Origin of the sequence: Butyrivibrio sp. MC2021 (assembly GCF_000621605.1) — a bacterium.
GTDB lineage: Bacteria > Bacillota > Clostridia > Lachnospirales > Lachnospiraceae > Butyrivibrio.
Genome location: NZ_JHXX01000001.1, coordinates 403,700 through 461,370 on the forward strand (window position 1 = coordinate 403,700; position 57,671 = coordinate 461,370).

47 protein-coding genes and 1 tRNA gene (2 of these 48 running past the window's edge) are annotated in these 57,671 nt (G+C 42.6%); 5 read left to right on the forward strand and 43 right to left on the reverse strand.

Annotation, left to right across the window (positions count from 1 at the left end; all coding sequences use genetic code 11):
* The 10 genes from T359_RS0101630 to T359_RS0101675 all read right to left on the reverse strand — a co-directional run.
* Positions 1–270, reverse strand: partial view of a YitT family protein gene (locus T359_RS0101630; RefSeq protein ID WP_035783452.1) — the start only. 609 nt of this gene lie to the left of the window's left edge; only the first 270 of its 879 coding nucleotides appear in the window; its start codon is at positions 268–270; the stop codon falls past the left edge of the window.
* A gap of 4 nt (positions 271–274) precedes the next feature.
* Positions 275–1,498 (reverse strand): threonine ammonia-lyase, encoded by a 1,224-nt coding sequence (gene ilvA / locus T359_RS0101635; RefSeq protein ID WP_026515963.1) that lies wholly within the window; start codon positions 1,496–1,498, stop codon positions 275–277.
* Between the two features lie 44 nt (positions 1,499–1,542).
* On the reverse strand, positions 1,543–2,457 hold the full coding sequence (gene ftsY / locus T359_RS0101640) for a signal recognition particle-docking protein FtsY (protein ID WP_026515964.1): 915 nt from the start codon (positions 2,455–2,457) through the stop codon (positions 1,543–1,545).
* On the reverse strand, positions 2,457–6,014 hold the full coding sequence (smc, locus tag T359_RS0101645) for a chromosome segregation protein SMC (RefSeq protein ID WP_026515965.1): 3,558 nt from the start codon (positions 6,012–6,014) through the stop codon (positions 2,457–2,459). The genes ftsY and smc overlap by 1 nt, the downstream gene beginning before the upstream one ends.
* Positions 6,015–6,020: 6 nt before the next feature.
* Positions 6,021–6,710: a ribonuclease III gene (rnc, locus tag T359_RS0101650; RefSeq protein ID WP_026515966.1), complete on the reverse strand. Its 690-nt coding sequence runs from the start codon at positions 6,708–6,710 to the stop codon at positions 6,021–6,023.
* 117 nt (positions 6,711–6,827) lie between these two features.
* A complete protein-coding gene (gene acpP, locus T359_RS0101655) occupies positions 6,828–7,064 on the reverse strand; it encodes an acyl carrier protein (RefSeq protein ID WP_022777227.1) in 237 nt (78 codons plus the stop codon).
* Positions 7,065–7,123: 59 nt separating this feature from the next.
* On the reverse strand, positions 7,124–8,125 hold the full coding sequence (plsX, locus tag T359_RS0101660) for a phosphate acyltransferase PlsX (RefSeq protein WP_026515967.1): 1,002 nt from the start codon (positions 8,123–8,125) through the stop codon (positions 7,124–7,126).
* 131 nt (positions 8,126–8,256) lie between these two features.
* Positions 8,257–8,439 carry a 50S ribosomal protein L32 gene (gene rpmF, locus T359_RS0101665; protein WP_022777229.1) on the reverse strand — a complete coding sequence of 61 codons (183 nt, stop codon included), beginning with the start codon at positions 8,437–8,439 and terminating at the stop codon, positions 8,257–8,259.
* Between the two features lie 137 nt (positions 8,440–8,576).
* Complete coding sequence (locus T359_RS0101670) at positions 8,577–9,437, reverse strand: AraC family transcriptional regulator (RefSeq protein ID WP_026515968.1); 861 nt, start codon at positions 9,435–9,437, stop codon at positions 8,577–8,579.
* A gap of 225 nt (positions 9,438–9,662) precedes the next feature.
* On the reverse strand, positions 9,663–10,856 hold the full coding sequence (locus tag T359_RS0101675) for an acetate/propionate family kinase (RefSeq protein ID WP_026515969.1): 1,194 nt from the start codon (positions 10,854–10,856) through the stop codon (positions 9,663–9,665).
* Positions 10,857–11,010: 154 nt separating this feature from the next.
* Between T359_RS0101675 and T359_RS0101680 the strand changes: the two genes are divergently transcribed.
* Positions 11,011–12,219 carry a nucleotidyltransferase gene (locus T359_RS0101680; RefSeq protein ID WP_026515970.1) on the forward strand — a complete coding sequence of 403 codons (1,209 nt, stop codon included), beginning with the start codon at positions 11,011–11,013 and terminating at the stop codon, positions 12,217–12,219.
* Between the two features lie 79 nt (positions 12,220–12,298).
* Positions 12,299–14,410, forward strand: a complete 2,112-nt coding sequence (locus tag T359_RS0101685; protein ID WP_026515971.1) for a cyclic nucleotide-binding domain-containing protein — start codon at positions 12,299–12,301, stop codon at positions 14,408–14,410.
* A gap of 18 nt (positions 14,411–14,428) precedes the next feature.
* Here the strand turns inward: T359_RS0101685 and T359_RS0101690 are convergent, their stop codons facing one another.
* From T359_RS0101690 to T359_RS0101725, 8 genes are all read right to left on the reverse strand, one after another.
* Positions 14,429–15,274: a sugar phosphate isomerase/epimerase family protein gene (locus T359_RS0101690; RefSeq protein ID WP_026515972.1), complete on the reverse strand. Its 846-nt coding sequence runs from the start codon at positions 15,272–15,274 to the stop codon at positions 14,429–14,431.
* A 17-nt stretch (positions 15,275–15,291) separates the two neighbouring features.
* Positions 15,292–17,181 (reverse strand): family 43 glycosylhydrolase, encoded by a 1,890-nt coding sequence (locus T359_RS18965; protein ID WP_051544856.1) that lies wholly within the window; start codon positions 17,179–17,181, stop codon positions 15,292–15,294.
* Between the two features lie 3 nt (positions 17,182–17,184).
* A complete protein-coding gene (locus T359_RS0101700) occupies positions 17,185–18,813 on the reverse strand; it encodes a glycoside hydrolase family 43 protein (protein ID WP_035783455.1) in 1,629 nt (542 codons plus the stop codon).
* 13 nt (positions 18,814–18,826) lie between these two features.
* The gene (locus T359_RS0101705; protein ID WP_026515974.1) at positions 18,827–19,549 is read right to left on the reverse strand and encodes a rhamnogalacturonan acetylesterase; all 723 of its coding nucleotides are present in this window, start codon (positions 19,547–19,549) and stop codon (positions 18,827–18,829) included.
* A gap of 53 nt (positions 19,550–19,602) precedes the next feature.
* Positions 19,603–20,478: a carbohydrate ABC transporter permease gene (locus T359_RS0101710; protein WP_081795298.1), complete on the reverse strand. Its 876-nt coding sequence runs from the start codon at positions 20,476–20,478 to the stop codon at positions 19,603–19,605.
* A 12-nt stretch (positions 20,479–20,490) separates the two neighbouring features.
* On the reverse strand, positions 20,491–21,447 hold the full coding sequence (locus tag T359_RS0101715; RefSeq protein WP_026515976.1) for an ABC transporter permease: 957 nt from the start codon (positions 21,445–21,447) through the stop codon (positions 20,491–20,493).
* A gap of 153 nt (positions 21,448–21,600) precedes the next feature.
* A complete protein-coding gene (locus T359_RS0101720; protein ID WP_026515977.1) occupies positions 21,601–23,286 on the reverse strand; it encodes an ABC transporter substrate-binding protein in 1,686 nt (561 codons plus the stop codon).
* Positions 23,287–23,592: 306 nt separating this feature from the next.
* A complete protein-coding gene (locus tag T359_RS0101725; RefSeq protein ID WP_026515978.1) occupies positions 23,593–25,095 on the reverse strand; it encodes a UxaA family hydrolase in 1,503 nt (500 codons plus the stop codon).
* Positions 25,096–25,347: 252 nt separating this feature from the next.
* Here T359_RS0101725 and uxaC point away from each other — a divergent pair, with 252 nt between their 5' ends.
* Both uxaC and T359_RS0101735 read left to right on the forward strand, forming a co-directional pair.
* A complete protein-coding gene (gene uxaC / locus T359_RS0101730; protein ID WP_026515979.1) occupies positions 25,348–26,766 on the forward strand; it encodes a glucuronate isomerase in 1,419 nt (472 codons plus the stop codon).
* A gap of 4 nt (positions 26,767–26,770) precedes the next feature.
* On the forward strand, positions 26,771–27,793 hold the full coding sequence (locus T359_RS0101735) for a LacI family DNA-binding transcriptional regulator (RefSeq protein WP_242839021.1): 1,023 nt from the start codon (positions 26,771–26,773) through the stop codon (positions 27,791–27,793).
* A gap of 46 nt (positions 27,794–27,839) precedes the next feature.
* Here T359_RS0101735 and T359_RS0101740 read toward each other — a convergent pair whose 3' ends face one another.
* The 12 genes from T359_RS0101740 to mscL all read right to left on the reverse strand — a co-directional run bounded on the left by T359_RS0101740 (position 27,840) and on the right by mscL (position 41,851).
* Positions 27,840–28,682, reverse strand: a complete 843-nt coding sequence (locus T359_RS0101740) for a helix-turn-helix domain-containing protein (protein ID WP_026515981.1) — start codon at positions 28,680–28,682, stop codon at positions 27,840–27,842.
* Positions 28,683–29,023: 341 nt separating this feature from the next.
* Complete coding sequence (locus tag T359_RS0101750; RefSeq protein ID WP_197027043.1) at positions 29,024–29,941, reverse strand: radical SAM protein; 918 nt, start codon at positions 29,939–29,941, stop codon at positions 29,024–29,026.
* Positions 29,941–30,816: an ROK family protein gene (locus T359_RS0101755; protein WP_026515983.1), complete on the reverse strand. Its 876-nt coding sequence runs from the start codon at positions 30,814–30,816 to the stop codon at positions 29,941–29,943. The genes T359_RS0101750 and T359_RS0101755 overlap by 1 nt, the downstream gene beginning before the upstream one ends.
* Before the next feature lie 17 nt (positions 30,817–30,833).
* A complete protein-coding gene (locus tag T359_RS0101760) occupies positions 30,834–31,781 on the reverse strand; it encodes a type I phosphomannose isomerase catalytic subunit (protein ID WP_026515984.1) in 948 nt (315 codons plus the stop codon).
* A gap of 11 nt (positions 31,782–31,792) precedes the next feature.
* Positions 31,793–33,697: an alpha-L-arabinofuranosidase C-terminal domain-containing protein gene (locus T359_RS0101765; RefSeq protein ID WP_026515985.1), complete on the reverse strand. Its 1,905-nt coding sequence runs from the start codon at positions 33,695–33,697 to the stop codon at positions 31,793–31,795.
* A 17-nt stretch (positions 33,698–33,714) separates the two neighbouring features.
* The gene (gene mnmA / locus T359_RS0101770) at positions 33,715–34,806 is read right to left on the reverse strand and encodes a tRNA 2-thiouridine(34) synthase MnmA (RefSeq protein WP_242839022.1); all 1,092 of its coding nucleotides are present in this window, start codon (positions 34,804–34,806) and stop codon (positions 33,715–33,717) included.
* Between the two features lie 230 nt (positions 34,807–35,036).
* Positions 35,037–36,641, reverse strand: coding sequence for an Mbeg1-like protein (locus T359_RS0101775; protein WP_026515987.1), 1,605 nt, complete (start codon positions 36,639–36,641; stop codon positions 35,037–35,039).
* Between the two features lie 18 nt (positions 36,642–36,659).
* Entirely contained in the window at positions 36,660–37,052 is a 393-nt protein-coding gene (locus T359_RS0101780) for a pyridoxamine 5'-phosphate oxidase family protein (protein WP_026515988.1), read from the reverse strand.
* 18 nt (positions 37,053–37,070) lie between these two features.
* Positions 37,071–37,970, reverse strand: a complete 900-nt coding sequence (locus T359_RS0101785) for an HAD family hydrolase (RefSeq protein ID WP_026515989.1) — start codon at positions 37,968–37,970, stop codon at positions 37,071–37,073.
* 15 nt (positions 37,971–37,985) lie between these two features.
* The gene (locus T359_RS18970) at positions 37,986–40,499 is read right to left on the reverse strand and encodes an ATP-binding protein (RefSeq protein ID WP_081795299.1); all 2,514 of its coding nucleotides are present in this window, start codon (positions 40,497–40,499) and stop codon (positions 37,986–37,988) included.
* Between the two features lie 49 nt (positions 40,500–40,548).
* The gene (locus T359_RS0101795) at positions 40,549–41,154 is read right to left on the reverse strand and encodes a flavin reductase family protein (protein ID WP_026515990.1); all 606 of its coding nucleotides are present in this window, start codon (positions 41,152–41,154) and stop codon (positions 40,549–40,551) included.
* Between the two features lie 208 nt (positions 41,155–41,362).
* Complete coding sequence (mscL, locus tag T359_RS0101800; protein WP_051544858.1) at positions 41,363–41,851, reverse strand: large conductance mechanosensitive channel protein MscL; 489 nt, start codon at positions 41,849–41,851, stop codon at positions 41,363–41,365.
* A gap of 94 nt (positions 41,852–41,945) precedes the next feature.
* On the opposite strand from mscL, the gene T359_RS0101805 reads away from it, so the two are divergent.
* Positions 41,946–42,016, forward strand: a tRNA-Gly gene (locus tag T359_RS0101805).
* A 50-nt stretch (positions 42,017–42,066) separates the two neighbouring features.
* Here the strand turns inward: T359_RS0101805 and T359_RS0101810 are convergent.
* The 13 genes from T359_RS0101810 to T359_RS0101870 form a co-directional block, all read right to left on the reverse strand.
* Positions 42,067–44,514, reverse strand: a complete 2,448-nt coding sequence (locus tag T359_RS0101810) for an ABC transporter substrate-binding protein (protein ID WP_026515992.1) — start codon at positions 44,512–44,514, stop codon at positions 42,067–42,069.
* Positions 44,489–45,781: an ABC transporter permease gene (locus T359_RS0101815; RefSeq protein ID WP_026515993.1), complete on the reverse strand. Its 1,293-nt coding sequence runs from the start codon at positions 45,779–45,781 to the stop codon at positions 44,489–44,491. The genes T359_RS0101810 and T359_RS0101815 overlap by 26 nt, the downstream gene beginning before the upstream one ends.
* Positions 45,781–47,361 carry an HlyD family efflux transporter periplasmic adaptor subunit gene (locus tag T359_RS0101820; RefSeq protein WP_026515994.1) on the reverse strand — a complete coding sequence of 527 codons (1,581 nt, stop codon included), beginning with the start codon at positions 47,359–47,361 and terminating at the stop codon, positions 45,781–45,783. The genes T359_RS0101815 and T359_RS0101820 overlap by 1 nt, the downstream gene beginning before the upstream one ends.
* A 12-nt stretch (positions 47,362–47,373) precedes the next feature.
* Entirely contained in the window at positions 47,374–48,300 is a 927-nt protein-coding gene (locus T359_RS0101825; RefSeq protein ID WP_035783458.1) for a carbohydrate ABC transporter permease, read from the reverse strand.
* A 9-nt stretch (positions 48,301–48,309) separates the two neighbouring features.
* Positions 48,310–49,233, reverse strand: a complete 924-nt coding sequence (locus T359_RS0101830) for a carbohydrate ABC transporter permease (RefSeq protein WP_081795300.1) — start codon at positions 49,231–49,233, stop codon at positions 48,310–48,312.
* Positions 49,234–51,405 (reverse strand): hypothetical protein, encoded by a 2,172-nt coding sequence (locus T359_RS0101835; protein WP_026515997.1) that lies wholly within the window; start codon positions 51,403–51,405, stop codon positions 49,234–49,236. It abuts the gene before it with no gap.
* On the reverse strand, positions 51,377–52,282 hold the full coding sequence (locus T359_RS0101840) for an ABC transporter ATP-binding protein (protein WP_026515998.1): 906 nt from the start codon (positions 52,280–52,282) through the stop codon (positions 51,377–51,379). Before T359_RS0101840 ends, T359_RS0101835 begins: the two co-directional genes overlap by 29 nt.
* Positions 52,279–52,665 carry a GntR family transcriptional regulator gene (locus T359_RS0101845; protein ID WP_026515999.1) on the reverse strand — a complete coding sequence of 129 codons (387 nt, stop codon included), beginning with the start codon at positions 52,663–52,665 and terminating at the stop codon, positions 52,279–52,281. Before T359_RS0101845 ends, T359_RS0101840 begins: the two co-directional genes overlap by 4 nt.
* 155 nt (positions 52,666–52,820) lie before the next feature.
* Entirely contained in the window at positions 52,821–53,765 is a 945-nt protein-coding gene (locus T359_RS0101850; RefSeq protein ID WP_026516000.1) for an ABC transporter permease, read from the reverse strand.
* Between the two features lie 5 nt (positions 53,766–53,770).
* Positions 53,771–55,111: an ATP-binding cassette domain-containing protein gene (locus T359_RS0101855; protein WP_081795301.1), complete on the reverse strand. Its 1,341-nt coding sequence runs from the start codon at positions 55,109–55,111 to the stop codon at positions 53,771–53,773.
* The gene (locus T359_RS0101860) at positions 55,108–56,004 is read right to left on the reverse strand and encodes a mechanosensitive ion channel family protein (protein ID WP_026516002.1); all 897 of its coding nucleotides are present in this window, start codon (positions 56,002–56,004) and stop codon (positions 55,108–55,110) included. The genes T359_RS0101855 and T359_RS0101860 overlap by 4 nt, the downstream gene beginning before the upstream one ends.
* A 110-nt stretch (positions 56,005–56,114) precedes the next feature.
* The gene (locus tag T359_RS0101865; protein WP_026516003.1) at positions 56,115–57,479 is read right to left on the reverse strand and encodes a PFL family protein; all 1,365 of its coding nucleotides are present in this window, start codon (positions 57,477–57,479) and stop codon (positions 56,115–56,117) included.
* A 39-nt stretch (positions 57,480–57,518) separates the two neighbouring features.
* Positions 57,519–57,671 carry the 3' portion of an ACT domain-containing protein gene (locus T359_RS0101870; protein ID WP_026516004.1) on the reverse strand. It continues 120 nt past the right edge of the window, so the window shows 153 of its 273 coding nt (coding positions 121–273); its start codon lies off the right edge, out of view; it ends in the stop codon at positions 57,519–57,521.

Consider the following 57,671-nt stretch of genomic DNA (forward strand, 5'->3'; position numbering starts at 1 on the left):
TGCAGTAGCGTAAATAGTCGAAAGTGTAAACCGAATACCAAACTTCCAGATAGCTATTATCAGAATAGGAATGTTCATGATCAAAAACCACATACCTGTTCCGATATTCAGAAGACGATTCAGACAGATGGCCAGTCCGGTCATACCTCCCGGCGCAATATTGTTTGGATCGATCAAAAGGCTGGTGCCTATACCGTAAAGTAATGATGCGAAGGTTATGATAACGTACTCTCGTACTCTTTTACGTGCGCTTATTCTATTGTTACTCATTAGATTAAATATTTGTCCTTACAATTTTTGGTTTGAATCCGTTGACATTAAGAGTCTCAATTATCTGCTCCTTATGCTCGGTTCCAAATGCTTCAAGCGTGATTCTGAGCTCAACTGCTGCGCTTCTGTTAATAGAAACGAACTGATTATGCTCAAGCTTGATAACATTGCCGTTTTCTTTGGCAATGATACCTGAAACCCTTGAGAGTTCTCCCGGCTTGTCCGGAAGAAGAACAGATACTGTAAAGATCCTGTCTCTCATGATAAGTCCCTGCTGTACTACAGATGACATGGTAATGATATCCATGTTTCCTCCGGAAAGAACGCAGGCAACCTTTTTATCTTTTACATTAAGCTGTTTGAGAGCAGCTACAGACAGAAGACCTGAGTTTTCTACAACCATCTTATGGTTCTCTACCATATCAAGGAAAGAAACTACAAGATCTTCATCAGGTACTGTAATTATATCATCAAGATTCTTGGATATATAGGGGAATATCTTCTCACCGGGAGTCTTAACCGCTGTACCGTCAGCAATAGTATTAACTCCGGGAAGTGTCACAACATGTCCGGCCTTGATGGATTCCTGCATGCAGTTAGCACCGGCAGGCTCAACACCGATAACCTTTATCTTTGGATTAAGAAGCTTGGCCAGTGTGGAAACACCGGTAGCAAGTCCGCCTCCGCCGATCGGAACCAGAATATAGTCAACAGTCGGAAGCTCCTTGATGATCTCCATGGCGATGGTACCCTGACCGGTAGCCACATCAAGATCGTCAAAAGGATGAACCAGGGTATAACCATGTTCCTTGGCAAGCTCCAAAGCCTTCTCATAGGCTTCGTCATAAACATTGCCTTGAAGAACAACCTCAGCACCAAGGGCCTTGGTCCTGTTGACCTTAATAAGAGGAGTTGAAGTAGGCATTACGATAGTCGCCTTAACACCGTAGCATTTAGCGGCATAAGCAACGCCCTGAGCATGGTTGCCGGCAGAAGCAGTTATAAGTCCCTTGCTTCTCTCTTCATCGGTAAGAGTCGTAATCTTGTAATAAGCGCCTCTTACCTTATAAGCTCCGGTTCTCTGAAGGTTCTCGGGCTTAAGGTAAACTTTATTTCCGGTCATACCACTCCAGTAATCACTGAAAATAAGCTTGGTTTCAAGGGTTACTTTTTTGACATCTTCGTATGCTTCTTCAAATTTTTCCAAAGTCATCTTTTCCTGCGACATTTCCATACTCCTCCGTTATATTATATATTTACTCATTCCCTATTTCACTCGAAGAGCGCGTTTACAAACTGTTCCGAATCAAATCTCTCAAGATCGTCAATAGCTTCACCCACACCGATATACTTAACCGGTATGTTCAGTTCGGAAACGATGGCAACTGCAATTCCCCCTTTAGCGGTTCCATCAAGCTTGGTAAGAATAATGCCGGTAAGGCTGGCTGCTTCTCCAAACTCTTTCGCCTGCATGATCGCGTTCTGTCCGGTAGTTCCGTCAAGTACAATAAAATTTTCTCTGCAAATGCCCGGAAGCTCCTTGTCAATGATCCTGTTCATCTTGGCAAGCTCTTCCATGAGATTTTTCTTATTATGCAGTCTTCCGGCTGTATCAACAATAAGAATGTCGCAATCTCTGGCCTTAAAAGCACCTACCGCATCATAAATAACACTGGCAGGATCTGCACCTTCTTTGCCTGCAATGAGAGGGGTTCCCGCTCTGTCAGCCCACTCCCTGAGCTGCTCTGTTGCAGCTGCTCTGTAAGTATCAGCCGCAGCTATGAGCACCTTTTTACCTCTGTTCTTGAAAATAGCAGCAAGCTTGCCTACGGAAGTAGTCTTACCCACTCCGTTTACACCTATAACGAAGATAATGGTCTTTTTATCCTCGAAATCATAGGCATCATCAGCAGTCTTCATCTGCTCTCTGATATTCTCTATCAGAAGTTCTTTACAGGAATTGGGATCATGAACATGCTTTTCCTTAACCTGCTCACGGAGTCTGTCCATGATCTTGCTGGTAGCATTTATCCCTATATCACCCATGATAAGGGTCTCTTCAAGTTCCTCATAAAAATCATCATCAATAGTGGAAAAACCACTGAAAACATTGTCAATTCCCTTGGCAATATTGTCCCTGGTCTTTGACAATCCCTGTTGTAATTTTGCAAAAAAATTAGATGCCATTAGTTAGTCAGCTCCTTGTCTATCAAATTAACACTTACAAGAGTTGAAACTCCCTTCTCCTGCATGGTAATACCATACAGTCTGTCAGCACTCTCCATTGTACCACGACGATGTGTAATTACAATGAACTGTGTGCTGGAAAGCTTGTGAAGATATTTTGCAAAACGGACAACGTTATTCTCATCCAGAGCCGCTTCGATCTCATCAAGCAGACAGAAGGGTGAAGGCTTCAGATTCTGAATGGCAAAAAGCAGTGCTATAGCAGTAAGAGCCTTCTCTCCACCGGACATCTGCATCATATTGACCAGCTTCTTTCCCGGTGGCTGAGCATTGATCCTGATTCCTGCCTCAAGAATATCCTCATCTTCATTGAGTTCCAGAGTACCTTTACCGCCTCCGAACATCTCTTTGAATACCTTGTCGAACTCAACGTTTATCCTGTCAAACTGCTCTCTGAACTGCTTTCTCATGGATTCGTCAAGATCCTGTATTATGCCCTTGAGCTGTTCCTCAGCCGCAATAAGATCATCATGCTGAGTCTTCATGAAAGTGTAGCGCTCCATGAGGTTCTTGTAGTCCTCGATAGCGTTAACGTTTACATCTCCCAGCTTCTTAATTGATTCCTTCAGGGAACCGATCTCTCTCTTCATGGCAGGAACATCGGTCATCTCTTCATCACGCATTCCTGCTGCATCAGTAAGTGTGATCTCATACTGGGTCCACATGTAGTTGATCTGGCCGTCGATAGCCTCCTGACATTTCTCTTTCTTGGAGATAAGTCTTGTAACCTCTCGGTCAAGAGATGACATCTGATCGTTAAGCTGTTGTGTCTTATCAAAGAATTCCTTCTGAGCTTCGGACAGCTTGGTCTTTTCTTCTTTCATGGCATCAAGCTCTTTGTTGGCCTCCGACTGAACATCAACAGATGCCTCAATGGTGAGCCTGATGGCTTCGATATCTTTTTTACTCTGCTCAAGATTATCACCATTATTCTTTAAGGATTCCAGAATCTCATCAAGAGCCTTGGTCTCATTCTCGATCTCGCCCTTGATTCGATCGATATTCTGCTGCTGGAAATCCTGCTTCTGAGCTATCTTTTCATACTGAATATCCCACTTGGAAACCTTGGAATTTTCTTCCTCTTCTATCACATGGAGGCCTTCCAGTTCTTTCTGGAACTTCTCAACCTTCTCGGTACAGCTCTTTTCAAGCTCTTCCGACTCTGACAGAGATGCCAGCGCTTCTTCTCTGTCGCTGTCGATCTCTTTCATCTTGTTCTCTATCTCATCGCTCTCAGCCTTAAGGTCGCTGTAGTTGCCCTTCTGTTCTTCCTGTCTGGCCTCTTCATTGGCAACATTGAGTCTTGCAGTATTCTGTGCGATGAACTTGCCTTGAAGCTCTGTTCTGAGCTCCTCTGAAAGAGTTCTTAAGGAATTTCTCTTTTCCTTGAGATCTGCAATCTCCTTCTGAAGGGATTCAATCTTCTCCCTGGCTTCCTTAACCTGTTTCTCCAGTTCTTCAAGCTCACGCCTTCTGCTGAGCAGGTTGCTGGTATTCTTGAATGCACCACCACTGATGGCACCGCCGGGAACAAGAAGTTCACCTTCAAGAGTAACCATTCTTACGGTATATTTGTATTTTCTTGCAATCTTAACCGCATTATCGATATTATCTACAGCGACAATTCTTCCAAGCATAGCCTTGGCTACTGACTTGTACTTGGGATCGGTGGTAACAAGTTCATCAGCCATTCCCAGGACACCGGGTTCATCAAGGGCTTCCTTAGCCTTGAGCTCCGGTGGATTGTCAAGAGCGGTAAGGGGAAGGAATGTAGCTCTACCTGCCTTGGTCTCCTTCAGGTATCCGATCATCTTTTTGGCTGTATCCTCATCATCAGTGACAATGTTCTGGATATTACCGCCAAGAGCTACTTCTATAGCTGTTTCATACTTCTTCTCGGTCTTGATGATATCAGCAACAACACCAATGATTCCCTTTGTGTCCTCTTTTCTCTCCATAACCTTCTTAACGCTGCCGCCGTAGCCTTCATAGCGCTCAGTTATGTTTGAGATAGATGCAAGCTTGGCCTTCTGCATCTGGTAAAGTTCCTGAGTTTTCCTGAGGTCATTGTCCTTTTTGGACATCTCTTCTTTGATAGAAACAATCTCAGCATCTGTATCCTTCTGTTTCTTGTTCATCTCAGAGATTTCTGAGGTTATCTTATCAAACTCATCACGGAGCTTCTTGATAGTCTCTTCCTGTTTATTTTCATCGGAACGGGCCCTTACAAGCTTGCCGGTAAGTTCAGCTTTTCTGATCTTGACCTGCTCTGTCATGGTATCAAGAGAGGATAACTTGGACTTAATGGTCGCTCTGGCACCAAGAGTCTCGATAATAGTGCTCTTGCACTCCTCGATCTCATCATTTATGGAACTGATCTGACCGATTACTCTGTCCAGTTCTTTTCTTGCTTCATTTCTGTCTGCTGAAAGAGAAGCTGCTTCCTTATCAATCTCCTCTTTCTCCTCAAGATACTTGTCCAGTTCCTGATTCTTGGCCTCTATCTTGGCCTCTTCATCCTTCTGTCTTGTCTTAAAGTGAGCATCATTGGCAGATGCAGCCTTGATCTTCTCGTTGAGAATACCGATCTGTCCCTCAAGCTTCTCCTTCTGGACAGTGGAATCGGTGATCTTCGCTCTGGCTTCATCAATGTTCTTATCTACTTCAACAAGTTTTTCCTGGATGTTGTCGTATTCTTCTCTGGCCTTCTCGTAGTTCCCTTTAGCTTCATCCAGAGCCTCTGCAGCTATGTCGAGATTCTTGCCGGTCTCTTCCAAGAGCTGATTCTGGTTCTTGTTTTCCAAAAGGAACATATTTACATCGAGAGTTTTAAGTCTGTCCCTGTATTTCAGGAACTCTTTTGCAACCTCGGACTGCTTCTCAAGAGGTCCCACCTGCTTCTCAAGCTCAGATAAAATATCGCTGAGACGGGTGAGGTTGATCTTCTCCTCCTCAAGCTTCTTGATGGCTGTATCTTTTCTTGATTTGAACTTAACAATACCTGCAGCCTCGTCAAAAAGGTTTCTTCTGTCCTCAGGCTTACTGGAAAGGATCTGATCGATCTGGCCCTGTCCAATGATGGAATAGCCTTCTTTACCGATACCGGTATCCATAAAAAGCTCATTAACGTCTTTAAGACGACAGGAAGCACCATTAATCATGTACTCACTCTCGCCTGAACGGTAAAGTCGTCTGGAAACCGTTACCTCGTCATAATCAATTGCCAGGGAATGATCGGAATTATCCAAAGTGATAGCCACGTATGCATAGCCAAGAGGCTTCCTGAGCTCAGTACCGGAAAAGATAACGTCCTGCATTGAGCCGCCACGCAGCTGCTTGATACGCTGTTCGCCCAATACCCAGCGCACAGCGTCCGCAACATTGCTCTTACCGGAGCCGTTGGGACCAACGATTCCGGTAATACCATTGTGAAAATCAAATTTTATCTTATTTGCAAAGGATTTAAATCCGTGAACTTCAATACTCTTTAAATACATTACTCTTTACTTTTTTAATGCAAGAATAGCCTGATAAGCCGCCTTCTGCTCGGCAGCCTTCTTGGTTTTTCCTGTCCCCTCTCCAAAATTCTTTTCTCCTATAAAAACGCACGTCTTGAATATTTTATCATGTTCAGGACCACTTTCGCCACAAATTTCATAACGGATTTGTCCCAAGTCTCCCCCTTGGACAATTTCCTGAAGAATTGACTTGCTATCGCTGAACATCTGCATGCTGTCTGCATTGGTGAGCACATAATTGTCTATAAATCTCTTGGACTCATCTATTCCGCCATCGAGAAAAAGGGCTCCTATAACAGCCTCCATAACGTCTGCAATAATAGATTCCTTATTTCTGCCGCCGGTGGCTTCTTCGCCCTTACCAAGCTGAATGTAGCTCTTGATATCAAGAGTCTCAGCATCAAAAGCAAGAGCTGGCTCACACACAAGGGATGCCCTGATCTTGCTCATTTCACCCTCTTTTTTGTCGGGGTATTTTCCAAAAAGAAAAGCACTGGAGATCATCTCCAGAACCGCATCTCCAAGAAACTCAAGCCTCTCATAATCCGGTTTCTTGTTGATCCTCTGTTCATTTACAAAGGAGCTGTGGGTAAAAGCCTGAATAATAAGCGCCTTATCCTTAAATGTATAGCCGATCTTCTCCTCGAATTGTCTGATATCCTGCTCGTTAAGCATAACCATCCTTTCCGCTTTGGCAGTTTCTTTATTATATACAGCCCCTTCAGCTATCCATAATAAAGAAAATGAGGCAAGTAAAACCTGCCTCATCCCAAAGTCAATTATTGTAATTTATTATTTGCCTGAGATAGCAGTCTTCAAAAGCTCAACAGCTTCTCCAACTGTTGTGATGTTTTCAGTCTTCTCAGGATCAATCTGAACATCAAACTCATCCTCAAGTCCCATGATAATCTGGAAAAGATCAAGAGAATCAGCCCCGAGATCCTCTGTAAATGTGGTATCAAGAGTGATCTCCTCAGGATCAACATTCAGTACATTTGCAATAACTTCTTTCATCTTTTCAAATTCCATAATAATCTCCGTTCCTTTTAAAGCGTTTTGCATATATATTTTTATCAGTAAACTGTTCTTTATGCAAGCTTTTCACTTATTTTTTCACTAATTTTTTGTTCTGTAAATGCCACGCACTGAAGTATAGAATTCTTAACCTCTACATCATTGGCGCTACCATGTGTTTTAACAACCAGTCCCTTAAGTCCAAGCATAGGTGCCCCGCCATACTTGTCCATGCTGTAATTGGATAATGATTTCTTAAGATCATCCTTGATAAGAAGTGCTCCGATCTTGGTCTTGAGGCTGCTCATAAGGCTTCCCTTGATCACATGCATCATAGACTTGGCAACACCCTCATACATCTTGAGAATAACATTACCGGTAAAGGCCTCGCAGACTATAACATCTGCGTATCCTGCAGGAATGTCTCTGGCTTCTATACTGCCGATAAAATTGATATCAGGACAATTCTTAAGAAGAGGGAAAGTCTCCTTAACAAGAGCATTACCCTTCTCTTCCTCTGCACCGATGTTGACTATAGCTACAGTGGGATTCTTGATACCCATTATATTCTCCATGTACACGGATCCCATCTTGGCAAACTGAACCAGGTGATTGGATCTGGCATCAACATTGGCTCCGCAGTCGATAAGAAGTGAGTTGCCCTTCTCAGTAGGAATAAGCGGAGCCAGAGGAGCTCTGTCCACGCCCTTAAGCCTTCCGACTATAACCTGACCACCTACAAGTGTGGCTCCGGTGCTGCCTGCTGAAACATAGGCATCAGCTTCGCCATGGTTCACCATATACATAGCCTTGACGATAGAAGAATCCTTCTTGGTTCTGATGGCCATAACCGGTGGTTCTGCCATCTCTATTTCCTCAGTGGCATTTACCACTTCAATTCTTGACTTATCGTAGGTATATTTGGAAAGCTCTTCGTTGACCTTATCCTCCTTACCCACGAGAAAAACCTTAAGGTTGTTGCTCTCTTTAACTGCGTCAACAGCTCCCTTAACAGTAACAAAGGGTGCATTGTCTCCGCCCATTGCATCAACTGCAACTCTGACTAACTCAGCCATATAAATCCCCCGTATATTCTATAGTAATCCTCTTTTGTAGCCGCTAAAGATAAATATACAAGAGTAAAGGGCAAAAATCAAGGCTTTCCGAATCATCGGAAAGCCTTAAAAATCAATGACTATTCATCATATTAAGCATCAACTTCTACGATGCTCTTCTTATTGTAGTAGCCGCACTTCTTGCAAGCCATGTGAGGCTGCATAAGAGCTCCGCAATGACTGCACTTAACCAGTGTTGGAGCTGTCATTTTCCAGTTAGCTCTTCTCTGATCTCTGTGGCCTTTTGATGACTTATTCTTTGGGCAGATTGACATTTCAGTAACACCTCCTTACCGTATCCGTATAAGAAACTGCCGTATACAGGCAATTGTTTACGTTTATTCATTAGCATACCTTGATATTTTACTAATATGCGGTGTTTTTGTCAACATGTTTTTTATTATTTATCTTTTTATCTGTTGCAGTACTGCGAATACTTCTTCGGAGAAATACCTACTGACTTGGTAAAAGCCTTGAGGAAATTGCTATAATCGCTGAAACCGCATCTGTCACAGACTTCGCTGACACCTATTCCTTCAGCCAGAAGAGATTTAGCAATTGAAATACGTCTTGCGGTCATGTACTTGTTGATGGTTGTGCCGGTAGCGGATTTAAAAATCCTGCAGATATAAGACTCACTGATATAGAAATGTTTCGCAAGATCACCGATGCTGATGGGATACTGAATGTTGTTGTTCAGATATGAAAGGATCGCATCCACCTGATCATTGTATGTAGCAGCCTTTTCTGTGGCCTTATTATTCTTTTTATCTGAAATGATCTGATTGATCATAACAAAAAGCTCTGTAAAAGTAGCTCTCTCCAGCAGGTCATGTCCATAGCCGTTGCTGGTGAGGATTTTATTAATAAAATAAAGAAATCTTCCCTGCTGTTCCTGAGTAAGGCTCAGTTTATGGGAAAACTTTTCTCCCCTGTCCTGAAAACAAGCATCAAGATCCGTTTCACTGCTTGATATGCTTCTCATATAATCAGGATCGATCATAATAACAATTCGTTCGTGAAGTTCTTTATCAATCTGAGTGAGATAATGTGAATCATACTGATTAATAAGAAAAAGATCCCCGGGCTCAATATCATAGACCTTATTATCTATCAGAAACTGTTTGCCTCCGGAGATAGAAAAATACACTTCATAGCAGTCATGAATATGCATCTCCATCGCCTTCTCATCTTTATAAAGATGCGCAACAGAGAAATACTTATTCTCTATGCTGGCTGCCATAGCATCCTTGCAAGAATTTAACTCTTTCATTTACCTGTAACCCTTTCCCAAAACAATTTTCTCCCACAAACACTTTTAAACAGTCAGTGTATATCTTACCTTACATATTCATAATTTGCAATATTTTCTTCATTTAGCATGCCAAAATCGAAAATTTTGATATTCCTTTAACAAAAGACTTTTAGTCAAAAAAATAAGGACCCGTAAGAGTCCTTATTCTCTATATTATTATTGATTTGGGATAATTAACAAATATTACTTGCAAAGAGCGTAGGTATCACGGGCAATTGCAAGCTCCTCATTGGTGGGAACCACAAGAAGAGTAACCTTGCTGTCTGCTCCTGAAATTGTCTGCTCTTTACCGCGAACCTTGTTGGCCTCCACATCAAGAGTTGCTCCGATAAAGCCAAGTCTCTCACAGATGATCTTACGAACAAATCCGCTGTTCTCACCAACACCTGCTGTAAAGCAGATTGCATCAACGCCGCCCATGGCAGCAACATAGGAACCGATATACTTAACTACTCTGTAGCAGAAGGTATCAACTGCTCTCTTGGCAGCCTCATTGCCCTTAACATAAGCATCCTCAAGATCTCTGAAATCTGAAGAAAGATCATTGGAAAGGCCGAATACACCTGACTTCTTGTTAAGAAGGTTGGTCACATCAGCTACAGTGGAGTTCTCTTTTTTCATAATGAACTCAACTACTGAAGGATCGATGTCACCGGTTCTGGTGCCCATGATAAGTCCCTCAAGAGGAGTAAGACCCATGGATGTGTCTACGCACTTCCCACAATTAACTGCTGAAACAGATGCACCGTTACCAAGATGGCAAACAATAGTCTTAAGCTCTGAGTAATCCTTTCCAAGGATCTCAGCTGCTCTCTTGCTTACATAAGAATGGCTTGTGCCATGGAATCCGTATCTTCTGATTCCGTATTTCTCATAATATGAATAAGGAAGTCCGTAAAGATAAGCCTCCTCAGGCATTGTCTGATGGAAAGCTGTGTCAAATACAGCAACCATAGGTACACCGGGCATTGCCTTCTGACAAGCTCTGATACCGATAAGATTGGCAGGATTGTGAAGAGGTGCAAGATCAGAAACCTCCTCGATTGCCTTGATTACTTCTTCATTGATAACAACAGACTTGGTGAACTTCTCACCGCCGTGAACAATTCTGTGTCCTACAGCGCCGATCTCATCAAGAGAAACTACGCCGTTCTCACTGTTGGTAAGAGCCTCGATTACAAGCTCAATAGCTCTGTTGTGATCAGGCATTGGCTCAACTTTGGTGATCTTGTCCTTACCCTGAGGTGTATAAACTATCTGGCTTCCGTCAATACCGATTCTCTCACAGAGCCCCTTGCAGATAACCTGCTCGGAATCAGAATCAATAAGCTGGAACTTAAGTGAAGAGCTTCCACAATTAATTACAAGAATTTTCATGATCTACCTCTCTAATCAATATCTACTTTGACTTTGTAAATTCAGTATGTAAAGATATTAATACACACTATAGATAATATTTTAGCAACGTAAATATTATTAGCAAGGTAAAAATTGTACAAAAGTCAGTATATTTTGAAAGCGCTTACATTTTATGAAAACTATAGGAATCATCGCTGAATTCAACCCCTTTCACAACGGGCATAAATACATAATTGAAAAATCAAGGCAGGAAACCAGCGCAGATTACTGCGTTGTTGTTATGAGTGGAGATTTTGTCCAGAGAGGTGCTCCTGCCATCGTAGATAAGTTTGCCAGGGCCAAAATGGCTCTCTCCTGCGGTGCCGACCTTGTACTGGAACTTCCCATCTACTACAGTCTCGGAAGCGCTGAATTTTTTGCCTCAGGAGCTGTTTCAATTTTGGACAGCCTCGGAGTTATTGATCATCTTTGCTTTGGCAGCGAGTCCGGAGATCTGGCCTCTCTTACTTCCATCGCCCGTGTTCTTTGTGATGAACCTGAGGCTTTTAAGAGCACTCTGGCAAAAGAGCTCAAGGATGGCAAAAGTTTCCCGGCAGCCAGAGCCGCTGCTCTTTCCACAGTACTTGACTTTTCACCGGAAATATTAGATAGCCCCAACAATATCCTTGCCATAGAATATCTCAAGGCTCTCTACAAAAGAGACAGCCACATACAGCCCTGCACCATTCTGAGAAAAGGTGAAAGTTTCCATTCCCAGGAGCTCAATGAGTTTTCAAGTGCAACAGCCATTAGAAAAGCCCTTGAAAATGAAAACAGTTCTGTCAGCGCTGTAAATCTTGCTATGCCCACTGATGCTTTTTCATTCCTGAAAGAATACTCCGGGAAATATCTTGATAGCGATGCTTTCTCACAGTTTCTTAGCTACAAGCTTATTCAGGAGTCTGATGAAGTTTTTGAGAAATATCTGGATATATCCGGGGATTTTTCCAATAAGATTGCCAATGAATACAGGATAAATGACAGCTTTTCAGTCCTGTGCGACAGGCTGAAATCCAAGGATCTCTCCTACTCAAGGATCAGCAGAAGTCTTTTCCATATTTTGCTTAACATTACCGGCTCAAATATGACTGAATATCAGTCAGATAATTACACTTCCTACGCAAGGATCCTGGGCTTTAGAAAAGAGTCCTCAAAGCTCCTCTCAGATATACATGAAATGGCCACAATTCCTGTGTTGGACCGCCTCAAAGACGCTTCAACACTGCTATCTCCCCTGCAGCTTAGGCTCTTCAAGGAAACCCTCAATGCTTCCAGAGTTTACAATATACTGTCCCAGACCGGAACAGAATCTGAATTCAGCCTTAAAAACATCATTCTTTAACAGTTATTTAATTTGAAGTGCAAATGTTATCATGATACCATTAATGTGTATACGGTATTAGGATTTCATGGAGGTTCTTATGGGACTTGTTAAGTTAGAAAAGGGCCAGGTACTTCATAAAGCTGGAAAAGATATAGTTGAAACCGTAGAGGTCATCGTAAAGGGCACTATTAAAATATCTAATGCTTTTTCCTCCATAACCTTAGGTGTGGGTGGTTTTGTCGGTATAGTCGAAACTCCCGGAAAGCCTTATTTTTATACCATCGAAGCACTGGAAGAAGGAGCAGTTTATTCATATCCCTTCACCTCAAAGGACGATATTCCCAAAGTAGTACAATCTAATCCTAAAATTGCGCCTATTTTGGCAGCCCAGTCCGCTGAAGCTGCTTCTATTACCTGTGACGTATTTGAGCAGGAGTTCAATGAAACCCTCAATGAATATGAACAAATTCAAGCTGACTTTGCCGATTACCCGAATCTTTGCATAAAAGTCGGGGAAGTTCCGAAGTCTTTTCCTGAAATCGAAGATCTTATGCCTCCGAAGAGAAGTTCAAATCTCCCGGAATGGGCAATTTCTTTTGCCCGATCCTTAAAGGCCAATGACGCTGCATTGAAGCGCGGCCTCTACCCTCTCAGTCTTGATATTGCCACAGGTATGGTAATGTCAACCTACGATATATATCAGCGGGTTTCTAAGGAATCCCAGGCTCTTTCTGAATACAGAAAAAATCTGAAGCTTAAAGCCAAAGAGTTCCAGGCAAATATGCAGGTGATCAGAGCTAAGCTCAATGGCCTTGAAAACGGTTCCGCAGAGGGTCAGTCCATGGTCGCTATTGTCAATGCCCTGAATACTATCCTTGTTTACTCTGAGGTCTCCCCTGAAATTGCCACAAAGTTTGAGGAACAGATTGCAGAGTTCAAGGCCAATAGTAACAGATACGATTCTGCAGATGAGGCAAGGGCTCTCAGAAGGAATATTTCCACCACCTTCTACGAGGTCTTCACTCCTGCTTTTTTGAAGAGCCTTAATGATGATGATATCCCGCTGGAAGTAAAGATGTTCTTCATGTTCGGATTTGTCGACGAGGAACTCGCCAGCGAAAAGTACACCATCACTTTGGCCAACATGGCAAAATCCTACGTTCCAGACCCCGACGGCAACGTTGTCCTTCTGTATGAGTGGCTTCAGAAGATTTACAATCTGGAAGTTGAGCCTTCCAGAAACGAATTCGATCAGGACTGGCTCACCTATTTAAGAGATCAGAAGCTCAGCGGAAGTCTTAAAGAAGAACAGATGGAAGAAATGATAGACGATCCCAAGGCTCGTCTTGACTTTGAGATCCACAACCTCTTTGCTCTGGGCAACAGAATGACCTTTGGACGAATCTCCTCCTTCGTTCCTGTATTTGATTCCCAGAATGTCCTTAGGCCCCTTGATATGGCCTATCAGAACACTGCCAAGGTCAATGAGTATTTCAGTTACATTCGAAGTGTTGATTTCGGCGTATTCTGCAGAAACGCTCTTTATTCCAACATGGAGATTGGCGTGCCTCAGGTGCACTATGCCGATGACGTCACACCATATATGATCCTTATGCCCAATCCCGGCAGCAGAGCCTGTCTGTGGCAGGAAATCGAGGGCAAAAAAAGAAGCACCAAGGCCCGTATGCTGGTTTCCATCTTCAATACAGAGAATACCGAAGAGTGCATGATCAAGCTCTTTGGTGAGTTCAGATGGGAAATGTGCAAAACGGAACAGGGTGTTCATTGGAACGACGTCACAGATCCGTCCCTTACCTCCATGTATTGCGACTATCTGCAGTTCTTTAAAAAGAACTCTGCCCTTTCCACAGAGCAGAAAGATAAGCTTAGAACTGATCTTAAGAAATACAGCAACAACTATAAGAACGTCTTTATCGCTGATTACCTTGCCTATGTGAAATATGAAGCAGCCAGCTCACCCAGGCTTAATAAGGTTGCCCGTGAGATTCTTTTCACCTTCTGCCCTTTTGCCAAGGAGCTTCGTGAAAAAATCGGCGACAATCCTCAATATGCCGAGCTTATAAATCATTACAATGCCCATGTAGGAGGCCAGATCAAGCCTCTTACAAACATTGTCCATCGTCTGAAAAAAGAAGAGCTCGAAGTGCCTGAGGTCATCCTCAAGCAAATCGAGCATCTCAAAAAATAAACTATTCTATTCAAATATTTATTTATTCTTAGCCTTAGCTTCATAGCTCTCAATACACTGCCTTGCAGCAACTGCATTATCAGGCTTGGTGTCCTCAAGAGTAGCGTGAATATAAGGCTTATATTTTGTGGCAAACTCCACGATACTTGTGTAGTCCATCTCTCCAAGACCGCATCCCATGCTGACAATTTTGTCCTCTGTGCATACACAGTCCTTAAGATGTATCATGCAGATGTCATCCTTAAGAAGGTCCATGGCCTCCTCAAACACCTCATATCTCTGCTCATAATTGTCAGTCCAGAGGAGGTTAACCGGGTCAAAGATGATCTGAAGATTCGGAGATTCAATTCTGTCAAGAACCTCTCTCGCTCTCTTGGGATTCCATACAATATGTCTGTAAACAGGCTCAATGGCAACGATAACGCCCATTTTCTCAGCGTATTCAACTACGGGCTTAAGGTTGGTGATAAAGGTCTCCAGAGCCTCTTTTGAATGGCATGCCTCCTTGTCATAGGAATAGGTCTCATTGGGAGCTCCTGTCTCTGTTCCAACCATTCCTGCTCCCATAATGGATGCAAAACGGATATGAGCCTTATACTTCTCCTGGGCGGCCTTAAGCTGCTGCTGATTGGGATTGGCCAGATTGAGATAACAGCCAAGAACAGCAACATCCAGGTCAGCTCTTCTGAAAGCATCCCTCATATACATGGCATAGCCCGGGGTCAGAGCTGTTGTGTCAGCAGTAAAGCCCGGCACCTTGGAAAGGGCAATATGTGTGCAGGAAAAGCCCTGTCTCTTTATCTCCTGAAGCCTCTCCTCAAAGGGAAGCTCTACTGTATCATGAAATCTGATTCCTATCTGCATAAATAATCCTCCTGATATTAAATCTCTTTATATTCCGGATTGGTAAACTCAACCCGAAGGTCTTTGCCGTCACCTTCGTAGGCATACATTCCCACCAGGGCTCCGGTAAATCTTTTGCCCCTATCATAACCCTCATCGCATAGATAATTCACATCTGCCAGAGTGGCAAAGATAATTTCTTCATCTATTCCATCACTTGAAGAGCCATATTTTATCCTATAACTTAAAACTCTTTTGAAATCTTCGGTGCTCATGGAAAGACTGATCTCATCTGCATCATCAGGAAGAGCCTCATCTGATATCAGCTCTCTGTCCTTATCGCCGATATGTTCAAAAGAATAAATGATGTTTTTACCGGTTCTATTTATTATTCCAAAGGTAAAAAAGGTGTTCTCGTCATAATAACCGGTAATGCCGGCGTGCTGTCCCTCTTCCAGAGCAGGAATCCTCATGTTTACTTCATATTCAAACTTAAATGAGGTCTGTCTTCGAAGAACAATATTCCTGGCATCCACCGTAGAAAGCGGAGCTTTGCTACCTCTTATGGACCAGCGATTTTTTCCATCCTTTATGTCAAAAGAGATATCATCGCTCTTAAAGGTCCTGGGTGTCATATAATCCAATGGCAGTCCACAGGGTGAAATACCCTCTTGCGAATAATCGGTTTTTTCCTGTTCCATATCAGCAAAAGGCTTAACCTGCATGCAGGAAGGTCCCTTCAAACCGTTGACTATGGGCCAGCCGTCGGCAGTCCAGGTCACAGGATCCAGAGCAGTCTCTCTTCCCAGAATGCTGTAGCCATCCCCCAGCTTTCTTCCGCAGAGATATACCATGAACCATCTTCCCTCCGGGGTTTCAACCAAATCTCCGTGGCCGCATCTCTGTATCGTAGCCTCCTCATCCTGCTGTCTCATAATAGGATTATAGGGGCAGGGCTCATACACTCCCATGAGCTGCCTGCTTCTCGACACAGTCACTCTGTGTCCCGGTCCGGTACCACCCTCAGCCTGCAAAAGATAGTAATAGCCATCTTTTTTGTAAATATGCGGCCCTTCAGGGGCTCTCTTGTTGCTGCCATAATACAGAAGCCTTGGCTCAGATATCTTCTTTGTCCCTGTCTTATCCAGTTCAAATATCCTGGCACCGCGGTTAAGAAGCATGTAGCGCCTTCCGTCCTCATCATTAAACAGTCCAGGATCTATTCCGTCTTCATCAATGAAGACAGGCTCAGAATATGGTCCTTCAGGCCTTTCTGAGGATACTATCATCTGTCTTCTGTAAACAGGCCCGATGTCATTTAGTCTGTAGGTAGCAGCTATATAGAACCTGCCCTCATAATAGGATATATCCGGCGCCCAATAGCCTCTTCCACCCTCCAGTTCATCCAGATACGCCCACTTGGGATCGGTAATGGCATATCCTATTATCTCCCAGTGCACAAGATCTCTTGAATGGGAAATGGGGATACATGGAAAAAAGATAAATGAGGAATTGACCATGTAGTAATCCTCGCCGACTCTGCATATCGAAGGGTCAGGGAAAAAGCCGGTTCTAATGGGGTTTCTGTAATAATCCTCATACTTATGGCCATATTTATCCTCAAGATATTTATCTATAGCCAGATAGCCTGATTTATCCGGGGTGTTTACGCAATCTGCAATATTCTCATGTACAATATCCCAGGGTGTTATAAGGTCTTTATCGCCTTCCAAAGGATCAAGACCGCATCTGTCTGTAAGATATTGAAACACTTCAGGATTACCACTCTCTGCGGCGTAATGAAGGGCTGAGCGGTGTCTGCCATCATGCTCATTCAGGCTTGCCCTGGAATACTCCACGATCCATTTTACTTTGGAAAAATCACCTGTTTTAGCCGCTTCATATATAGAAACCGGTCCAACATCCATATTTCAAAGCTCCTTAGTCTTTACATAAAGAAAATCAGCGTAGCCATGGTCAATATCATCTTTATTGCCGGAAATAGCATAGATTGCGAGCTTCGCTCCCACCCAGGTATGATCTGAAGGAGTATAGGACACTCCCAAATCTCTGTATTCAGAATCCCCAAGCTGTACACTTATCTTAAGGCTTGGATTCTTACCGGTAAAAGGCTCATGGACATTCTGGAAATAAAGCTTTTCAGAATCCATCTCTTCATCAAGATCAAAACGAAGCTTCCAAATTACCTCTGTTTTATCCGGAGAAAGGTCTGTCTTAAAAGACTCTTTGATAACTTCTATCTTATCAGCATCGCCACCCTCAGACTCTGCAATTTTGAGCATAAACTCATCATTATCGGCCTTTTCTATATATGCTGAAATGTACTGACCTCCGGTCATACATATTCCTGCCCGTTCTCCAGCTTTCAATCCGGCAACATCCATCTTTATCTCAGTTTCAAAAACAGGGAAAATAAGCTTCTGGGTAAGCACATTGGCGCTTCTCCAGATAACAGGTTCCTCTTCCCCGGATGGATTAAGGGAAAATAATCTCAGGGCTCCTGTATCGCTTTTTCCTGAAAAATCATCTCTGTGATTACCAAGCCACTGCCACTGAAGGCCGTATTTACCATCAGCAAAGTCATCAGAGGATTCAAGATATACTATATTCTCAGATATGCCGGTATCAGGCTTTTTAAGCTCATATACAGGCTCTCCTATATCATTTTCATCAGGATTAACACCCACAACTGGCCAGCCATTCTTCCAACTTACAGGCTGAAGGTGGCAGATTCTGCCATATAGGCCCCTGTCCTGGAAATGAATAAACCACTCATCCCCATTTACAGTGTCTACCAATCCTCCCTGATGAGGGCCATTGATCACTGTACTGCCGGTGTGCATAACCTCTTTTATCTCATAGGGGCCTCTGATATTTTCAGACCTCAGAACCACCTGATAGCCGTCGACCACACCGCCCGCAGGCGCCCAGATATAATAATATCCGTCTCTTTTGTAGACCTTTGGTCCCTCAATGGTAACCGCAGGATGTTCAGGGTCATTGCCATTGAAAATAAAGTGGTCCTCAGTAATTGCCTTAAGCCCATCAGGGCTCATCTCGAAAATACCGAGAATACTCTTGAATCCGATCCTGCTCTTGGCATAGCCGTGAATGACATAGGCCTTTCCATCCTCATCCCAGAAGGGACAGGGATCAATTAGACCTTTTCCCGGAAGGACGCAGACAGGCTCCTCCCACTCTCCATAGGGATCCTTGGCTCTTATAACAAAATAGCCCTCATCCGGCATACCATAATAAATGTAGAACATGCCCTCATGATATCTGATGGAAGGAGCCCAGACTCCCTGTGAATGTCTGGGGATACTGAATCTCTCCTCCGGTATATTTTTCAGAGCATAATTAACAAGCTTCCAGTTCACCAGATCCCGGGACACCAAAATAGGAAGCCCCGGAGTATAGTTGAAGCTGGAAGCCGTCATGAAATATGTATCACCGACTCTGATCACATCAGGGTCGCTGTAATCTGCAAACAATATAGGATTTTGAAAATTGCCGTTTCCTCTGTCAGAAAAGCGCATGAATACACCCCCCTTATCCATTAAACTCTATATCCAAAGTGTTACCAAGAAATGCCTCGTCGGCCAGAAGACTGCTGTAAGGCTCTCCAAGTTTCTTAAGACCTTTTGCAATCATTCCCGCATAAAGCATTGCACCCTCATATTTAAGGTGTGAATTATCTATCTTACCTTCCGGAGCCCAGGAAGCCTCTCCCGGCGCAAGGTTCATATAGTATTTCCTGGAAGCCTCATCTCCTGTTTTCTCAAGAAAGTCCCTGCTCATGGTAAAAAGGTCCACCATAGGAACATCGAACTTCTCAGCTGCCTCTTTCATACCCTTTACATATTCTGTATGTTCAGAGGGCTTAAGAGACCCGTTTTCATCAAAAAGACGCCTCTCTACAGAGGTGATAAATACAGGATATGCCATTTTATTTCTGGCAACATTTACGAATTTTCCAAGGTTAGTTATGAAGTCACCGTGAGGATCTGTGTATCTTGCCGGATCGTTAATCTTCTCATCATTATGTCCAAACTGAATGAAAAGATAATCACCTTCAGTAATCTCATCATAAATAGTCGCAAGTCTGCTTTCATCGATAAAGCTCTTGGTGCTTCTGCCATTAACAGCATGATTACAAATAACAACATCTGCTGCGGTATATCTGTCCAAAGCCTGTCCGATTCCGGTCTGCGGAAAAGTGGCAAATTTATTGCAGGCGACTGTAGAATCACCTGCCCAGAATATATGTCTCATATTTCCCCCGTTAATAGAAAAGGGGAACCGAAGTTCCCCTGATTTTTAATAAATTATTCTTTTACAGCTCCTACATTAACACCCTGTACAAAGTATTTCTGAAGGAAAGGATATGCAATCATGAAAGGAAGGATCGCACATACGATAGCTGCATAATACAGTGTATTCTGTGAAACCTTATATGCAGTTGTAGGTGTATCTCCGTCCATGATCATAACTCTCAGCTTGTACTGGAAGTTAACGTGATCAGGATTTGTAATATAGATCTGTACTGTGCTGTAGTCGTTCCATACAGTTACGGCATACATAAGACCGATTGATGCAAGAGCTGCCTTGGAAAGAGGAAGCACAATCTTGAAGAAGATCCCCATAGGGCTGCAGCCGTCGATCTTAGCAGCCTCGAAGAGTGAACCGGGGATACCCTCGAAGAAGTTCTTCATAAGTACCAGGTTATATACGTTCATACCATGCTTGATAACCAGGATCCAAATTGTATCTACAAGATGGAGCTGCTTCATAACAAGGTATTCAGGAATCATACCACCACTGAAGATCATGGTGAAAAGCAGGAAGAAAGAAAGGAAGTTTCTTCCGGGCATGTCTTCCTGAGTAAGTACATAGCCACCAAGTGTTGAAAGAACAAGACCAAGAAGTGTTCCTAAAACAGTTGTGATAACTGAGTTAAGGAATGGTCTGTAAAGTCTTACTGTTGTAAAGATTGTAAGATATCCGTTAAAGGTAAAGTCCTCAGGCCAGAATCTGAACTGATAAACACCTACAGCATTGAAGGAGTCAACTACTACCTTCCAAATAGGAATGAGAACTACTAAAGCAACAATAACGAATACAATATAGTTAACTACGTCAAATACATGCACTCTGGGTTTTTTAGATTTAACATGCATCTGAGCCTGTTTAGCCTGTGCCATAATGTCTCCTCCTTAAATAATTCCGCGTCCACGGATCTTCTTACTTGCCCAGTTACAGATAAGAACAAGAGCACAACCAACCAGAGACTTGAACAAGCCAACGGCGGTAGTATATCCGTAATCCGGAATTGCAGTAAGGAATGTTTGACGATAGATGTAGGTTGAAATAACATCGGATACGTCAAATACACGGTTGTTATATAAAACGAATACTGATTCAAAAAGGTTAAGAACCTTAGCAAGGTTAAGGATCAGCACGATAATTACCGTATTCATAAGAGCAGGTACTGTTACATACCAGATCTTCTGAAGTCTTGAAGCACCATCGATATCAGCTGCCTCATAGAGCTCAGGATTGATTCCGGAAAGGGTTGCAAGGAAAATAACGGTTCCCCAACCTGTTTCTTTCCAGATATTGATCATGTAGAAAATTGGTCGCCACATTGACTTGGTGTGAAGGAAGTCAATACTTGTAGTCAAAACTCCCCATGACTTCAATGTTTCATTAACGAAACCTGTTGAAGACTTAGACAAGAACAACTGGAAAATAGCGGCAACAACTGCCCATGACATAAAGTGTGGTAAATAGATGATTGTCTGCAGTGTCTTCTTTGCAAACATATTATGCATCTCATTAAGGAATACAGATACCAATACAGATGCAAAGGTTGTGATCAAAAGTTTGGTTATAGAAATTTGTAATGTATTACTAAATGCAGTCCAGAACTCCTTCTTAGCAAACATAGTCTGGAAGTTCTTAAGACCCACCCAGTTAATGTTTCTGAGCTTGTACTCATAAAATGAGTAACGAACTCCGAGCATTGGCCAGTAATAGATGATTATTACGAAAACCAATACAGGTAAGAACATAAGGTAATAACCAAAATTGTTCTTAATGCGTGTGCTAAGAGATTTTTTATTAATAGGAGCGCCAGTGGATGTCGTAGCAACATTTTGTTTCTTACTCATAGCAACCCTCTCCCTTTCAAAATTACGTTCACGTTACTACTTTATTATATCAATTTAACGTGAAATTTTCCAAAAAAACCCCACCCCCAATGAAGATATCTTGTACCCCTCAGGGGTGGGAATATAGTTAAAACTATTTATTTCTTCTTAGAATTACTGAGCGTTGAGCTCGTCTACGATCTGCTGAGCGATATCGCCAACTTCTGCCTGATACTGTGCAATAGCATCCTCAGGTGTGATCTCACCAGTTACAGCCTGGTTCATAAGAGTTGTCTTAAGCTCTACAAGAGTAGCCTCGTTCTCTGTAAGAGTATCACAAGATGCAGCTGCAGGAGCATCTACACAGTTCTCTGTGAAGAACTTGTTACCAGCCTGTACAAGCTCGTCGCTATCAACGAAACCGTTTGTAAGAGGAGCGATTACAAGAACTGGATCAAGGTGGTTCTTCTTCCATACAGTGTTAGGATCGTTAGGAGACTGCTTAAGGTGGAACTCACCATCAGCGTACTCATAATCCTTCTTCTTGTCAGGGTCATCAGGGTTAGTTGTGAAGGACTCAGCCTTTGTTGACCAGTGAACATCCTCAGCACCATATGTCCAAAGTGTCTGAACCTTGTCACCATCAAGCATTGTCTCAAGAAGAGCATCGAAGATAGCCTGCTCACGAGCGCTTGAACCATCCTGGTCGTCTGTGATTACCCAAACAGGAGCTTCTCTGTTGATATATCCGCCCCATGTATCCTTGATCTCCTGGATAGGAGCAAGCTGTACAAGTCTCTCATCGCCGAGATCGTTGTCAACTTCCTGCTTAGCCATGTTATCTGTAAGAGTTCTAAGCCATGTTCCAGCCCAGTATGTGAATACACCTTCTGATGTTGACTGGTCGTTAGAGAAGAACTTCTCACGAGCCTGCTTTGTTCCAGCTTCCTCTGTATCAGGATCGATAATGCCATCAGCATAAGCCTGTGCAAGTCTTGCAAGAGCATCTACAGTAGCCTGTTCCTGGAAACCATCTACCCAAACGCCATCCTTCTGATAGAATGAAGGATATGCACCCTGCCAGAACTCAGGCATATAGTTGATGTAAGGAGCCTCATCAAGCTTACCATAACCAGCTGCGATTACGCCGTATGTGCCTGACTCCTTCTCAGCGAATGCCTTAAGCATTGCATAGTAATCATCGAAAGTCTTGATGTCATCGATTGACATTCCAGCAGCATCAAGCCATGACTTCTTAACATAAGTAACACATCCGTTACCATATGTAGGAGCAAAGCCGTAAAGGTGTCCCTGGCTGTCCTTCATGTTCTCGTTAACTGAAGGAAGAGTAACTCTTGACTGGAACTCAGCATTTGCATAAGCATCAGCCATATCCCAAAGGAGCCCTGTTGTCTGATACTGTCTGAGCATTGTAGCGCTCATGATAAGAGCATCAGGATAATCAGGATCACCAGGCTGACCTGTTGTAAGAAGACGTGATACAGTGCCTGAATAATCAGAGTGATCAAGCTGGTTGATGTTAAGTGTTACAGGGTGACCAAGCTTCTCAGATACAGCAGCTTCCCACTGTGCCTTGAATGCGTCCTGTCCGTTCTCAACTGTAGCTGTAAGTGTTCCATCAACTACGATGTTAAGAGTCTCAAGTGTGAAGTCCTCTGCAGCAGCAGGTGTCTCTGCTGTCTCTGCTGTCTCAGTAGCTGCAGGAGCCTCTGTCTGTGTTGCTGTTGTGTTGTCAGCAGTCTGTGTGTCTGTTCCAGCAGGAGCGGTCTCTGATCCGCAAGCTGCAAGAGAAGCTACCATAGCTGTTGACAGAAGTAATGATAAAGCTTTCTTCTTCATTTAATTTGTTCCTCCCAGTTTAAATATTGAAAATTAAATGTAAGCGTTTTCACTTGCTTATGTGTGTACTTTAACATGTAATGAAATCCTTTGCAAGCACGAATTTTGTTAAAAAAATACCAGCATTGGTTACTTTTTCCCAGAAGCGGCGATTTTACTGGATTTCCGTAAGTGCTTACATATCAAAAATTTACAAATTTTTTTTAAAAAAATCCCCTTACATTTCATTCAGACATAAAAATAGACAAATTACAAAGGGAAATTCCAAACATCCACTGTGCAATTTGTCTATCTGTCAGAAATTGATCAGAGGGTTACGCCTCTCTTCCATATTGCCATATCATGGAAGCCTGCTTCTTCATGCTTAAGCTTCTCTCCTGATGCGGTTCTGAGGATCTTGTCAAAGAGCTCTTCACTGAGTTCATCAAAGGTTCTGCCCTCAAGAATCTGGCCTGCTCTGAAGTCGATCCAGTTACCCTTTTTATCTGCAATAGTATTGTTACTTGCAATTTTCATAGTAGGAACAGGACATGCAAAAGGTGTTCCTCTTCCTGTTGTAAACAGCACGATCTGTGCACCGGAGCTGGCCAATGCAGTAGCTGCGCAAAGATCATTACCTGGAGCACACAAAAGATTGAGACCTGTAACATCAGTTCTTTCACCATACTCAAGAACGTTCATTACCGGATAATCACCGGATTTCTGTGTGCATCCAAGGGATTTATCCTCCAGGGTTGTTATGCCGCCGGCCTTGTTTCCGGGTGAAGGATTCTCATAGATAGGCTCGCCCTGTCTGGTGAAATAGTCCTTGAAACCATTGATCATATTAACTGTATCATTAAAAGTACTCTCATCCTTACATCTATTCATAAGAATAGTCTCAGCTCCAAACATCTCAGGAACCTCAGTAAGAATAGATGTTCCGCCACATTCCACGATCTTATCGGAAATTCTTCCAACCAGCGGATTGGCAGTAATTCCTGAAAATCCGTCGGATCCGCCGCATTTAAGGCCTATGATAAGCTTGGAAGCATCAACTTCTTCTCTCTCATCTCCGGCTGCTGCATCAATAAGTTCCTGTAATAGTTCAAGACCCTCAGCAATTTCGTCATCAGACTTCTGAGCCACAAGGAACTTAACTCTTTCCTTGTCATACTCACCGATATATGGCATAAGAACATCGATATTGCTGTTCTCGCAGCCAAGGCCAAGAACAAGGACACCGCCTGCATTGGGGTGCTTGATAAGATCAGAAAGGATTGTTCTTGTATGCTCCTGATCATCTCCGGTCTGAGAGCATCCATAATTATGTGTGAAAGCTATAACCTCATCCACATTACCCTTCAACATTCTGCTTGCCTTGTTGGCAAGGGCTGTTGCAATGTTATTTACACAGCCTACTGTAGGAATGATCCAAATATCATTTCTTATTCCAACACGTCCGTCTTTTCTTACAAAGCCCTTGAAGGAAGCCTTCTTAGAACCCATAAGTGCTTTCTTTTTCTCAATATCCTCTGTGTTTGGTTCATACTTATATTCAAGAATACCTTCGAGATTGGTCTTGATATCATGGGTGTGAACCCATCTTCCCTCTGCAATATTCTCTGTGGCATGTCCTATAGCATATCCATATTTAACCACGTTAGAATCTGCTGCAATCTCTTTTATGGCCATCTTATGGCCTGCAGGAATCTCTTCTAATGAAGTAACCACTCTGCCATCTGAAATAGCAACTGTCTCGCCCTTTGCCATAGGCTCAAGACATACAATTACATTATCTTCCGGATGAATCTGTAAAAATTTTCCCATTCTCTTACCTCTTTTACATTCTTACATTTTTTGCTCGTTAACATTATTACAAATATTACAGAACCCTTAAACATTCATGTAAGCGTTTACAGTTAAATCATATATTTAAACTCCATAATCGTCAATAAATTTTTCCTATTGTATTTAGTATTCGCGTCTTGTATAATACCTTTGTAAAAAATATGAAAATGCTTACATTTATTTTTTGCTCTTTACACTTAAATAATGGAAAAAATTTGGGAGGGTATGTAAATGAAGACTTTTATGGACAAAGATTTCCTTCTTCAGTCTGATGCAGCTAAGACTATATATCACGATTACGCAGAAAATATGCCAATTCTTGATTATCATTGCCACATCAGTCCCAAGGAAATTGCAGAAGACCGTCATTTCGAAACTATTACTCAGGTATGGCTCGGTGGGGATCATTATAAATGGCGTCTTATGCGCGCTTTCGGCGTAGATGAAAAGTTCATGACAGGGGATGCTCCTGACAAGGAGAAATTCTTAATGTTCGCAAAATGCCTCGGCAAGGCTGTAGGCAATCCGCTTTATCACTGGGCTCACTTAGAGCTTCGCAAGTATTTCGGTTATAATGGTGTACTTAATGAAAAGACCGCAGAGGAAGTATATGACATCTGCAACAAGGTTCTTCAGTCACCTGACATGAGTGTACGTAAACTCATCAAGATGTCCGGTGTAACACTTATCTGCACAACCGATGATCCTATCGATACTCTTGAATGGCACGATAAGATCAGAGAAGATGCATCTTTCGATGTTAAGGTTCTTCCTGCTTGGAGACCTGACAAGGCCAAGAATATCACCAAACCGGAATTCATCTCTTATATTGCTACTCTTTCAGAAGTAAGCGGTGTTAAGATTGATTCATTTGCTTCACTTAAAGAGGCACTCAGAGTAAGACTCGACTATTTCGCTTCCAAGGGATGCAGCGTAACAGACCACGCTCTTGAATATGTTATGTACAGACCCGCTTCAGACGAAGAAATCGAGAAGATCTTCGCAAGACGTATGGCCGGTGAAGAGATCAGCTATGAGGATTCTCTTAAGTATGAGACAGCCTTCATGCTCTTCGAGGGGGAAGAGATCAAGAAGAGAGACTGGGTTCTTCAGCTTCACTTCGGATGCAAGCGCGACAACAATACTCCTATGTATGAGAAGCTTGGTCCTGATACAGGTTATGATACAATCGCAGCTTACTACCCTATGGCTGAGCTGGCAGATTTCCTTAACGCTCTGCACTGCAAGAATTCTCTTCCTAAGACAATTCTTTACAGTCTTAACCCTAACGATAACAAGATCATCAATACCACACTCAATGCATTTAACGAGGCTCCTGTTGTTGCCAAGATCCAGCAGGGAAGCGCATGGTGGTTCAATGATACCAAGATCGGTATGGAGGAACAGCTTGCATCAGTTGCTGAGTCCGGAAACCTTTCAGGATTTGTCGGAATGCTCACAGATTCAAGAAGCTTCACTTCCTATACAAGACATGATTACTTCCGTAGGATCCTTTGCAATTACCTTGGTTCCCTTGTTGAGAACGGCGAATATCCTGCAGAGGATATTGATATTCTGGGTGAGATCGCCAAGGATATCTCCTACAACAACGCAGTTAGATACTTTAAATTCGATTTAGAAACGAGATAAGCCTATGAGTAGCCAGATGACTATCTATGACATATCCAAGAAGGCCGGAGTATCCATTGCCACTGTGTCTCGTGTTCTTAACGGAAGCACCAATGTTAAACCCAGAACCAGAAAAAAGGTTATGGATATTATCGAGCAGTACGGATACAAGCCCAATGCCTTTGCAAGAGGTCTTGGCCTTAACTCCATGAAGACCATCGGCATTCTTTGCGCAGATGCATCAGACCTTTATCTTGCCAAAGCTATTTATTATATAGAACAGAATCTTCGTGAGAACGGATATAATTCAGTACTTTGCTGTACCGGTTATGAGATGCAATCCAGAAAGGAATCTCTTAATCTTCTGCTCTCTCAGCATGTTGATTCGGTTGTAATGGTAGGTTCCAACTTCATCATGAACAACTCTGAGGACAATCAATATGTACGAGATGCTGCAGCAACTGTACCTATCATGCTTCTCAATGCTGATTTTGACTGTCCCAACGTATATTGCACTCTCTGTGATGACTACAAGGCTACACAGGATGCAACAGAAAAAATGCTTGCTTCAGGAACCAAAGATATTCTTTATCTTTACAACAGTAATTCCTACAGTGGATTAAAGAAGCTTGCAGGTTTCCAGAACGCTCTTCTCTCACATGATATTCCTGTGAAGAAGCAGATGCAGCAGTGCTTCAAGGGAAGCCACGAAGATATTGACGGTGTTAAGAATTTTGTGGAAGGCCTCTACAAAAAGGGCTTAAAATTCGACGGCATAGTAACCAGTGATGATTTCCTTGCCATCGGTGCCATGAACTTCGCAAGAGCCAACAATATCAATGTTCCCGGCGATCTGCAGATTATCGGTTATAACAATTCAATACTTACTCTTTGTTCAGAACCCGATATCTCATCTGTAGACAACAGACTTGAAGATATGTGCATTCAGCTTGTGAAGACCCTGATCGGAACCCTCAGCCAGAATGAGATGCCCCAGAAGACCATCTTCTCCGGCGAACTCGTCAAAAGAGGATCCACCAATTTCTAAGCCAAATAAAGAGCTTACTCCGACAGCATTCGAAGTAAGCTCTTTTTTATTGATTTTTATCGCCAAGCAAAATATTCTTTCTATACTCTCTCGGAGAAAGATGGTACTTTTCAGCAAAGCATCTGTTAAAGGTTCGCTGGCTTTCAAAACCGGCGTCATAACATATCTCTGTGATCTGCTTATCCGTGTATCGTAGCATGGTCTGGGCATAGTCAAGACGCACTTCATTCAGGTATTGATTAAAATTCCTGTGGAAAGTCTTCGAGAAAACTCTCGATAAAGTAAATTGGCTTATTCCAAGGTCATGGGCCATGGAGGTCAATGAAATGTTATCGGCAAAGTGCGCAGATATGTACGAAACTGTCTTGTATATCAAGTCATCACTACCGATTTCTGCCTTTGGAACGAGCTCCAGCTTCGGAATAGATCTGGCCAACAATATATGTATATAAGAAAGGGCCAATGCATTCTGGTCCTTGGTAAGCTCTTTGATGTCCTGGCGTTCGAGGCCGGAGGCGAATTCATCGCAGATGGCTTTTACTGCATATATGATATCGGGATGCACATCCCTCTTACATATGACCGGTTCCAAGGGGCTTAAGTTCGATATCTCGTTCTGATAGCCTGTGGCCAGGTTGGGAGAAGCCAGAATATACGTAGCGCGGTTATCACCATCAGAGAACACCTGATAATGATGGACCATTTCAGGAAAAACAACGGCAAAGTCACCCTTTTGCATGGCATATAGATTTTGGCCAACTCCTATCGCCAATTCCCCCTCTGTCACATAAACAAATTCAACTGCTCTGTGAAGATGAGGAGCACTGTGAACGCTCTTTCTCTGGTATATTGTAAGACCAACACCGTTATCCTTATATATAGGAAGCATAGCATTTTCTCCTATTCTCAAATATCCTTATGCAAGATTTGGCTACTTTTTTAATTTTTATGACATGTATTATATACCTGAAAGTTGTAAAGTACAATATGTCGACAGGCAGTGATGATAAAGATTTAAGTAGTTGTTTTTAAAAAGGAGATTAACCATGATAAAAGCAATAAAAGATTTTTTTAACGAGTCACTTTCATATTACAAAGAGCTTGCAGCAAAAGGAGTTTATCTCGGCTAAGCTCAAACATTTAATTTGCTACCCCATATTCATTTACCTTTTTATATATCAATTTGTATACCCCCCCAATGAAAAGAAGCTGGTAATCACCAGCTTCTTTTCATATTCCCTGACAGTCAAAATCAGGGATAAAACTATCTTTTGCAGTCTCTCCCACCTGCATAAATCCCTTTACCACGCCCATATTTGCAGCATAATCTATAAGACTGTCATATTCTTTTTCTGTTATAGTCCTGTTTATCTCAGGAAAAGCCTCCAACTGACCGTTGGGAGTAAACTGATTCATAAGACTGATATACACCTTGTCTCCATATCTTTCATACAGATATTTCACTATCATCTTGGCTTGTATCAGCATTCCCGGCATAAGAAGGTGCCTTATGACAACACCCTTTTGGATTATACTCTCCCCGTCCTTATCCTCAAATATACATTCAGGCTTCTGTCTCACCATCTCATCGATAGCAGCTTTGGCGGCCTCCACATATCCGGGAGCATTGCTGTATCTTATGGCATCTTCGTTTCTGATGTATTTCAAATCAGGTAAATAAATGTCTATAAGTCCTTCGAGACTTTTTACCATATCTAAATTCAGATATGAGGAAGTATTAAGAAGAAAAGGAAGATCAAACCCCTGTTTTCTGGCGGATTCTATAGCAATTCGCACAGACGGTATGAACATATCCGCCGTAACAAGATTGATATTATTGGCCCCTTTATCCTTCAGTTCAAAAAAAATCCCAGTAAGCCTTGATATATCTATATATTTCCCCACTTCTCCCCTGCTTATCTTTTGGTTCTGACAAAAGACACAGCCCATATTGCATCCGGAAAAGAACACAGTTCCGGAACCGGCCGAGCCTGAAATACAGGGTTCTTCCCACATATGAAGGGCAGCTCTGCTGACATGCAGCATGCTGCCTTCCTTACAATAACCTTTAGTTTTATTCCTATCTATGCCGCAGTTCCTTGGACAGATCCTGCAGGAATTATATTCTTCCAACTTTTCCAAGCTCATCAATTTATCTCATATTCGTTCATAGCAAGCTTAATGGCTCCCATGATTCCCTGGTCATCATTGAGGCTTGCAGGAACTATGTATTCCTCAAGATTTTTCAGTGTTTCTGTATTGATATATCCGGCATTATATCTGGCAAAAGCAGCCCTGATCATAGGAAACAGCTGCTTCTGATGCATAACACCGCCGCCGAGAATTATCTTCTGAGGGCTGAGAGTCATGCAGAAATTGGATAAAGCCATACCTATATAATCCGCCTCCAGCTCCCAGACATTATCATTCTCCGCCAGTTCCACAGCTTTTTTGCCCCAGCGTTTCTCTATAGAAGGTCCTGATGCGAGGCCTTCGAAGCAATCCTCGTGATAAGGACAAATGCACTCACCTTTATCAGATGGCAGTTTACCAAGTCTGATATGACCAAGCTCCGGATGAAGCATTCCGTGAAGAAGCTTTCCATTAGTCATGACACCGCCGCCTATGCCTGTGCCTATGGTCAGATATATGGCATCAGTAAGGCCTTTGGCACATCCCCAGGTTATCTCCCCAAGAAGAGATCCGTTGACATCGGTATCAAAGCCCACAGGTATTCCAAGCTTGTCCTTCAGTTCTCCGACAATATTGTAATTCTTCCAGGCTGTCTTGGGCGTGGATGTGATATAGCCATAGGTTTCAGACTCTCTACACAGATCAATAGGTCCAAAGCAGGCTACTCCAAGAGCCTTGATATCTTTCCTCTTAAAATACTCTTCGATAAGAGGCATTGTTTCCGCAGGAGTAGTGGTAGGAATTGATTTTTGCTCTAAAATCTTCCCGTTTTCATCTCCAATTGCAACAACCATCTTGGTCCCGCCGGCTTCCAGTGCTCCAAATAACATAATTCTCCCCCCTATAATTAATGATGTTCCGGAATTCTTGTGATCAAAATCTCGCTATCCCCCGTAACTGTATACTTACCGGAAGAAGCAGGAATAAATAAGGACTCCCCTTTTTCCAATAAAACAGTTTTACCGCCGCAGGATACCTTTGATTTTCCTTCTATGGCAATAATGCTGACAAATGATCTCTCATCAGCCACTTCTTCATAAGCCCTGTCTTGTGTAACTATAACATGGTCAACATCAAAGAAATCACAGCTGACAAGATGTCCTGATGTACAGGTGTATGGTTCAGGCCTCTTAAGACTTGTAACATCCAAAGACTGCTTAATGTGGAGCTGTCTTGGCTTTCCGTCCGCCCCAAGTCTTCCGTAATCATATATTCTGTAAGTCACATTTGAATTCTGCTGAATTTCTGCGATGATAATTCCTTCCCCGATGGCATGTAATGTCTTGGGCGGGATAAAAAGAACATCACCTTTCTTGACCTTTACTTTATTAAGAACTTCAGTAAGGGTATTACTTTTGATTCTCTCCTCAAATTCTTCTCGGGTTATCTCATGGTCAAAGCCCTGATATAAATAGGAATCCTCATTGGCATCAAGTACATACCACATCTCAGTCTTACCGGGCTGATTCTCATTGGCATTGGCATATTCGTCATCAGGATGAACCTGGATAGATAAGGCCCTCTTGGCATCTATAAACTTTATCAGAATCGGAAACTCAGAGCAGTCTTTGCAATTAGTCCCGAGAAATTCCCAGCCTATCTCATCACGGACATTATCCAGGCTTTTTCCCGCAAATTCCCCGTCAGCAATGATGGAAGAACCGTCCTTGTGACAAGCCAGAACCCAGGCTTCAGCAAGAATGTCCCCATCATATTTGATTCCGTATTCTGAGGCAAGTCTGTGCCCTCCCCATAGATAATCCTTACAGGCAGGGATCAGTTTAAACATTTCCATATAAATCTCCGTTAAGCTTTAAAAACAAGAACTGCAATGGTATTCTTCTTTGATAAAAATTCTTCGCTCACAGTCTCATCTTTTTTCTTAAGAGAAACCTTCAAAGGCTCCTCTACACTGTTACAGCCGTCCACATCGCCTTCCATGATGTAAAACTCCTGTGCTGCATTTCCGGTTATATCCGAAAGTTTTACGGACACATCCTTTGAACCGGCATTAATAACTTTTATATATATCCTCTCGTCATCCCTGGAAGCAGTGACATATACTTTATCTTTTTCATAAGATGAAAAATCAGCCTCTATAACCTCTGTTCCGGTGAAACGAGCATACATCTTCTGAACATAATAGCTGGGAGTGCCGTAAGCCCTCTGTGCGTCAAACCAGATAAGATCCGGATGCCACTGAGCATAGCCAAGCCTTGCAAATAAAGGCGCATAAGAAGCCATAAGAACCACATCCGCATTTCTCTCAAGGCCAGTCATAAAGGCCGCCTCAGCCAGAGCAGCACCGAAGCTGTTGCGCTCCTGAGGCTTCCTGTCACCGTTGATATGGCAAGCATACTCTCCGGCGAAAACCTTTTTGTGTTTCTCATAGTTATCATACATATGGACATTTTCATACATCCATTTGTCTGAAACATAGTAATGCTCGTCCACAGCTACACTGTAATCTGCTCTTTCTTTCATTCTCGGAGAAAAATGATCCCAGGCATCCTTATAATGCTGTGATGTAACATCAGGGCCTGCGCTTCCGCAGCATTTAATCTCAGGATACTTCTCATGGATAGCCTTCTCAAAAGCTTCATAGCGATGGAAGAAATCAACCTTATCAGTCTCCCACTGTTCATTGCCGATTCCAATGAATTTCATATTAAAGGGCTCGGGATGTCCCATTTCACAGCGAAGGGATCCCCACTTGCTTGAAACATCACCGTTGGCAAATTCAATAAGATCAAGAGCATCCTGTACAAACACGTCAAATTCAGGAGAGCTGCTGTCTACCAGCTCACTGGACTGATACTGACAGGCAAGGCCCACATTCATTACAGGAAGCGGCTCACATTCCAGGTATTCGCAAAGAAGGAAATATTCATAGTATCCGATTCCCAACGTCTGATTGTAATATGGGAAGCTGCCTATATCCTTCTTTCCGTCATCATTTCCATGAACAGCCCATCTGTTCCAGTTGGACTTTCTCTCCTCAGAGGGGCCCACAGATTTTTTCCACTGATATCTGTTGGTAAGTTCATTTCCCTCGATAATACATCCACCGGGGAATCTCATAAATCCCGGATGAATGTCCTTGAGTAGTTCTGCAAGATCCTTTCTGAAAAGGCCAAGCACCGCATCATCAGGATACATTCTGAACTGATCAAAGCAGATCACTGAAGGATTCTTAATTACAACCGTAAATAATCCTTCTTCTATCAGAGCATCTGTACTGAGCTTGCACTCATACTTAGTCCACTCTTTGCCCTTAACCACAATTTCTCCGGAAGTGCATAATTCTTTTCCTTCCTTAGAAAAGATTTTTACGGAAACACTGCCGGCGCCACAGGTCTTGGCATAAAAACTGACAGAAGCACCGCTTCCGGCCTTCATAAAGATACCGTCATAGGCCTTATTGGAAAAACCGTAGTTATCAGCTGTTGTCTTAACACTGAGATAATGGGTATTAACATCATTCAGTGGTTCAATATCAAGAATCGAAAGCTTGGCTGAAGCCTCATCAGGATAAGAATTCCATCCATAGAGATAAGCCCCCTTCTGATAATAATGATCCTTATATCCATGTCCTTCCAGGAACTCAAACGCCCTGTTTTCAAGCATTTCTGCGTGAAGGCCTCCATCAAGGCCATAATTTATGTCCTCAAAGAAAAGTCCGAACATTCCTTTGCTAATCTTTTTTGCCATGGCAAACTCCCTGTTTTTTAATCGTTAATAACTCTATCTATGATACCGCCACCAAGAACGATATCACCATCATATAGGACAGCCGACTGTCCGGCAGTAATAGCCCTTTGGGGCTCATGGAATTCTATTTTGGCGGTTCCATCTGAAAGAGCAGTGACTGTGCATGGCTGTTCCTTGTGCCTGTATCTGATCTTGGCACTGCACTCAAAAGGCTCTGAAGGAACCTCTCCAGTAATATAGTGGAAGTCCCTTACAATCAGTTCTTTTTTGAAGAGGTCAGCATCATCCGCCAGAATAACCTTATTTTCTTCCACATTAAGTCTTGTGACATATAGTCTTCTGTCTGCAGGAACTCCAAGACCGCGTCTCTGTCCGATGGTATAGTTTATAATTCCCTGATGAGTTCCAAGAACATTGCCTTCCAGGTCTACAAAATCTCCCTTAGGATATTTCTTTCCTCTGTATCTCTCTATCATTCCGGCGTAATCGCCATCGGGAACAAAGCATATATCCTGGCTCTCCTTCTTGTGAGAGGTCACAAAACCGTTATCATCAGCGATTTCCCTGACCTGGGTCTTAGTGAGTTCTCCCAAGGGAAATACAGTATGAGCAAGCTGCTCCTGAGTCAGATCATAGAGTACATAGCTCTGGTCCTTGTTAAGGTCATTGGCCTTCAACAAATAAAAAAGTCCGTCCTTTTCACGAATTCTCGCATAATGACCGGTAACTATATAGTTATACCCCAGTTCTCTGGCCTTATTATAGAGGCTGTCAAATTTGAGATACCGGTTACATCTGATGCAGGGATTAGGGGTCTCGCCTTTTTCATAGCTGCAGACAAAGGGTTCTATAACCTTGTCCCTGAACTCAGCTTCGTAGTGATAGATATTATAAGGAATACCGATCCTTTCACAGACATCTCTGGCATCCTGTGTATCCTTAAGGCTGCAGCAGGTGCCGAAAAGATCCTCTCCTATCATGTCATTTTCATAGAGTCTCATTGTACAGCCCATGCAATCATAGCCCCTGTCCTTCATGAGCTTGGCTGCCACTGAACTGTCAACGCCTCCGCTCATGGCTACCAGAGCGGATTTCATATTTTCAGGCATATCTTTTTTCCTTTTTTGCATATAATTAAAAGAATGCAGAACCACAAGGCCCCGCATACCCACTTCATAGTATATCGCAAAAAGCCTTTTGTAGCATCATATTTTATATGTATTTAATAGTAATTTCAGTGGAGTAATGTTAACATAAACTTACCTTCATGTGGGGCGTTCATATGCCTCGCATCTCATAAGAAAAGGGCCATCACTTAAGTGGTGGCTCTTTTTCAGTGTTATCTTTTCTTTCTGCTGTCTCTTATAGCTTTCATAAGTTCAAAAATAGTATCGATCAAAAGCAAAAATCCACAGGAATACATATACCAGCTGTTGCCGATATCAGGAACCAGCAGTATATAGCTTCCAAGAAGAAGTGTTACTATTCCTTCAAAAGAATATCTGAAACGTTCAAAATATTTGTCGTTATATATCTTAAAGTTAATAAGATTCTGGTATGCCAATGTCAAAAGAATAATCCCAATAACCATACTTGATATAACAAACAGGGATCCTCTTTTTACAAGAAGGGCTGAAACCATAACCCAAAGAACAATACACACGGAAACTCTGGGTCTTTCTTTGGTAAAATTCCAATTCGATTCTTTCAAATGCCTTGCTGTCAGCACAACTTCATATATGCAGACAAATACGACCAGGATAAACACCACTGATTCCATGGCAAAATCAGGAAAGCTGAAACACAAAATCGATAATACAAGTGATAATGCAATTCGGACAAGCCTTTTCCGGTTAATAAGTCCCCAGACCCTGGAAAAAATGTTCCTGGACTTGTCATCTTCTTTCTTGATATTTTCCGCCTTGTTCTTCAGATTAAGAGCGTCATTTCCTGCCATCTTGAACATGATGTTCTCGAAGGCAGCAGGACCTTGAGCGGCGAATTCCTTAATGGTTGTGGCTCCCCCTTCAGCCATGGAATCAAAAAGAGTATCCACAAAGTTCTCTCGTGCCCCCAAATCCATTCCTTCTACAAATTTCTCTATAAGATGATTCAAAAGGTAGCTCTCGGGCGCATGGTCTTCACAGGTTATAAGCCCTGATTCACAGATATCCCAGGATTGCATATTGTGCTGAAGAATCGCCATCGCTGAACTCTTGATGATAATGTTCTTTCCGGGCTCAGGTTCAAAAAGCCTTCCTATAACAGAATATTCAGGAGTGATCTTGGTGACCTTATCTTTAATTCTGTCTATCAGTTCCCTGTTAAGCACATCTTCGCAAAAACCGGGACCGTCATTCATGTAGACTTCAGTAACTTTATTCTGTTGCTCCTCAGATAAATGGGCCGCAGCAAACAGCGCCAAATGAGCACCCTTGGAATGGCCGCAGATAATAACCCTTCCGGGGGCCATATCCACATGCTTTCTGGCATAGTCGAGAGCCATTTCCTGGGAAGGCACATTAGTATAACTTATCATGAAGTCCTCTTTCCAGCCGATTATCGTGCTGTCAGTACCTCTGTAAGTTATGACCGTAGTTCCGTCATCCAGGATATAGGTAACTGCCGCAAACTGTTTGTCAGAGTGGTCCACAATATCCTGAAAATCCCTAAGAATCATATTTCCGAAACGAACCGACTCCCCGCAGGAAACAACAAATGCCATATCCTCCGGGCCTGCGCCTGCTCTGGTAACCTTAATAGGTCCCTTTCGCTTTGCTCTTTCCACGGCATCGGAGAGAGAAACCTCTTCATCAAAAGCAATGACGTCCTTAAGATCGGTATATACCAGCTCAGAAAGAATGAAATTGTCCTCTATACGAAAAGGTCTTTCCTTAAAAGAAAGATCTCCCCTCCATTTCACATAATCTGAAATATGTGCCACGTGATTACCTCAAAATAATCAGAACTTAACTACTTCCGGTGCATGAACAAAAGAGCTGAAGGTTGCAGTGGCATCCTTCATATAGAACACCTCTGTATTTCTGTCATCAGCGCTGTACATATTTTGAAGTGAAGGATAAGCATCAAGCATGCTTGCCTTTGCTTCTCTTCTGTCATCCTCTACCAGAGTGCAGGAGATTCTGAGCCATTCATCATTGTTAAAGGCACAGATCTCACACTTGGGATTCTTATGGATCTGCTTGGAGACCTCTTTCATTCTGCCCGTCTGGATATAGAGCTTTCCTTCAAAAAGGTTCACAGTGCCGAAAGGTCTTACTCTTGGCTGATCTCCCTCTACAGTTGCAAGATAATAGGTTCCCACTTCCTTCAAAAACTTTTCTACTCTCTGCATGTTCCTCTCCTTTTTATCTCACTTAATATTCATATTGGCAGTAAATTCTTTTTTGTCCTTGTAATAGAAATTTTCAAGCTTTTCGTTGCTGGCAGTTCTGTCAATGATACATTTCACCAGCTGATCAAGCTCGCTTCCATCCTGATAATTGGCTGCAGCAAAGTACTTGATCCTGTTCTCATACATCATCTTGTAGACCTTGGTCTTGTCACCGGTCTCATGATTATATACTCCGATGGAATGCCCGCCGTAGGCATTTACAAGCCTCATACAAGGCACATCCGTATCGCTGTCGCCTATGTAAACAAAATTCCTGAAGGGAACCCTCCTATCCTCCGGAGCGCAATAGTCATTAACCCCGGGGTCGTTTATATCAAGAACTCCCTTTTCTATCCTGAACAAAAACTGAGTCTTGTTGGTATAGTTGACCACCTGGGCAGGCCACCTGGCAACACCCTTTTCATCATAATAAAAACAACTGGCATAAATTTTCTCGAAAGCACCGTTCTTAGCAGGAACTGTGCCTTCTATCATTTCCTTAAGACCGGAAGAAATGATATAATGCTCAACAATTACGCCTTTTTCCTTGCCATAATGGCGTATGCGTTCAAACCAGTCCTCTACACCGGGAAAAAGCTGAACCTTGCTGCCATATTCTTCCAGCGTCTTCCTGTTAAGAATAAGCTTCCCCTCAGATTCCTGAAGCATTTTGTACATATATGCCAGGTTCTGATCCATGTCATTATCTCTGGCAAGCTTGGTACAGGCCTCCCAGAACTTGGGCACATCATAGCCCACGGACTGTATATAGCCCTGGGCCTGCATATCATCAGGAGACAGTGTCTTATCAAAGTCGTAGCAGATCGCCACAACAGGTTCTGAAGTTTTGTGTTTTCTTACAAAGTTATCGTTTGTCAAATAACAACCTCCATATTACTTCTGATCAAGGACCTCGATCATCTTGTCCCAGTCAAGGTTTCTGAGAGCCTTTTCAGCCTCAGCCACAATAGCGGCATCTCCCTGTTCAAGATCACATTTTTTCATCTTACTGATAAGCTCTTCGGCAGAATCATAATCCATATCTTCGGCATAATCCCTGAGATGTCCGTAGGCCTTCACAAGCTCTTCCTGCGAAATAAATTCTCTCTTATCACCCAGATCTCCGCTCAAATAGGAAAGTCTCGAGAGCTTTTCCTTAAATCCCTTATACATGCCGATCATTTCTTCATAATTATCGATTACAAAACGCGGGTCTCCCTTTTTACCTGCTCTTTCAATATTTGCACACAGCTCCATAAGCTGTTTGGCACCAATTATTCTGGCAGAGGTTTTCAGAGCATGTACCTTGATGGAAAACAGTGCTATATCATAATCATAGTAAGCATCATCAAGTACTCTGGCATTTTCATCGATGGTATCCAGGAATAACAGCAGGGCAAAAATGTATGGCTGAACTCCTCCGCTATTCTTAATGCCCTCTGAAACATCTATGCCCTCTACCTCATATAGCCACTTCATATCATCCGGCAGTTCTTCATTTTCGCCATTACTGATAACGGTATTGGGGGTAACAAGTTCCTCCGGCAAAAGCCTCATGATTTCTCTGTCCAAAAGCTCACTGTTTACAGGCTTGGAAAGATAGCCATCAAATCCATGGGACTCATAAAAGACCTTTGCATCCGAGGAATAGTCAGCTGTCAATGCAATTACAGGCATATTCGGGAAGTCTTCTTTTATATGCTTGATCACTTCCAACCCATCCATCTGAGGCATCAGATGATCCAGAAGCACCAGATCATAATGATTTGTTTTAAGCTTGTTAAGAGCTCCCTGCCCTGACATAGAGCTGTCTATCTTCATCTCAGTTTCTTTAAGAGCAGCCTTGATAACAGTGTGGTTCATAGGATTGTCATCCACCATCAGAACAGATACTTTCGGAGCTTTAAATGAAGGTCTGAAAGGACCTTTGTGCTCATTGAGAATTGAAATATCAATCTTTCCTACAGGAGTATCATCAACGATTTTCTGGCTAACCTCAAAGGTAAAGGTGGAGCCCTGTCCGTAAACGCTTTCGCACCAGATCTTGCCCCCCATCATCTCAGCAAACTGTCTGGAAATATCAAGACCAAGCCCTGTTCCCTGGATACTGAGATTTTTGGCTTCATCCAGGCGTTCAAAGGCGGTAAAGAGCTTGTCTATGTCCTCAGGCTTTACTCCGATGCCGGTATCTTCAACAGAAAATCTGAGCTTGCAGGACTCATTATCCTTTTCTACAACCTTAACCGTAAACTTAAGGCCACCCTGTTCGGTGTACTTTACGGCATTGGTAAGCAGATTAAGAGCCACCTGTTTTATCTTGGCCATATCGCCGTACAACTTGGAAGGAATATTTTCATCAATATCCATGTCAAAAGAAAGATCCTTCTGATCGCTCTTTACTTTTATCATGGAAATAATGCTGCAGAGCTGGTCTCTGATTGTATAGTCCATCTCAACCAAATGCATTTTTCCGGACTCGATCTTGGAAATATCGAGAATGTCATTGATAAATCCAAGCAAAGTCTCGGATGCAGCCATAATATCAAAGGCATAGTTCATGATGGACATATAATATGCCTTGGGAACACCGGCGGGGTCCTCTCTTATGAGCATGTCATCCATGCCCATGATCGTATTGATAGGAGTTCGAATCTCATGGGATACATTGGCTAAAAACCTGGATTTGGCACTGTTAGCCCTCTGGGCTTCAAGCTTTTCCTCCTGCATCTTATTGAGATTCATGATTTCAAAAAGATACAACAGCACGCACATTCCCACCATGGTTATATTGGTAAGTGATAAGCCATAGAGGAAAAACTGTAATCCTGTCGCAACATAAGGAAGGATAAGGAAAAGAAGGAGCAATGTAACAATTTTCTTCTCCATGATCTGTCTGTAGGAATAAATAACAGAAAACTGCAGAACAGCAATTGCAAAGGGGAAAAGATAACTTATCACGAAGCCGGAGGATCTGACATAATAGTTATTTTCGTCAAAAACATAATAGAAACCGGTAAACTGAGAAACGATCAGAGTGATAAGTCCAACAGAAAAAATGGCCTCACAGGCGATGAGTCTTTTGGGAATCTTATTGAGTCTGCCCTCTATTTTGTAAAGATCCATGAGATAGAGATTAAATGCATGCGCAACAAACAAAGACAGCAGATAAACAAGAAAATTACTGATACGAACTATCCACCATCCTTTTGAGCTGATATCCCCTCTGTGGGCGTAGGCCAGTCTGTCTGCAAGAAGAAGCAACATAGCCTCTGCCTCAAGACAAACAAGAGCCTGCCTGCGCTTAGGTGTAAGTGTTTTGGTTGAAAAGGCAAGTAAGACGAGAACTCCACAGCTGCCGCTGAGGAAAAGCATCACACTAAGTTGTATATGCCTTAAATACTCAATCATTTTTATACCTGTCCTGAATTAGTCAAATAACAATTCTATTTTACCATATTCACTTGTTCTTTTTGTTATTTTTGCTCTTTTTCGTATTTTTCGTCTTTTTGACTACACTATAGCCAAATTTGCCAACCTTTTCTCCCAAAGTGTAGTATTCTCCGTGGGAATATGCTATGGGATTGGACTTTGCCAGATTGAATCTGCCCTTGCTGTCCATGTAAGCATCATCAACAGATACGCTGACAACTTCACCGATAAACATATCATGACTTCCGAGCTCAACAATGGAATGAACCTTACATTCAATATTGACAGGGCACTCTGCTATTCCGGGAGCTGATATTTTCTGAGATGGTAAAGGAGTGAGCTTCATCTCCTTAAACTTGTCGTAATCCCTTCCGGATCTGACGCCGCACCAGTCTGTGGCCTTGGCCAGTTTCTTTGTGGTAAGGTTGACCACAAACTCTCCGGACTCCTTGATGATATCGTAGGAATATCTCTCTTTTCTGACGGATATTGAGAGCATCGCGGGAGAACTGCAGACATTTCCTGCCCATGCCACTGTTATTATATTAGGCTTCTCCCCCTGTCTCTGACAGCTGACCATCACTGCAGGTATAGGATAAAGCATATTTCCCGGACGCCATATTTCTTTTGCCATATTAATTCCTTTCACAATAAAGAATGTCGCTTGCGACATTCTCGTGCCGAGCGCGGTTGCTGAAGGCAACATATTCCTATCGCGCGAGTGCGCATCCATAGCGGAGCGTTTTTTATGATATAGGAATTTCGGAGAAATTTTCTATATCATAAAAACGGATGAGATACTTTCATTATATCTCATCCGCAGTAAAAACCATTAAATAAAATTATTCACCAAGTTCAGATGTGCAGTGAGGGCAACGGGTGGCCTCAATGTTGATCTCGCTCTTACAACGAGGGCAGATCTTGGTGGTTGCAGGAGCCTCAGCCTCTTCCTTGGCAAATCTCTCTGCTACGCGGTTCATAGTTTTAACAAGGAGGAAAATAACCAGTGCCATAAGGATGAAGTTGATAACTACAGTGATAAATGTTCCGTAGTTAAGAGTAGCTGCACCGGCTTCCTTGGCTGCATCCAGTGTTGCATAGGAGCCGCCGTCAAGAACGACGAATTTGTTGTTAAAGTCGATTCCGCCTGTAAGAAGACTGATAACAGGCATAATGATGTCATCTACCAAAGATGAGATGATCTTCTGGAATGCGCCGCCGATAATAACACCGACTGCCATATCCATTACATTGCCGCGCATAATGAATTCGCGAAATTCCCCGGCAAGGCCTTTCCCCTTACCTGCCACTTTTTTGATTTTTTCTGTCATACTATTTCTCCCTTTTTTTGAATATTATTTAATAATCAAAAAACCAACAATACTCTTGAAATTATAGCACATTCTCTGTAAAATGTAACTTGTTGCAGATGTAGTTCATCGGTAGAATGCAAGCTTCCCAAGCTTGACAGGCGGGTTCGACTCCCGTCATCTGCTTTTCCTTGAATCAAAAGCCTGAAAGCGTGATGCTTTCAGGCTTTTTCTTATCAGCTGTTTTCATTTACATAAATAGTCAGTCTGCTCTGAATAATATCTGCAACCTCTTGGGCACTCTTCTGTCCGCTGAAGAAGGCCGATGCCTCCTCTTCTATGATCGCGTTTATATTGCTGTTCTCAGAATAAATAAGTGTAACTGAACCAATAAAATCTTCAAGTTCTTTCAACTCTTCCTGAGTAAGAGGATCTACAATGATTTCCTGGTCATCAAGATAGTAGGTATCGTCATACTCCTCTTTCTTGTCTCCGTCCATCCAATAAGGCTTCTTAGTGGCTTCCTGTGCCAGTCTTTCAAAAGACGACTTTCTTACAGGGAAATTATACTCAATCTTGTTCTGCGCTTCCTCAGAAAAAAGAGTCTTAACAAAGCTCCAGGCTCCGTCCTTATTGGCGCTGCGGGCACTGATGGCGATGGTCATTTCAGGAAAAAGAACTGAGCAGTTAACTCCCATATCATTAGGGAATCCGATAAAGCTTATATCATCTCCGAAAATAGCCTGTTTGTATCTCTTGTAGTATCTGAACTCCTGAACATATGCCACATGGAAAAGAGCTTTTCCGTTTCTGTAGAAGCTCTCTTTGTAATAGTCATAGTCTTCATCTTTGAAGTCTTCTTTCAAATTTGCTGCATATTCAAGAAACTCAATGAAAGAATCACTGTTAAAGTTACATTTCTTGTTTTCCCAGTCGATATACTTATTTCCTGAAAGAGCAAGTCCTGTCTCTAAAAATCCATTTCTTGTCTGCATACCGAATGCCCATTGCTTATCAGCACCGGAATCCTTTATCAGCTTCTCACAGTCCTTAAAGCTTAATGTTTCTTTTCCTTCGAGATACTTTGTCTTCGTAATAACAGAAGTAACAAAAAATGAAGGAATGATCTTATAAAGCTTTCCGTTGGTCTTGCAGGCCTCAACAACATTTGGAAGCAGATCCTCTTCTGATATATCGGGATCCTTAGCAAAATAATCCGTAAGATCAAGGAACAATCCTTTGTTTATATAGCTGTCTACCGGATTTTCAACACCAAAGAGCATGATATCAGGCACATTTCCTGAAGCAATATCAAGATTGAATCTGGTAGAACCGGCACCATAGTCATCTTCTGAATCATAGGATGAATAATCAACGATTTTGATCTTATATTCATCACTGTTCTTATTAAAGTTAACAGCCGCGGTTCTTACTGAATAGTCAACATAATAGCCCCCAAGGGTAATGATCTTTTTATCCTTAACCTCACTGGCCGGAACCTTGGTGAGTCTCTCCAGATGGTAGTTATAATCTTCATCAGGCAAAACAGCTATGAACTCCTTATCACTCAGGGCCACCATATTGCTAATGCTGTAGCTGACCTGAATATCAGAGTCAATATAATTCAACAGCTTTACCTTTTCATTTTTCGCAACATCAAAGCCAAAGATTGATTCATCAGTGGAAAGGTAGAAAGTATAACCATTTCCGGGAAGAAATGAACTGTCCACATAACTCTTAAGCCCCACTGAAACAGGTTCTCCAAATTTCTTGGTGTCTATATCAAATTCTCTGATCTGCTTTCCGTCATCATCGGAATAATATGAAACGTAAAGCTTACCATCTGAACCAGGAACCAGTTCAAGACTCTTTCCCTTAAGCTCGTTATCATCTGATTCCATCTCAAGAATGGGCTTTAAACCGGCATCCTTTGTATATGCTATAAGACCGAAATTACTGCTGATAACTATAGTTCCATTAATATTCACCATGCCGCCAGATGAAAAATAACCATCAGCCATGTATTCCTTAAGGCTTATCATATCCTGCTTATTACCGTTTTTATCAAATTTTACAAGATAAGCCTGATCCTCCGAATCATAGGCAGGTCCTATTATGGAAGAGTCATCTACCAGAATCTTTTCCTCTGCTGCTGTTCCAGTTTCTGCTTCTGTTTCAGTAGTTTCTTCCTCTCCATCTTCTTCAGATGCTTCTTCAGCGCTTTCATCCTCGTTGGACTCCGCCTGTTCCTCATCCTCTTCTATATATTCCGTTTCCTCATCCCAGAAATATTTAGAATAGAGAATGTAAATATCTCCGTTATCATCAAAGGCAAGATCGCCGTAGCTCTCGTTATCTGACTGAGACAAAGAAAACTTCTGAACATCACTGCCGTCAGTATTAAATGAACAAACAATATAAGAGTTATCAGAATATGTGTATGCAGAAACATAAACTCTGTCACCCACAAGATAGACATTTCTTATATCAGCATGATCACCTATTCCCACATCCATAGTTTCTGCCTTAAACACATAATCCTTGGATGCCTTACTGGCTTCGCTCAGAATGCTGTCATCATCTGTATTCTTATTCTTGCCGCAACCGGTCATTAGACCACAGATCATTGAAAAAATCAGAACAGTACTAATGCTCTTTTTATAAAAGCTCCTTTTCCTTCTCATTATATTTCCTCCTCGATTCGAAATCATACTTTTTATCAAGTATGTACTGCAGTACTCCTCTGGCAGTCCATTTCTTGTTTCTATAGAGATGAACGATCCAGACAGTAATACTTATAACAATTATGCCGATACAAATAAGCCTGAAAAACAAAAGCAGCGCCAGTACATCCTCCCATCCTCTGGCAGTGTTTTCCCAATAGGGGTAAAAAATGGGCTTCCCCCACATACTTCTTGTACCGAACTCTCTAATTACCTTCAAAATTGAAAAGAATGAAAATCTGGCGGTATTATCAATGACACTTATATATCTGTCATCAACACCGGCGCTTTCCTTCACGATCTTGGCAGCAATTCCGTCAACGGGATTGGGCATTATGGCTTCGTAGCAATTAATGCCTCCCGTAAGCATGGTATCACCCTCCTCGGACACCTCCTGGGTAGCAGTCTTGCCGCTAAGTATATCTCCGTATCTAGCAAGGGAATCATAGGAAAGATAAACATAGCTGACGTTAAGTCCTGCAGCCTTCCTGATCCTTCCTCTGTCCTTGTGAATGACTCCTGTAATGTAATGAGGTACTCCGCCGATGGTAACCATTTCTCCCACAATATTGCTGGAGCCAAAGAGCTGCCATGCCAGGTCCTCATCAATGACTATTCCGTCTCGCATAAGGTTATCGTCGCTGAAATATGTACCGTTCACCAGAGTCAGGGGATGAATTATGAAAAAATCACCTCCGACACCGATGGCACTGATATTTTCAGCAGTTCTATCCTCAAAGCTGATGGAAACTATGCCCTGAGCACTGTAGCAACTGGCATAAAGATCTGAAATAGTTGGAACTTTTTCTACAGGTTCCTGTTCATTTCCCATATCTTCGATCTTAATGGTCTCCACAACCTTCTGTTTAGCAGAAAGCTCCTCCGGATCTATATCAAGATAGGTCTCCACTGTAACACCGGCATCGTTTAGCTTTTTCTCGATGTTGTACTCGAGCCTCTTGATGCCCTCGGTTTCAACCATCTGATCCTCGGTAAAAAACAGACTGACCTGAGCCATGCGATGCTCTGTGGACCATCTGTCCGCTCCTGCCATTTCAGGCATAAGTGAAGTGATGTGATTTGCCACTGCCCCAAGAATGAGATTTATCACAAAAAGAGATACCAGGATTATCAAAATGATGTTTCTCTTTTTGTTGGCAAAAAAGGTCCTGAGAGCCGATAAAATATTCTGTTTATCTATTTTAATTTCATGATTAAATAGCTTCATTATCCGTCGGAAAGCCTCACCTGATCTCCTGATTTGATTTCCTGAGTAGCTGTGGTTATAACGTATTCATAACCGTCAAGAGCGCCGTTGATAGCGGTGTTCTTATCATCCTGAGCCATAACGGAAACATCGACTCTTGATGCCACATATCTGTTGCCCAAAGGACTGGACTTACTTACAACAATAAGAACAAATTTGCCGTTGATATCTGTCTTGATAGCGCTGTTGGGAACTATCATGTCATAGTCCACAGCTCTCTCGCCGATTGTCAGGGAAATATTCTGCCCCGGTGTAACATCCTGGCTCTCAATCTTGAAAGTGAGGAGCTTTCTGTTGGAAGGATCCGACTTATCATTTCTGATGCCGGTAAGTGTAGCCTTAAAGTCAGAACCGAACTGCCATGCGTTCTGAGGAAGCGCAGCATCACCAACCTTGAGCTTCTGAGCCTGAGCATTGGTAACAGAAAAGCTGGTGGTCATGTCCTTGCCGTCAACCTGGATAACAGCAATGGTCTCATCTGCTGAGGTGGACTCTCCGGCAACCTTGGATACGGAAGAAATCGTTCCTGCAACAGGAGCCTTAACTGAGGCTCCAACGGAAGCTTCCTCAAGCTTGGCTATTTTTTCCTTCTGCTCTGTGATCTTATCCCTTGCCTGGCAAAGACTTATTTCTGTGTTAATGCTCTTCAAAAGCTCTGTTTTTTCTCTTTCAGCCACCACAAGCTCCTGAGCTGTTTTGTTCTTTTTCTGAGTAGCTGTGGCAAGTTTCTGAGAATAGCTGAGTCCCTGTTGAGTTCCGTAATTGGTAAGCTGAGAGGTATCCTTGTTGTTGGATGCGATAAATCTCTCCAGCTCTTCTATTTTTTCCTGATCCCCGTTCTGCTGGGCAACAGTCAGGTCATACTCTGCCTGAGCGGTGGTATATGCGGGAGTAGCCGCATTATAGGAATTGCCGGCAGCATCATAAGCAGCTGTCTGTGTAAGGAAGTCGATCTCAGCCTGAGCTGCTTCATCGGCAGCTTTTGCCGCATCATATTTGGCATCGGCAGCCCTAAGCTCAGCCTGATAGCTGTCATAGGTTGTCTTTTTGCCGTTTCTTACATTGGTTATAACATTGTCAGGAACATCTCCTGAAAAAAGAGACTGCTCATAAGAAAGCTCCAGAGTCTGAAGGGCCTCCTTAGCTTCCTTGAGCTCATCTGATTCCTTATCCTCAAGATAATAGATGACATCTCCAATTTCCACGTGGGCGCCTTCTTTAACGGCAACACCGGAGATTTTTCTGGTCTCCTTAACAGTAACATTGTAAGGATCCTCAGCGCTCACGGTTCCTGAACCTCTTACCTGAGGGCTGATGGAGCCACTTTCAATCATCTGGGTTGCAACCTGCGGAAGCGAAAAGTTCATGATCGTATTGGAAAAAAGAGTGAGCACCAGCATCACCGACAAAAATGCGATTGTGATGTTCTTTATGGTGTCCTTTCTGTCTCTTTTCCCGTCCTTTGAAGGCTTTTTCTCCGAAAGCTGTTCCTCGGTGAACTCTCCGTCCAATTCATTCTTTTCATCAAAAAAATCTGACATAACTACTCCCTCTTATCCCTTTATTCCTCCCTGGTAGGAGATTCCCTCCACCAGATAGTCCTCGCCGTATAAGAATATCATCAACGGCGGAACCAGATAAATTACTGCTACTGCAAAAGCAAGACTAATTTCCCCTGTATTAATCTTGGATAAAAATACCGAAAGCGGATGAAGTCCTGAATCCGGAAGAAGGATCAGAGGCTGTTCAACCATGTTCCAGTAATCGAAAAATACCAGTATCGCTATTGAAGCTATGCCCCCTTTACACAGTGGCAGGTTAACTCTGGAAAAGATGTACCACTCGCTGGCACCGTCAATCTCCGCCGCTTCAATAACCTCTGTGGGAATCCTTTTCATGAACTTAGTCAAAAGATAAACCGCAAAGGGAGAAAAGAATCCCGGCAGCCATATAGCCCATCTCGTTCCGAAGATCCCCAAGGACTTCGCAACCAGGAAATTGGGCACCAGTGTTACCTGATATGGCATAAGCATCATTATGATATATGAAAAAAAGATTACTCTTTTTAGCTTTCCGTCGTATCTGGCGAAACCATATGAAGCCAGCGTTGCAATTCCCAGTTGCATCACAACTATGGGAACAGCGTAAATAATTGAATTCCAAAACTTGAACAGGTATTCCGGGCTCTTAAACAGCACTGTGTAATACTGGTAAAAGGTAACCATATCCGGAATAAACTTAAGATTCACGGTCTTGGAAACAAAGACCTTACCGCCCTTGGCAGTGGTGGCAAAAACACTTCCGTAATTGGCGCTTATCTCCGACGAGGACATAAAGGAATTGGTGATGGTCAAAATTATCGGAGTAAGGAACAAAACGGCAAAGAATAGAGCTGCCATGGTAACAAGGGCTGTCTTTAAACTGTTTATTCTCTTTTTTCGTTTTCGAATTCTTAAAATATATCTGTCATTCTTTCTCATATCAAAAGCTTATCCTTCCACATCCTTGCCGTATCTGTTCTCGATACTGTACATGATAAATACCAGCCCTGTAACCACGATAAACATTATGATCGCGGCAGAAGAAAGCTTTTGATAATCCAGTGACGTAAAGGTGTTGTTCATAAAATGCTGCAGCATATACAGCGGATCATAGGGATAATCTCCCGTCATAAGATATACTTCCCTGAATACCTTGAAGGAATTGATAAGAGACATGATAGTCACAAAAAGTATTGTGGAAGAAAGATATCTTAACTTGATCATCCAGAAAACCTGGAATTTATTGGCATTTTCCAGAGCCGCAACCTCCAAAAGATCCTTGGGGATGCTGGCCAGGGCTGCCATAAAGAGGATCATGTTATAGCCCAGGTTTTTCCATAGAAACAGCGCCACGATAACAACCTGTGCATAATCGGATTTTAGCCAGTCAATGCGCCCGCCACCGAATACCTGAAGTGCATTGTTCACGATACCGTTCTGGTGGAACATAACCTGCCAGATAAGTACCACAGAAGCCGTGGGAACCATAAGAGGGCTTAAAAAGAAGGACCTGAAATAGCTCTTAAAGGGAATCCTGGATTCCATAACAGCCGCCAGAAACAGTGAAAGCAACACCGCCAGCGGAACAGCCACAAAAGAAAACTTAAAGGTGTTTAAGCCCGCAAGCCTGAAGGCTGCATTGTTCCATACGTTAACATAGTTCCTGAAGCCCACAAATTCCATCTGTATGGGATTATTTATCACAGAATAATAAATAACCACAAAAAATGGGGCCACAAAGAACAGGAATACGCCCAGTAGCGAAGGAAGGAGAAAGAGCCAGGATAAAGCGCTCTTTCTCTCGTTAGCTGTAAGCTTTCCCTTCACCAGTCTATGTAGTTTGTCTTTTTGGAAGAAACAAAACTTTTTCAATTAATTATCTGTATCCCTGATGACAAACTCAGGAATCTTCCCCTTTAAAAATGAATAGGATAACCAGCCTTCAGCAGGTGCACCGTCATAATTTACCTGAACCGAGTACTTGGTATCATCAAATTTAGTATAATCATACCATTTTCCATAATACTCCGTCATAACCGATGCTTCAAGAATTCTCTCGATATCCTCTTTGGATTCATAGGTGACTTCAACAGGCTCAACATCAGGCCATTCCTCACCATCTGCAAATTCCTCAGGATCCATTCCCGGAAGATAATTAACAATCTTTATACTGTCAATCATATCCACGGTGATTTCAGAATAATTATAAATATCATATTTTTTGAGAAGCTCAATGGTATTGGTATAGCTGTCGTAAATTCGGAAATTCAAATTTCCATATTTATCGCCGCTGATGCTGTAGTCAATCTCACCGACAGGAAGCTTGTCACGGAGCTTTGTATATCCGAAGTTTTCAAGAAGGTCCTTACGAAGAGCATCACTGATCTCGTCATAGCTTCCGATCTTGGCTGTTTTAGCACCGTTGCAGCTTGTAAATGTCAGATCACGTTTCTTATTGTATTTATCTTCGTTTCTGAAGGCCTCATCATTAAAAAAGTTGAAGCTGCCTTCAATATACTCTTTGCTGGCAAAAATACTGTCCATAAGAGCAGGATCAGTATCATCCGGAATCATGATCCTTCTGTAGACCTCTCTTCCGTTTTTAAGCCTGTACATGATACTGAATTCCCAGGCGTTTTTATCATACTCCTCATTATTGCGATACCTGGTACCGGCTTCATTCATTTCCTTCATGCCTATTTTGGCAAGCTTCAGGAAATCTTCGGTATTGGTGATGAACATATAATTCTTTTGATAATTATTGAAATAATCACCCTGCCCCAGATAAAGCGCCAGTCCGTTGTCATAATCACTAAGGATACAGCAGCTCTCTACCCTTCCCTCTGAAGGAACATAGCTGTCATATCCGATAAGGTCCCCTTTGAAAATCACAAACACCAGAGATAAAAGTGCCAGAGCAATAACGGTCTGACCTTTTCCCTTGGCAAAAGCCTTGATATCCCCCGAAAGAATTATCTCAGCAATGACACAGCTGGTCAGAGTTGCAAGAATCATGCAAAGAAACAGGATCAGATAAAGCTTCTCGTTCCAGACAATCGTGTATATCTCTCTTACAAGCAATCCAACTCCCAGGCCTACAGCTATGGATGCCACAATCTTTACAAGCCATCTGAATGGTCTGTAAACTATGGTCTTTCCTGCCCACTCAGCCTTTCTTGCCCTTGCGGCAACTCCCACAAGAACAAGGCTCACTACTGCAACGATCAGAGTATCCAGGTCGTGCCAGAAGCTCACATCCACAAATCTCATAACAGATTCAGTATTAAGAAGGAAATCCTTCTCCTGAGACAGCTCTGTAAATCTTAACATAACAGTAGCTCTGTCAAATATCGGAGATGCAATTACATTAAGGTCCTCATTGTAGCTGCATGTGTCAAAAAATAACCTCGTATATCCAAAGAGCTCACCGCCTAAAACCACGGAAATGCATCCGAAAAACATGGTAAGAAGAACTGCCATGGGAATGGTTCCGCTGAGCATCATGGCAAGAACAGTCAGGTTATATATAGCAAGGAAGAACACTATGGTTCTTAAGGTCTCAAGAAGCACCATCAAAAGAAGCGGTCCGCTTATGGCTCCGTAGCAGGCTGCCACGATAAGTCCCAAAACTTCCACCAGGAGATAAATGATAAGGAAGGTGGATACCGCATTGAAGATGTTCTTGGTAACCCTCTGCCTTCTGGTTGTGGGCTGGCTCATATAAAAGTCAAGCTGACTCTGGCTGAACATATATGAGAATCCCTGAAAGGCAAACATAAATGCAACGAAAGCTATCAGTGCCCATCCTAACTGGTCCATACCCATTATTCTGGATACAGCACGGAGTTTTTCCTGAAAAAGAACATCCGGCGTCTGATGATAGATCCTGGCGTAGTTCGATGCTCTGGAAAGCATCATTATAAGTGCCAGAACGTAATAGGCTGCCATCAATGGCAAAGCTATAAAAGAAGTCCAAAGTGTTCTGGAAATGTATTTTCTGTGGTTCTTCATTTTTTCAGTCAAGGATAAATTTTTTGATGTCATACCCCACTACCTCCGTCTCACTTATAAATATCTCCTCAAGGGAAAGGGCCAGAACTTCATAGAAAACAGGATTGCCTCTCTTAAAGGCTGTCTCAATCTCTTCTCTGTCGCCTCTTACAGTGATCGTATGAAGCCTTCCCCTCTTTTCATGGATAAGAACCTTGAGTCCCTCCAGGGCCTTCTTCTCATCCTCCTCACTGCCAAATACACACTGAACCTTCTGCATCTGCAGCTTCATATCTGCTATATCCTGGGAAAGAATCACGCCGCCCTTATGAAGAAGTCCCACGTGATCGCAGATATCCTCCAACTCTCTAAGATTGTGTGAAGCAATTACAGGTGTAAGCCCTCTGTCTGCCATATCTGCGGCAAATAGGCTCTTAACTCCCTGTCTCACCACCGGATCAAGGCCATCGAAGGTCTCGTCGCAAAGGATATACTTGGTTCCTGCGCAAAGCCCAAGAAGAATGGACACCTGCTTTTTCATACCCTTGGAAAAAGTATTGATCCTTCGGCCCTTTTCCAAACCAAATCCGTCGCAGAATTTGAAGAATCTCTCCTTATCAAAGTTCTCATAGATTCCCTCAAAGTAGTCTGCCATATCCTCCGGTGTGGAATTTGGAAGAAAGAACTGATCGTCTGAGATATAAAATATATCCTTCTTAACATCGGGATTGTCATACACCGGTCTGTTGTCCACAAGGACAATTCCCGAATCAGGCTTAATTACTCCTGAAAGGATCCTGAGCAATGTACTCTTTCCTGCGCCATTGGTTCCAAGAAGTCCGAACACTTCTCCGTCAGATACATTAAGAGTTACACGATTGACAGCTTTTATGTTGTCGAAGGATTTTTCAAGATCTAATAATTCAATCATGCGTTGCCTCCCCTTTTTGTTTTTGATTCAATTCTCTGCCTTATCTCTGTCATTAGTTCATCCATTGGTATTCCGATGTCATCAGCCTCCTTAAGAAGCTCCAATACGGATTGGATAAGCTCTTCCTTTTTGCTGTCCTTAAGGGAATCGTTGCCCTTTACAAAGTTGCCCCTTCCCTTGACAGTGTAGATAAAGCCTTGTCTTTCCAATTCGGCATATGCCTTTTGGACAGTGTTGGGATTCGTAGACAGCTCAATAGCCAGGCTCCTGACAGATGGCATCTGATCATCCGCCTGAAGTATGCCCTTGTAGATCTGAAATTTGAAATTCTCTACGATCTGCTCGTAGATAGGCCTGGAATCCTGATAATCAATTAGTTTCATATCGCCCCACCCTAAAACACGTTTACAGTTGCTGTGAATTAAGTGTACTAACATTACTAGCACAGTTAAATAATAAACGCATATCTAAATATTTGCAAGTAAAAAAGCTTCACTTTTTCAAAAAAGAAAAAGTGAAGCTCTTTAAGCATCCGTTATTATCTCTTATCCTTATCAATAAATTCCAGAAGAATGATAGCCAGGGCTACATATACCACGATCCAAAATACAAGCCACCTCCAGCAGGTCAATACAATTTCGCTGTCAAAATTGTATTCCTGCTTCTGGTTTAGCTCGCCGGACTTCATAAGAAGCTCATCCCTGAGCTGATTTTCCTCAATATATCTGAAGGTTTCCAGCAAGGGCTTTTCACCCTCCACCTCCAGGTTTGACATTTTCAGGGCGCTGTTCCAAACAGAGACCATAGGCAGTGAGTTGTAATCACCCTGGGCACAAAGAGCAGTTTGCCCCCACTTGGTGGCCGTCAGGTTGGTAATGAACATGGCATCCTCAGGAACACTGAAATAGCCTCCGGAAAAAAGCAGCTGAACTATCAAAAGAAAAGGCATAACAGTCATGGCTGTGGTAGTTGTCCTTGATAAAGCAGATACCAAAAGCGCCAGCATATCAGCGGCATATGTAACAAGAAACATTGTGATTCCGAAATCCACTAAGGGCCATGGAGTAACAAGGCTCTGTTCCGGCAAACTCATTTTCATAAACAGGCAGACAAAAACAGAAATAACCACCTGAAGAAGACAGAGAACACATTGATATATCATGTGGGAAGCAATATAGGCACTTATATGAAGTCCTGCCCTGTGCTCTCTTTTCAGTATAGCCCTCTCCCTGCATATTACCTGTATGGAGTTAAAAAAGCCGTTCCAGACACAGATACAGGCCAGGGCAAAGGTGCCCATGATCGTTCCTTCCATGGTCTTAAAGTTATTGGCTCCCACCGTGAAGCATACAAGGCCGGCTATAATAGCTGCCATGGGGAGTACCTTCCAGTCATTCTGGAACAAAAACATTCTGAAAAGCTTTCCAAGATAGATGAAAGTCTGAGCAAAGCGCCCTCTGTGTTTATACTGATAGTCATCCATAACCTTCACCCCACCTTCTCTTTTATTCTGTCAGCGTATTTTTCAACGAACTCATCGGCTCTGCCTTCTCCACCCTCATCCTTCTGATTGATGGTAAGAAGGATCTCTTCCATGGAATTCTTACCAAAGAACTCATAGGCTTCCTTAACAGGTCCATACCAGGCAAGTCTTCCCGTCCTGTTGGCATCCTTTGCAAGAACGATCACATCATCAAAAAGATCTATGACTCTGTCAGGAGTATGGGTAATTACCACAACAATCTTGCCTGAATCAGCTATATCCCTGAGGCTCACAAAAAGATTTCTGGCCACTACGCCGTCAAGACCGGAATCCGGTTCATCCAGGATAAAAAGATCCGGATTGGAGATAAACTCCATGGCAATGGAAAGTCTCTTTCTCTGGCCGCCGGAAAGCTTTTCAACCAGGTTGTGCTTTACTGATTCCAGGCCGAACTGATCTAGCATTCTGGCTATTCTGTTTTCTCTTTCCATGACTGAGGCTTCCACGGGAAGTCGCATAAGTGCTGAATCAGTAATCGTATTTAAAACTGTATCATTTCCCCTGACAAGATCCTGCTGAGGAACAAAGCCGATATTGTACTTCATCTTAGAATACTCTTTGTAGATATCCATTTGGTCAAGCTTGATATTGGCATTGGCTTTTTCATAGCCTGTCACAGCATTGAGATATGTGGTCTTACCGGCTCCTGACCCTCCGAGAAGAAGAACCATATGTCCCTTGGGTATCGTCATATGAATATCCTTGAGCAGAGTTTTCTTTTTAAAGAAATCAATAACAGTCCTGTCGGTAATATTTACAGTAAGGCCTTCATCAATAGCCTCGATGTCATGTCCCAGGGTTTTGGCAGCATCTTTTTTCCTATGATCCTCATATATCTTTGAGGGAACAAAACTCTTTGATACTCCCCAGATAAATACTGTAAGGGCCTCAAAAAAGCCAAAGCCCAGCAGCCATAATTTTCTTCGGTTAAAAATCTTACATAAGCCAAGATAAATCTTGATCATGTAGATATAATTAGCCACCAGAATTCCCAGCATCGGAATTGACAGAAACAGAACCACCTTATTATACGCACCGAAAATCCGCATCAGTATGGTTATAACATATCCGATGGCATTCAAAACAGAATAAGTGCGGCCTTCCTTCTCCTTGTCGGCACAGAGGGCAATGTTATACTCTCTTGCCACAGGTACGAATGCAAATATCTTTCTTACTCCGCATTTTTTAAAGATAAAAAAGTAGCCTATAGTCACCAGAATGTATCGTATTATCCCGATTACATCCTGAAAATTAAATACTCCGTCATTTATAAATAAAGATATCATACGCTCTTCTCCTTAAGCACCACATTTAAATAGTTATATGGAATCTCTATTCCATTCTCCTCAAGGGCTTTAAAAATTCGTGTATTAACTTCGTCGACAACAACCTCTGTTCTTATGTTATGAGGATAATATATGGTAGCTCCCATAATAAGTGAGCTTTCCTCCAGTTTAAGGAAATATACGGATTTACTGTTTGGATCATCCGGGTTGTATTTATCTTCATTAAGTGTAAGGGGACATTCACAGATAGTCTTCCTTATAACTTCCTTGGCTTTGTCAATATCAGAGCCATAGCTTATGGGATATCTGACCTCTATAGACCTTGGAACTTTGTTGTCGTAGCTAAAATTTATGATATGCATGGAATTGGCTCTATTATTTGGAATAATGAGCCTTGTGGTATCAAGAAGACAGATGACAACATGGCGAAGGGTCAGCTTTTCAATGATACCTGCTCTTCCATCCTCCAGCATAATTCTGTCCCCCACATCAAAGGGCTTATAAATGCTTATCTCAAGGCCCGCAAACATGTCCTTAAGGACTTCATTTGCAGCAAGACCTACAACCACCGCAATAACTGCAGTACTGCCAAGAAGAGACTGCGCAATTTTGCCTCCCCCAAGGGGAATTACGATAAAAACCATGGCAAGGACTACAGAGACAGCTTTCTCCATGAACTGCAGTGTAATACTGTTTCCCTTCTTTGCCCGGATCTTTCTGAATATTCTCTTGTTGAGCTTCATGAAAACCAGGAACAGCAGAATATATACAGCCATAATAACCAGTATAACCGCAAAGGCAATTGCAATAGTAACTAGCTGTACAGCAATAGGTTCATCCCCCACAGTACTGCTTATGGCGCTAAGGACTACTTCAAGAAAAGATTGTTCCATATTTATGATCCTCCATAATATATTATACCGCATATTTATCTCCTTATATACGACAATATCTTTTATGAAGGCATAAAAAAAGCACGAAACATAAAGTTTCGTGCTTTCACTTAATTCTTAAAGCTGTGTACCGGAGCTGGAATTCGGCCTGTGCGGTTTACGAAATTATCACAGGAGAACTGATTGACCGGCATAATGGGAGCATATCCCAAAAGTCCTCCGAACTCAACCGTCTCGCCTACGCCCTTGCCTATAACAGGGATAAGTCTTACAGCAGTGGTCTTCTGATTGATCATTCCGATTGCCATCTCATCTGCGATGATACCGGCTATTGTTGTATCCTTTGTATCTCCGGGAATTGCTATCATATCAAGACCTACAGAGCATACACAGGTCATAGCCTCAAGCTTTTCAAGAGTAAGGGCTCCTGCCTCTACTGCATTGATCATTCCCTGATCCTCGCTGACAGGGATAAAGGCACCGGAGAGACCGCCTACATAGGAGGAAGCCATAACTCCGCCCTTCTTAACCTGGTCATTGAGAAGTGCCAGGGCTGCTGTGGTTCCGGGAGCACCTGCGTGCTCAACACCGATCTCATGAAGGATGTCTGCTACGCTGTCACCAATGGCCGGTGTGGGAGCCAAAGAAAGATCAATGATTCCGAAGGGAACTCCCAGTCTCTTTGAAGCTTCCTGAGCCACCAGCTGACCAACTCTTGTTACCTTGAAGGCTGTCTTTTTGATGGTCTCACAAAGTACCTCAAAGTTCTCTCCTCTTACCTTCTCAAGGGCTGTCTTAACAACACCGGGGCCTGAAACACCGACGTTGATGATCTTATCTGCCTCAGTCACTCCGTGGAAAGCACCTGCCATGAAGGGGTTATCATCAGGAGCGTTACAGAATATTACAAGCTTGGCACAGCCAAGGGAATCGTTTAATTTTGTGGCTTCCGCAGTCTTTTTAACAATGGTTCCCATAAGTCTTACGGCATCCATGTTGATACCGGTCTTGGTGGAACCAACGTTAATTGATGAGCAAACAAGCTCTGTTGAAGAAAGAGCCAGTGGAATGGACTCAATAAGAAGTCTGTCAGCCTGGGTCATACCCTTACTTACAAGGGCTGAATAACCGCCGATAAAGTTAACTCCCACATCATGGGCTACCCTGTCCAAAGTCTTGGCGATACTTGCAAAATCCTCAGGGCTCTGGCAGGCTGCGCCGCCGATAAGAGCTATAGGAGTCACCGAAATTCTTTTGTTAACAATGGGAATACCGAATTCTCTGGATATCTGATCTCCGGTTCTTACAAGATCCTTGGCTGCATTGTAAATCTTGTCATAGATCTTCTTGTTGAGCTCCTCAAGATCAGAGCTGATGCAGTCCAAAAGGCTGATGCCAAGGGTAATGGTCCTGACATCGAGGTTTTCTTTTTCTATCATTTCATTGGTCTCAACGACCTCAGATACGTTTATCATAGTTTATCTCCTCTCCACTTTCTGAATTATGACACCGAATCAAATCCTGTGCATGGAGTCGAAAATTTCTTCTCTCTGGCACTTGATCACAACACCGATCTTTTTTCCGAGTGCATCAAGATCATCCGCCACTGTATTAAAATCCTTGTCAGTTCCAGCCATATCTACGATCATCATCATATTAAAATAGCC

Coding starts and splice junctions, on each gene's coding strand:
- T359_RS0101860 (WP_026516002.1), bottom strand. CDS start 56,004: ATGGAACAATCTTTTCTTGAAGTAGTCCTTAGCGCCATAAGCAGTACT.
- rnc (WP_026515966.1), bottom strand. CDS start 6,710: ATGCTTAACGAGCAGGATATCAGACAATTCGAGGAGAAGATCGGCTAT.
- T359_RS0101850 (WP_026516000.1), bottom strand. CDS start 53,765: ATGGATGACTATCAGTATAAACACAGAGGGCGCTTTGCTCAGACTTTC.
- T359_RS0101840 (WP_026515998.1), bottom strand. CDS start 52,282: ATGATTGAATTATTAGATCTTGAAAAATCCTTCGACAACATAAAAGCT.
- T359_RS0101690 (WP_026515972.1), bottom strand. CDS start 15,274: ATGCAGATAGGAATCAGATTTCATGATACAGTAGAGCTTCCCTTTGAG.
- T359_RS0101685 (WP_026515971.1), top strand. CDS start 12,299: ATGGGACTTGTTAAGTTAGAAAAGGGCCAGGTACTTCATAAAGCTGGA.
- T359_RS18965 (WP_051544856.1), bottom strand. CDS start 17,181: ATGGATGTTGGACCGGTTTCTATATATGAAGCGGCTAAAACAGGTGAT.
- T359_RS0101835 (WP_026515997.1), bottom strand. CDS start 51,405: ATGACATCAAAAAATTTATCCTTGACTGAAAAAATGAAGAACCACAGA.
- T359_RS0101675 (WP_026515969.1), bottom strand. CDS start 10,856: ATGAAAATTCTTGTAATTAATTGTGGAAGCTCTTCACTTAAGTTCCAG.
- T359_RS0101845 (WP_026515999.1), bottom strand. CDS start 52,665: ATGAAACTAATTGATTATCAGGATTCCAGGCCTATCTACGAGCAGATC.
- T359_RS0101855 (WP_081795301.1), bottom strand. CDS start 55,111: ATGATATCTTTATTTATAAATGACGGAGTATTTAATTTTCAGGATGTA.
- rpmF (WP_022777229.1), bottom strand. CDS start 8,439: ATGTCAATCTGCCCAAAGAATAAGTCATCAAAAGGCCACAGAGATCAG.
- T359_RS0101815 (WP_026515993.1), bottom strand. CDS start 45,781: ATGAAGCTATTTAATCATGAAATTAAAATAGATAAACAGAATATTTTA.
- T359_RS0101820 (WP_026515994.1), bottom strand. CDS start 47,361: ATGTCAGATTTTTTTGATGAAAAGAATGAATTGGACGGAGAGTTCACC.
- T359_RS0101760 (WP_026515984.1), bottom strand. CDS start 31,781: ATGGAAATGTTTAAACTGATCCCTGCCTGTAAGGATTATCTATGGGGA.
- T359_RS0101825 (WP_035783458.1), bottom strand. CDS start 48,300: ATGAGAAAGAATGACAGATATATTTTAAGAATTCGAAAACGAAAAAAG.
- T359_RS0101720 (WP_026515977.1), bottom strand. CDS start 23,286: ATGAAGAAGAAAGCTTTATCATTACTTCTGTCAACAGCTATGGTAGCT.
- T359_RS0101810 (WP_026515992.1), bottom strand. CDS start 44,514: ATGAGAAGGAAAAGGAGCTTTTATAAAAAGAGCATTAGTACTGTTCTG.
- T359_RS0101780 (WP_026515988.1), bottom strand. CDS start 37,052: ATGCAGAGAGTAGAAAAGTTTTTGAAGGAAGTGGGAACCTATTATCTT.
- T359_RS0101705 (WP_026515974.1), bottom strand. CDS start 19,549: ATGAGACATATATTCTGGGCAGGTGATTCTACAGTCGCCTGCAATAAA.
- T359_RS0101735 (WP_242839021.1), top strand. CDS start 26,771: ATGAGTAGCCAGATGACTATCTATGACATATCCAAGAAGGCCGGAGTA.
- T359_RS0101865 (WP_026516003.1), bottom strand. CDS start 57,479: ATGATAAACGTATCTGAGGTCGTTGAGACCAATGAAATGATAGAAAAA.
- mnmA (WP_242839022.1), bottom strand. CDS start 34,806: ATGCCTGAAAATATGAAATCCGCTCTGGTAGCCATGAGCGGAGGCGTT.
- T359_RS0101740 (WP_026515981.1), bottom strand. CDS start 28,682: ATGCTTCCTATATATAAGGATAACGGTGTTGGTCTTACAATATACCAG.
- T359_RS0101710 (WP_081795298.1), bottom strand. CDS start 20,478: ATGGCACAGGCTAAACAGGCTCAGATGCATGTTAAATCTAAAAAACCC.
- T359_RS0101715 (WP_026515976.1), bottom strand. CDS start 21,447: ATGAGTAAGAAACAAAATGTTGCTACGACATCCACTGGCGCTCCTATT.
- T359_RS0101670 (WP_026515968.1), bottom strand. CDS start 9,437: ATGAAAGAGTTAAATTCTTGCAAGGATGCTATGGCAGCCAGCATAGAG.
- acpP (WP_022777227.1), bottom strand. CDS start 7,064: ATGGAATTTGAAAAGATGAAAGAAGTTATTGCAAATGTACTGAATGTT.
- T359_RS0101750 (WP_197027043.1), bottom strand. CDS start 29,941: ATGAGCTTGGAAAAGTTGGAAGAATATAATTCCTGCAGGATCTGTCCA.
- T359_RS0101725 (WP_026515978.1), bottom strand. CDS start 25,095: ATGGGAAAATTTTTACAGATTCATCCGGAAGATAATGTAATTGTATGT.
- T359_RS0101680 (WP_026515970.1), top strand. CDS start 11,011: ATGAAAACTATAGGAATCATCGCTGAATTCAACCCCTTTCACAACGGG.
- T359_RS0101755 (WP_026515983.1), bottom strand. CDS start 30,816: ATGTTATTTGGAGCACTGGAAGCCGGCGGGACCAAGATGGTTGTTGCA.
- T359_RS0101700 (WP_035783455.1), bottom strand. CDS start 18,813: ATGCGCTTTTCTGACAGAGGAAACGGCAATTTTCAAAATCCTATATTG.
- ilvA (WP_026515963.1), bottom strand. CDS start 1,498: ATGTCGCAGGAAAAGATGACTTTGGAAAAATTTGAAGAAGCATACGAA.
- plsX (WP_026515967.1), bottom strand. CDS start 8,125: ATGGCTGAGTTAGTCAGAGTTGCAGTTGATGCAATGGGCGGAGACAAT.
- uxaC (WP_026515979.1), top strand. CDS start 25,348: ATGAAGACTTTTATGGACAAAGATTTCCTTCTTCAGTCTGATGCAGCT.
- smc (WP_026515965.1), bottom strand. CDS start 6,014: ATGTATTTAAAGAGTATTGAAGTTCACGGATTTAAATCCTTTGCAAAT.
- T359_RS18970 (WP_081795299.1), bottom strand. CDS start 40,499: ATGATTGAGTATTTAAGGCATATACAACTTAGTGTGATGCTTTTCCTC.
- ftsY (WP_026515964.1), bottom strand. CDS start 2,457: ATGGCATCTAATTTTTTTGCAAAATTACAACAGGGATTGTCAAAGACC.
- T359_RS0101795 (WP_026515990.1), bottom strand. CDS start 41,154: ATGGCAAAAGAAATATGGCGTCCGGGAAATATGCTTTATCCTATACCT.
- T359_RS0101765 (WP_026515985.1), bottom strand. CDS start 33,697: ATGGCAAAAAAGATTAGCAAAGGAATGTTCGGACTTTTCTTTGAGGAC.
- mscL (WP_051544858.1), bottom strand. CDS start 41,851: ATGACAGAAAAAATCAAAAAAGTGGCAGGTAAGGGGAAAGGCCTTGCC.